Source organism: Pseudomonas sp. 300 (assembly GCF_055803035.1).
On sequence record NZ_JAVLRV010000001.1, the window covers coordinates 484,072 to 532,509 of the forward strand.

The following is a 48,438-nucleotide window of genomic DNA, read 5'->3' on the forward strand; positions in this document are numbered from 1 at the left end:
GAATACGTCGATGATTTGCATGTGGTCGCCCGCCGGATCAATCCCGACGGTTCGCAGCTCAACTATCGCTACGACAACGCGCAGTTGTTGCTCACGGAAATTGAAAACGAATCCGGCGAAAAATATCAGCTGGACTACACGTCCAGCGGACTAATCCGACAGGAAACCGGCTTCGACGGCCAGCGCACGGCGTACGCCTACGACCTCAACGGAAATCTGCTGGAGAAAACCGAATTCGGCGCGGACGGCTCGCAACTCGTCACGCAATACGAGCGCGATACCGCCGGCCGTTTGCTGGTCAAAACCCTGCCCGACGGGATCAAGGTCGAGTACGTCTACGACAGCCTCGGCCGACTGATCAGCGTCGACGATGGCCATGACCACCCACTGGAATTCGAGTACGACCGCCAGGATCGCCTGATCACCGAGCATCAGGGCTGGGGCACCCTGCGTTATGGCTACGACACCTGCGGCCAGCTCAAGCGGATGCGCCTGCCGGACGGCAGTAAACTCGATTATCACCACGCCAAGGGCGGCGCGCTGAGCGCCATCGACCTCAACGGCGCACCGCTCACCACCCACCAATTCACGTTGGGTCGCGAGCAGCAACGCCAGCAAGGCCAGCTCACCAGCCAGTATCACTACGACGACCAAGGCCGGTTGCAAGCCCACGCGATCAACCAGCAAACCCGGCCGTTGTACCTGCGCCACTACACCTACGCGGTCAACGGCAATCTGGCCACTGTCGCCGACAGCCGCCACGGTCAGCGCAGCTATTACTACGACCCGCTCAACCGCCTGACCCGCGTGCGCCACACCCGCAACGACCCGCCGGAAAGCTTCGCCCACGACCCGGCGGGCAACTTGCTGATGCAGGACCGCCCCGGTGTGGCGACCGTAAAAGGTAATCGCCTGCTCATGCAAGGCGACCGGCATTACGACTACGACGCCTTCGGCAACCTCATCCGCGAACGCCGCGGCACCGGGCAAAAACGCGTCACCGAATACCGCTACGACTGCCAGCACCGCTTGGTCGGCGTCACCACCCCGGACGGCCGCCGCACGAGCTATCGCTACGACGCCTTCGGCCGCCGCATCGCCAAAACCGTCGACGGCCACACCACCGAATTCTTCTGGCAGGGCGACAACCTCGTCGCCGAAAGCAGCCGCGAGCATTACCGCAGCTACGTCTACGAACCCGGCACCTTCCGCCCTCTCGCCATGCTCGACGGCAAAGGCCCACGCAAGGCCTGCCCGTTCTACTACCAACTCGACCACCTCGGCACGCCGCAGGAACTGACGGATTACGGCGGCGAGATCGTCTGGTCGGCGAAGTACAACGCCTACGGTAAAGTTACGCATCTGGCGTTTGGCGGGGGGGAGCAACTCGACCAACCGCTTCGATTCCAAGGCCAATACTTCGACAACGAGAGCGGCCTGCATTACAACCGGCATCGGTACTATGATCCGGAGGTAGGACGGTACCTGACGCCGGATCCGGTGAAGCTGGCGGGTGGGCTGAATCAGTATCGATACGCGCTGAACCCGACGGGGTGGGTTGATCCGTTGGGGTTGAGCGGGAATTGCCCGCAGTCGGATAAGCCTGGGTGTAAGGCGCCGGATGATACGACTGGCGCTAGGGTGGATGACGGGGAGCCGGCGCTGCCGAAGCCCAAGCTAAGTGCTGCGGAGCTTGCCGAGAAAGAAGTTAAAAGATTAAACGACAGTCAAGGCATGCATATGGTTGGAAAACATAGTCCAGCGGTACCAGATGCTAAGTGGAAGCAGCGTGCTATTGATGGTACGGATCCGATAACTGGTAGAAGACCTCGGCACCAACGTGGGGTTCCGAGCTCCCGATTTAACAACTGGGAGTTGATGCTTGAAGCTTACACTCTTGCTACAACCAGAACGGAACGCGGGTTGACTCGATTTACCGGAAAAGACGGTAATCAAAAGGATATAGTCAGGATGAGACTTCCGGGCGCGGGGGAAGGCTACGTACCAAATGCTAGATCCAAGGACAATCCGAGGCGTATTGAATTAGATGGCTTTGAGATGAAATTTGACGGTTCCGGAGTTCCGTTTACTTTATATCCGATTAAGTGAGAAGAATTATGTTTATTGATACAGGTACAGGGCAGCCATACATTCCGACTCCTTCATATTTTTTAGGTTTTTTCGATATTTATGACCAAGAAGAAACGCTTGGAGAGGAGTTAGAGCGTTTTAATCCGAATGATGCTGCGGACAGGGAAGAGTTAATTCTCAAGTATTGCCTGGTCGGGAATTGTACATATCGACAACGTTTTTTACTTTATAAGTGCTTGGAGAAAGCCCTTCAGGACGAACGCTACGATTTCAAATCACTGCTGAGATATGACCCAGAGGCTTATTCCTCGTTTCCCTGTGGGTGGGATGAGATGGAAAATACCAGGATATTTTTTGAAGATATTCTTCGGTTAGCAGCCGTCGAGTGGAAAGACGACCTTCATAAAGCCAGTGTTGAAGACCAGGCTACTTGGATAACCGTTAACTAACTGTCGTTGGCTGTAACAAAGGGGGTAGTAACAAACGGTCGGATGTATTCTTGTCCATCTTTTTATGGTTTGTCACTGTTTGCAGGAATTCTTGAGTGATAAATAAATTCGTCCTCTTTATGAATCAAATAAGTAAATCCACCCCATTTTATGAGTGATATTTAACGGACTGCTACTTTGAAGATAGTGAAATCTACTCGCTTTGATGGTGTCGACCACGATGTTGGATATGAGTACCGTGGTTATAACTACGGCATACAGAACGAAGAGGATGTGTTTCTGGTCAGAATTTACGATGATGAACCCGGACAGGCAACGGTAGTACATCCGACTATGATGTCTAAAAACGGTAACCTAAGAAAGCTTGTTGAGTTCTTACAATCCGAGCTAGGAGTGTCCAAGATCTGTCTCTACAAGGGCGATTTGGGGAGCTACGCCGAGATCGATCTTGATAGCTTGGTATTTTGTTCCGTCTGAGTTGGCGGTATGAGAGTGGGAGGCGTTTTTACACGCTCTGGGCCGAATTCTGTCGTTGCTGAGCGGCAGCTATAGGTGGTGGATTCAACAGGCGGAGAAATCAAGCCAAGCTTCAGTGAAGCCTTTCGCCACGTTTGCTTTTTTTGAGCGAAATTTCTGGGCAAGCTCTTCGGATGTTTCCTTCAACTCGTATCGGTTTCCATGAACTGGTTTGAAATGCGCTCCATCGATAGTCTCTGGTGGTCACTGAAAATTCAGTGGCAGGGTGTAGGAACCCTTCAAGACTAGAGAGGACGCTTTGGCGTCGACACCTGTATTTGCGGCCGGCAACGAGCGTCCGTAAGATCAGTTGCGGCGGCTGTGCGCGGGCATGCTTCGGCGTGGTCGAGTTCTCTGGTCTCGATATTCCTACCCCGCGTATAGCTGCCACCCAAGCCTGTAGGAAGGCCGATGGTAGCTTCCCTTCTTACCAGAGGTTTAAAAATGACAAATCTTCACCCCGACCCACCCTACGAAAAACCAACCCCACCCCCCGAAAACCGCTTCATGGCGCTAACCAGCAACTGCGACGACATGCCCACCTTGTTCGTCGATACCCTCGCACCACTTGACGTTTTATACGACGCGGCCAGCTATCGAATCCGCGCCGTCACCCAAGTCATGGAAAACCTGTCGATGCGCGGCTCGATCGAATGTCAGTCGTTCATCCTCAGTGATTTTGCCTTGCTCTGCGCCATTCCGTTGCGGGACGGGTGTGATGTGCTGGATGTGTTGGGGCGGCGGTTGAAGGCTCGGCCTTCGGCGTAGCGCCGCTGAATGGTCGTTTCCATGCGCCGCGTGGGAACGATCACTGCCCGCTCGGCCGCGAAGCCCTGACGTTCGCCTCGGTACAAGGTAAACTTCCCGGCCTTCGCAGGAGCAATCATGAATTATCGTCACGCCTTCCATGCCGGCAATCACGCCGATGTGTTCAAACACCTGACCTTGACCCGCCTCATCGCCCTGATGTCGCGCAAGGAGCAGCCGTTTGCCTATCTCGACACTCACGCCGGCATTGGTCTGTATGACCTGCAGGGTGATCAGGCGAGCCGTACCGGTGAGTACCTGGAAGGCATTGCGCGGTTGTGGGATCAGCCGGACCTGCCGGCGTTGACCGCCGATTACATGAAGGTGCTGCACGACATGAACCCGGATGGCCAGTTGCGCTACTACCCGGGTTCGCCGGAGCTGGCGCGGCGGCTGACGCGGCCGCAGGATCGGCTGATGCTCAACGAGAAGCACCCCGAAGACGGCGTGTTGCTCAAGGACAACATGGCCGGCGACCGTCGGGTGAAGGTTCACCTGGGCGAAGGCTGGCATGTGCCGCGTGCGATGTTGCCGGTGCAGGAGAAGCGCGCGGTGATGTTGATCGACCCGCCGTTTGAGCAGCTCGATGAGATGCAGCGTTGTGCGGCGTCGCTGAAAGAGGCGATTGGCCGGATGCGCCAAACCGTGGCGGCGATCTGGTACCCGGTGAAGGACCAGCGCATGTTGCGGCGTTTTTATCAGGACCTGGCCGGCACGGGCGCGCCGAAGTTGTTGCGGGTGGAGTTGCTGGTGCATCCGCTGGATACGCCGAATAGCCTGAACGGTTCCGGGTTGGCGATTGCCAATCCGCCGTGGGGGCTGGAAGAGGAATTGCGTGAGTTGCTGCCGTGGTTGTCCAAGAAGCTTGGCCAGACCCAGGGCGGGTGGCAGATGGATTGGTTGATCGCCGAGAGTTGATGGCTGATCAGATGTTTTGATGGCGTCTGATCGGGCGCCTTCGCGGACAAGCCCGCTCCCACAGGTTTTGTGTTTGACCACAATTTTGTGATCGACATAGATCCTGTGGGAGCGGGCTTGCCCGCGATGCTTTCAGGGCCTGAATCAGATCGGGCAGGTCACGCCTGTGCCGCCAATCCCGCAATACCCTTCAGGGTTTTTCGCGAGGTACTGCTGGTGATACGCCTCGGCGAAGTAGACCGTCGGCGCTTCTTCGATTTCGGTGGTGATGGTGCCTTTGCCGGCCTTGGTCAGCTCAGCCTGGAACACTTTCTTGCTGGCTTGGGCCGCGTCCAGTTGGGTCGGGTTGGTGGCGTAGATCACTGAACGATACTGCGTGCCGATGTCATTGCCCTGACGCATGCCCTGAGTCGGGTTGTGCAATTCCCAGAACATCTTCAGCAGCGCTTCGTAGCTGACTTTTGCCGGCTCGTAGACCACGAGCACGACTTCGCTGTGGCCGGTCAGGCCCGAGCAGACTTCTTCATACGTCGGGTTTGGCGTGAAGCCGCCGGCGTAACCCACCACCGTGCTGACCACACCTTCGCGCTGCCAGAACTTGCGTTCCGCGCCCCAGAAGCAGCCCAGGCCGAAGATCGCGAAATCCACGTCCATGGCGAAGGGGCCCAGCAACGGGGCGTCGTGGACGAAGTGTTTTTCCGGCAGGTTCATAGGCGTTTCACGGCCAGGCAGAGCTTGTTCTTTAGTCGGGAGCACGTTTTTGTTCACCAGGATTTCCGAGCGCAGAACCATAATCAGTCCTCTCAGTCAGGTTGAATTGTCAGACACGCAGTTTGCCCGAGTGCAGCCTCGCTGTCAGGCGATTGGGCCACGCGGGTAGCGCTTGAGCTTTTCGATCAGCTCGGTGCCCGGGATCGGTCGGTCGAACAGGTAACCCTGGCCGACGTCGCAGCGGTGGCGGCGCAGGAAAGCCAACTGCTCGGCCGTCTCGATGCCTTCAGCCACGACCTTGAGTTTCAGGTTGTGGGCCATGGCGATCACCGCAGAGGTGATTTCCATGTCGTCCTGGTTGTCCGGGATTTCGTGAATGAAGCTTCGATCGATCTTAATGATGTCGATGGGGAATTTTTTCAAGTAACTGAGCGACGAGTAACCGGTGCCGAAGTCGTCCATGGCCAGGGTCAGGCCCAAGCGCTTGAGCTGGTCGAGCTGCAAGTGGGTGTCTTCGGTGGCTTCCAGCAGCAGGCCTTCGGTCAGTTCCAGCTCCAGCAGGCTCGGCGGCAGCGCTTCTTCCTTGAGGATATTGGCGATCGACGACACCAGGTCCGGGTCGGAGAACTGCTTGGGTGACAGGTTGATCGCCACTTGCAGATTACCCAGGCCAGCGGCGGTCAGGTCTTTGCTCATGCGACAGGCCTGGCGGGCGATCCATTTGCCGATTGGAATGATCAACCCGGTTTCTTCGGCGACGCTGATGAACTGGTCCGGGCGGATCATGCCTTTTTCCGGATGGTTCCAGCGCAGCAGCGCTTCCATGCCCAGCAAGCGGCCGCTGCGCAGGCAGAGCTTGGGCTGGTAGAACACGTCCAGTTCGTTTTGCGTCAGGGCGCGGCGCAGGTTGTTCTCGACGAACAGTTTGTAACTGGCCTCGGCGTTCAGCGCTTCGGTGAACACCTGGACCTGATGCTTGCCGTTGGCCTTGGCCTTGTGCAGCGCGAGGCCGGCGTTACGCATCAGGGTTTGTGGATCGCGCCCGTGCAGCGGCGCGCAAGCCAGGCCCACGGAGCCGGTGACGCTGATCAACTGGTTATCGACGAACATCGGTTTGTCGAGGGTCGCCAGTAGTTGATTGGCGACTTGCTGGCCCATCGCGAGGTCGGTGTTGTCCAGCAGTACGGCAAATTCGTTACTGGCGAAACGCGCCAGGCTGCCGCTCGGGATCAGGCTGTTGCGCAGGCGTCGGGCCAGGCTGATCAGCAGTTTGTCGCCGGTCTGGTGGCCGAGGCTGTCGTTGATCCGCTTGAAGTTGTCGATGTCCACCAGCAGCAGGCTGATGGGGGTATCGCTGTCTCGGGCGAAGCGTTCATCGAGGTTGCGGATAAACGCCGGTCGGTTGCCGAGGTTGGTCAGGTTGTCGGTATAGGCCAGGCGCTCGATGCGTTGCTGGGCGAGCTTGGTCTGGGTGATGTCTTCGTAGATGCCGATGTAATGCGTCAGCTCGCGGTTGTCGCCATATACCTTGGAAATCGACAACTGGCCCCAGTAGGGTTCGAGGTTTTTGCGCCGGCTCTTGAATTCGCCCTGCCAACTGTTGCTCTTGACCAGCGCCGAGGGCGCGTCGAACAGCAGTTCGCTGAGGTTTTCCAGGGCCGGCAGTTCCGACAGTCGCTGGCCGTGGACTTCTTCAGTGGTGTACTGGGTGATCGCGGTGAAGCTCGGGTTGACGTATTCCACCACGCCGTCGCAATTGACCAGCAAAAAGGCGTTGGCGCTTTGCTCGACCGCACGCTGAAACAGGTGCAGGGCGCTGGTGGCGGTGCGGCGATTGTGGTTGTTGATGACCTGGGCGAATTGGTCGGCCAACTCGCCGGCGAAGGCGATTTCGTCGGACTGCCAGGCGCGGGTTGCCCCGATCTGTTCGAGGCAGAGCACGCCGACCACCTGGCCATCGACGCGAATGCTGGCATCGAGCATCGCGTTCACATCGCGAGCGCGCAGGCTTTCGGCCATTTCCCGGGTGCGTGGATCACGAATCGCATTGTGGGCATCGATTGCCCGGCTGCCATGCAGTGCGTCCATGTAATCGGGGAAGCCGCTGACGTCGATCGGCTCCGGGATTACGTATTCCTGAGGGGCGCGGTGATAGGCCGAGATCGGCACCAGCATCGAGCCGTTGAGGTTCCACAGGCTGGCGCAGTCGATTTGGTAGATGTCACAGGCGCTGCGGGTGATCAGTTCGGCGGCTTCTTGCAGGGAATTGCCGGAGCTGTAGCGCTGACGGGTCAGCAGCAGGATCAGGTCTTGCTGGGCGCGCACACGGTCCAGGTGCAACAGCTGTTCCTGTTGGGCTCGCTGATTGAGTTCCAGGGCGATCTGCAGGCGCGAGTTCTGGGTTTCGAGGTCCAGTGCCGGAAGCAGCGGCTCGCCGTCGAACATGCCATCGACGACCAGCAGGTAGCCGCGCAGCAAGTGTCGATTATGTTGTTTGTAGGCTTCGCCCAGTTCCAGCAGGCTCAAGGTGCCTGCGGCTGTGTGCAAGGTGTAGCGGATCAGGTAATGCGGGCTTTCGGTGAGCTGTTGCTGGATCGCGTCATGCAGCTGATAGCGCGCTTCGGGCTCCATCAGGCTGGCGTAGGGCGAACCGACCAGCGCACAGAGCTCCACCGCCGGCAGGCCGAACTGTCGCTCGCAATTGGGATCGAGAAACAGCAGTGCCCAGCTGGGTTCATTCAGCCGTTCGAAACGCAGCATGCCGAGCCGCGAGGGCACGGGCAACTGCGTCACTACCTCGGCCACCATACGGCTGGCGGCATCGGGTTGGCTTTTCATGGAGGGAAACTCGCTTCGAATGTTCTGATCGCGCCGGGCTCTCGCCCTCTTTACTGTTGCCTGCGGCAAGGTTGCATCATTGCGACACCGACTGACAAGAGACATGAAGGCCAAGTGCTATAAGAATATGTCGGCCGACGTGAACATTTCTTCAGTAATGGCTGAAAACTAACGTATTTGGCTGGAAAAAGCGTTGCTGATCGCCAGCAAGCTGGCTCCTGCAGAGGATCGCGTCAATCCTGCAGGAGCCGGCTTGCTGGCGATGTTTTCGGCATCACCGCAACGTAATGCTCGTCAACTGCAAAAATTTGCCATCCCGGTCGTGATAACGGACGCGGATCTGTTCTGTTTCCACAATCAGATGCGCGAAATTGTCCTGGCTGATGACCTGGCTGGTCAGCTCATGCCGAAAATCTCCGGCGACAGTCCGCACCAAAGGCTGATCGAGGATGAAGGTGGAGGCCTTGGCGTAGGGCAGCAGTTTGCTGTTGCACAGCGGCGAGGAGACGATGGTGTGTACCTCGAAGTCCGGGTCTTCGCTGTGGGTCAATCGACTGGTCAGGGAGCCGTGTACATCCCCGGACACGAAGAAGACGTTTTTGATGCGACGTGTACGAATAGTCTCCAGCAACCGCAGGCGTTGTTCCGGAAAGGCTTGCCAGGCGTCATCGCCCAGGCGTTTGCGATCGGGGTAGAACATCACGCTGGTGACCACGAATTTGATCCGGGCCGGGCTGTGGATCAGCCAGTTGCACAGGGCCTGTTCCTGTTCTTCGTCGAGAATGCGCCGGTCGCTGGCCGACAGATTGCGCCGGGTTCGGCTGTCGGTGACAAACCATTCGATATCACCGTGGGTGAATTGATACCAGTAGCGCTCCAGGGGGCGATGGATGTTTCCATCTTCAAGCAACTTATGGGCCGGGCTGTGGCTGGCTTGATATAACTCATAGGCGGCAATGGCATTGTTATAGAGATGGTCGTCGTTTTTGTTTTTATTGGCGGGCCAGTTGTCTTCGATTTCATGGTCGTCGAGGATCATGTAAGTCGGCGTGCCGGACATCAACTTTGCAATGTGCGGCTGGGAGAACGCCATGCGGTACTTGTTAAGTATTTCCTTGTACTCCCGATCAGGGGCGATGATGTTCAAATCATCGATATAAACCTGGTCGCCGGTCATCAACAGGGCGCTGATGGGCGTTTCGGCACGCTGCGCCAGGTTCGTGATGGAGGCAAAGATCCGGTCGCCCCGATGCGGGAATGAAGGCGCACCGACCGTCATCCGCAGGTAACGGCACGAGCCGACGATGTACGCCCGTGGCGCAACGGGATTGTTGGACTGGGTGCTGAAACGGTAGACATCCCGGGGCCATTGCAGCGGCAGTTCCTGAATTGTCTCCACGGTGTGCACCGGGCTCATGGGGCTGAACCAGCCTGCCTGGTATTCGTACTCGGTATCGGCGGTGAGGTCGTTGAGGGCAAAGACGTCGCACATGTCGCGCGCGTTTGTCAGTTGAATGAAAATTCCTTTGGACCAAGGGGTGTCGCCATGGCGTCGATATCGAATTCCACCAAATACCAAAGCATCTTTCTGTAATTCGCCACGTAAAAAGATACGTGCGTGATGAGCTGTAGTGTGGCCAATAATCGGGCCGACTGTAGGTTTAAACATATTCGAATCCATTCGAAGGGGTACTCACTAATGAAGTAAGTTTTCCTAACTTTGCGTCAGTTGTTTGTGTAACTAAGCCTAGTGGCTGAGCGGAAAAAAATATCGTGCTGAAGTGGATTCGAGTTGTGGGTGAACTCAGCCACGGACGTAGGAAAGAGACTTTCTTCCAGGCAAAAAAAGCCCCGCCAAATTGGCGGGGTTGAGGTACGAGCGTGGCGCTCGGAAAACGTGAAACGCGAACGGCCCTCCGGTGAAGGAGGGCCGGCCGGTGTTACAGCAAGATGGTGCGGATGTCCGCCAGCAGGCTGCTCAGACGCTGGGTGAAGCGTGCAGCAGCGGCGCCGTTGATCACTCGGTGATCGTAGGACAGCGACAGTGGCAGCATCAGTTTCGGCTGGAAGGCTTTGCCGTCCCAGACTGGCTGGATGGTTGCCTTGGATACACCGAGGATCGCCACTTCCGGCGCGTTGACGATCGGCGTGAAGCCGGTGCCGCCAATGTGGCCGAGGCTGGAAATGGTGAAGCAGGCGCCTTGCATGTCGTCAGCGGTGAGCTTCTTGTCGCGGGCTTTGGCGGCCAGCGCAGCGGCTTCGGCTGCCAGTTGCAGCAGGCTCTTCTGGTCGACGTTCTTGATGACCGGTACCAGCAGGCCTTCAGGGGTGTCGACGGCGAAGCCGATGTTCACGTACTTCTTGCGGATGATCGCCTTGCCGCTTGGTGCCAGCGAACTGTTGAAGTCCGGCAGTTCCTTGAGCAGGTGCGCGCAGGATTTGAGCAGCAGCGGCAGGATGGTCAGCTTGACGCCGGCCTTCTCTGCAACGGCTTTCTGAGCGATACGGAACGCTTCCAGCTCGGTGATATCAGCCGAGTCGAACTGAGTCACGTGTGGAATGTTCAGCCAGCTGCGGTGCAGGCTCGACGCGCCGATCTGCATCAGGCGAGTCATCGGCACTTCTTCGGTTTCACCGAAGCGACTGAAGTCCACGACCGGAATCGGCGGGATGCCCGCGCCACCGGTTGCGCCTGCAGCAGCGGCCGGTGCTTCCTTGGCCTTCTGCATCATGGCTTTGACGTAAACCTGCACGTCTTCTTTCAGCACGCGACCGTGCGGGCCGCTTGGGCTGACCGCGCTCAGCTCGACGCCGAATTCGCGTGCCAGTTGGCGTACCGCAGGACCTGCGTGCACCTTGGCGCCCGGTTTGGCCGGAGCCGCCGCAGGTGCTGGAGCAGCAGGAGCAGCGGCGGCTGGCGCAGGCGCGCTCGGTGCGGCAGCGGCTGCGGCTGGAGCCGATGCTGGAGCCGGGGCAGCAGCAGGCGCAGCGCCTTTGACTTTCAGCTTCAGGATCAGGTCGCCAGTACCGACTTCGTCATCCAGCTTGATGGAAACGCTTTCCACCACGCCAGCGGCAGGCGATGGAATTTCCATGCTGGCCTTGTCGGATTCCAGGGTGATCAGCGACTGGTCGGCGGTGACGGTATCGCCTGCCTTGACCAGCACTTCGATGATCTTGGCCTTGCCCGACGAACCGATGTCAGGGACGTGAATGTCCTGAACACTGTCGGCAACCGGTGCAGCCGGGGCGGCAGCGGCAGGCGCCGGAGCAGCGGCCGCAGGAGCAGCAGCCTGTGCTGGCGCGGCAGCGGCAGGGGCCGCAGCACCCGCCACTTCCAGTTCCAGTTCCAGGATCAGGTCGCCGGTGCCGACTTCGTCGTTGAGCTTGACGCTGATGCTCTTGACTACGCCAGCGGCAGGCGATGGGATTTCCATGCTGGCCTTGTCGGATTCCAGGGTGATCAGCGACTGATCAGCCTCGACGGTGTCGCCGACCTTGACCTGGATCTCGATGATCTGGGCCTTGCCCGCCGAACCGATGTCCGGCACGTGCACTTGCTGAGCCGAAGCGGTAGCAGGCGCGGCTGCTGGCGCTGGAGCAGCGGCAGGAGCAGCGGCCGGTTTCTCTTCAGCTTTTGCAGCTGGCGCAGCGGCAGCCGCAGGGGCCGCCGTAGCGGCACCTTCGACTTCCAGCTCCAGCAATTCGTCGCCTTCTTTCAGACGATCGCCCAGCTTCACTTTCAGGCTCTTGATGATACCGGCCTTCGGCGCAGGCACTTCCATGCTCGCCTTGTCCGATTCCAGCGTCAGGATGCTCTGGTCGGCTTCGATACGGTCGCCGACCTTTACAAACAGTTCAATTACTTCACCTTCACCGCTGCCGATGTCAGGTACGCGAATGAGTTCGCTCACAGAATCTCTCCTCAGCAGTCCAGTGGGTTGCGTTTTTCCGGGTTGATACCGAACTTGGCGATGGCTTCAGCCACCACTTTAGGTTCGATGTCGCCACGGTCAGCCAATGCTTCCAGGGCTGCCAACACCACGAAATGACGATCGACTTCGAAGAAGTGACGCAGCTTCTTGCGGCTGTCACTGCGGCCGAAACCGTCGGTGCCCAGGACTTTGAATTCCTTGGACGGGACCCACTGACGAATTTGCTCAGCGAACAGCTTCATGTAGTCGGTAGACGCGATGACCGGACCTTTACGGCCGTTCAGGCACTCTTCGACGTAGCTCAGTTTAGGCTTCTGGCCAGGGTGCAGACGGTTGGTGCGCTCGACGGCCAGGCCATCGCGACGCAGTTCGTTGAAGCTGGTAACGCTCCAGACGTCAGCGCCCACGTTGAACTGCTCACGCAGGATCTTCGCCGCTTCACGTACTTCACGCAGGATGGTGCCGGAGCCCATCAGCTGAACGTGGTGCGCCGCTTCGCGGGTGTCTTCTTCGAGCAGGTACATGCCCTTGATGATGCCTTCTTCCACACCGGCCGGCATGGCTGGCTGCTGGTAGGACTCGTTCATCACGGTGATGTAGTAGAAAACGTCCTGCTGCTCTTCGGTCATCTTCTTCATGCCGTCCTGAATGATCACCGCCAGCTCGTAGCCGTAGGTTGGATCAAAGGTGCGGCAGTTCGGGATGGTGGCAGCCAGGATGTGGCTGTGACCGTCTTCGTGTTGCAGGCCTTCGCCGTTCAGCGTGGTCCGGCCGGCGGTGCCGCCGATCAGGAAGCCACGAGTACGGCTGTCGCCGGCAGCCCAGGCCAGGTCGCCGATACGCTGGAAGCCGAACATCGAGTAGAAGATGTAGAACGGCAGCATCGGCTGGTTGTGGCTGGAGTACGAAGTACCGGCAGCGATGAAGGAGCTCATGGCGCCCGCTTCGTTGATGCCTTCTTCGAGGATCTGGCCCTTCTTGTCTTCCTTGTAGAACATCACCTGGTCTTTATCGACTGGCTCGTAGAGCTGGCCGACGGAGGAGTAGATGCCCAACTGACGGAACATGCCTTCCATACCGAAGGTACGGGCTTCGTCCGGGATGATCGGAACGATGCGCGGGCCGATTTCCTTGTCCTTGACCAGCTGCGCGAGGATCCGCACGAAGGCCATGGTGGTGGAGATTTCACGGTCGCCCGAACCGTCAAGGATGGCCTTGAGGGTGTCCAGCGACGGAGTCGGTACGCTGAAGCTCTGCGCGCGGCGCTGTGGCACGAAACCGCCCAGTGCAGTGCGACGCTCGCTCAGGTAGCGGGCTTCGGCGCTGTTCGGTTCCGGTTTGAAGAACGGCAGGTTTTCCAGCTCTTCGTCTTTGACCGGGATGTCGAAGCGGTCGCGGAACAACTTCAGGCTGTCGACATCGACTTTCTTGGTGTTGTGCGCGGTGTTTTTCGCTTCGCCGGCACCGGTGCCATAACCCTTGATGGTCTTGGCCAGGATGACGGTCGGTTGTTCTTTGTGGTTGACCGCTTCGTGGTACGCCGCGTAGACCTTGTACGGGTCGTGGCCGCCACGGTTGAGTTTCCAGATCTCGTCGTCGGACAGATCAGCAACCATCGCCTTGAGTTCTGGCGAGTTGAAGAAGTGTTCACGCACGAACGCGCCGTCTTTGGCTTTGTAGTTCTGGTACTCGCCGTCGATGACTTCGTCCATGCGACGTTGCAGGATACCGTCGACGTCTTTGGCCAGCAGTGGGTCCCAGAAACGGCCCCAGATGACTTTGGTCACGTTCCACTGAGCGCCACGGAACACGCCTTCGAGTTCCTGGATGATCTTGCCGTTGCCGCGAACCGGGCCGTCGAGGCGCTGCAGGTTGCAGTTGATGACGAAGATCAGGTTGTCGAGCTTCTCGCGGCCAGCCAGCGAGATCGCGCCCAGGGATTCCGGCTCGTCGCACTCGCCGTCGCCCAGGAAGCACCAGACTTTCTGCTTGCCTTCCGGGATGAAACCACGGGCTTCCAGGTACTTCATGAAGCGAGCCTGGTAGATCGCCTGGATCGGGCCCAGACCCATGGATACGGTCGGGAACTGCCAGAAATCAGGCATCAGCCAAGGGTGCGGATAGGACGAGAGGCCCTGGCCGTCCACTTCCTGGCGGAAGTTGTTCATCTGGTCTTCGGTGATGCGGCCTTCCATGAACGCGCGGGCATAAACGCCTGGCGAGGTGTGGCCCTGGAAGTAGATCAGGTCGCCGCCGTGTTCGTCGGTCGGGGCCTGGAAGAAATAGTTGAAGCCGATGTCGTACAGGGTGGCGCTGGAGGCGAAGCTGGAGATGTGACCGCCCAGGTCAGAATCTTTCAGGTTCGTACGCATCACCATGGCCATCGCGTTCCAGCGTACCAACGAGCGAATGCGGCGTTCCATGAACAGGTCGCCAGGCATGCGTGCTTCGTGGGTAACGGGAATGGTGTTGCGGTATGGCGTGGTGATGGCGTAAGGCAATTGCGAACCGCTGCGGGTTGCGAGTTCGCCCATACGGGTCATCAGATAATGAGCACGGTCTTCGCCTTCTTTGTCGAGAACCGATTCCAGGGCGTCCAGCCATTCCTGGGTTTCGACGGGATCGAGGTCTTGCATGGCTTGCTCCAGGGCGGAAAGGCTTCCAGAATCGGTTGCCTGAGTTTGCGACTGGCCTTGTGGGCAGACGATATAAATTCTTGGATTGCCGAGAGGTAGGTTCCGGCGGCGTGTAGTTTTACTACAAATCATCGGGCATTTCAGCCTTTCGAATGTATATACGAGTAGTAAAACTACAGATGAGCGGCTTGTGGCCTCCAGCTGCGTTGTGAGAATAATCGTTAAGGTTGGTCTTTTGCCAACCAAAAAAGGTGAAAGCTTGATGCTGTCTACCAAAAATGAAGAAATTTCAGCTATTTCTAACCTTTGTTCGACAGTCGATCACGTAGTGCAATTTGAAAATTCACTACATGCAGCCCTCTACACGCCGATCAAGGATAGACCATGAGCCTCCCTTCGCTTGCCGAACTGCCTGGCATTCTCCTGCCGTTTGTCATCCGTGCCGAGCAGTCGTTCCGTGTAGCGGTCGAGGCGCTCGATGATGATCATGGCCTGTCTTCGTGGACGCCTGAACGCTGGTCGCAGTTCGCCCGCGTCACTGCCGCCAGCGACTTCGTGATTGAACAGAGCGTACGTGACCCTTTGATGTTGCTGGCACTGGTGCAGTCCGGCGAACTGGATCGCGGCTTTGCCCCCGGCGAGTTGTGCGCGCAGATTGCGGCGGCGGTGAATGCCGCGCAGACCGAAGACGAACTCGGCCGCGTCCTGCGTCGCCAGCGCACCCGTCATCAAGTGCGAATCATCTGGCGTGACCTGACCCGTCAGGCCGACCTCATCCAGACCTGCCGCGACCTCTCGGACATGGCCGACGCCAGCATCGATCAGGCTTATCAATGGTTGTACTCGCGCCATTGCCAGCAGTTCGGCGTGCCGACCGGTCGACGCAGCGGCGAGCCGCAGCAGATGGTCATCCTCGGCATGGGCAAGCTCGGCGCGGTCGAGCTCAACCTGTCGTCGGACATCGACCTGATCTTCGCCTACCCCGAGGGTGGCGAAACTGTCGGCGTGAAACGCTCGCTGGATAATCAGGAATTCTTCATCCGCCTCGGTCAGCGCCTGATCAAGGCACTGGACCCGATGACCGTCGACGGTTTTGTGTTCCGCGTGGACATGCGCCTGCGACCTTACGGTTCGGCCGGTGCGTTGGTGCTGAGCTTCAACGCGCTGGAGCAGTATTACCAGGATCAGGGGCGCGACTGGGAGCGCTACGCGATGATCAAGTCGCGGGTGGTGGCCGGCGATCAAGTGGCGGGCGCGCAGCTGCAAGAGATGCTGCGGCCGTTCGTTTACCGGCGTTACCTGGACTTCTCCGCCATCGAAGCGCTGCGCACGATGAAGCAGTTGATCCAGCAGGAAGTCCGGCGCAAGGGCATGGCCGACAACATCAAGCTCGGCTCCGGCGGCATCCGCGAAGTCGAGTTTATCGCCCAGGCATTTCAGCTGATCCACGGCGGCCGCGACCTGAGCCTGCAACAACGTCCTCTATTAAAAGTATTGAGCACCCTGGAAGGTCAGGGTTACTTGCCGCCGGCGGTGGTCAGCGAACTGCGCGAAGGCTACGAATTCCTGCGTTACACCGAGCACGCCATTCAGGCGATTGCAGACCGCCAGACCCAGATGTTGCCGGACGGTGCGCAGGATCAGGCGCGTATTGCCTTTATGTTGGGCTTTGCCGATTGGGACGCCTTTCATGAGCAACTGATGTATTGGCGCGGTCGTGTTGCGTGGCACTTCGGCCAGGTGATCGCCGATCCCGACGAAGAGGAAGGGGCTGAAAGCGAAGTGGTGGTCGGCGGTGAATGGCTGCCACTGTGGGAAGAGGCGCAGGACGAAGAGGCCGCTTGCCGCCAGTTGGAGGAGGGCGGTTTCGTCGATGCCACCAAAGCCCTGAAAGCCCTGGCCAGCCTGCGCAGCAGCCCGCAATTGCGCGCGATGCAGCGTTTGGGGCGCGAACGCCTTGATGCCTTTATTCCACGGTTGCTGGCGCAGGCGGTCGAACACGCCAATCCGGATCTGGTGCTGGAGCGCGTGCTGCCGCTGGTTGAGGCGGTGGCCCGGCGTTCCGCGTATCTGGTGCTGCTGACCGAAAACCCGGGCGCGCTGCGACGCTTGCTGACCTTGTGCGCTGCGAGCCCGTGGATTGCCGAACAGATCACCCGCTTCCCGCTGCTGCTCGACGAATTGCTCAACGAAGGCCGGTTGTTCAAGCCACCCCTGGCGCCGGAACTGGCCGCCGAGTTGCGCGAGCGTCTGACGCGGATTCCCGAGGACGACCTCGAACAGCAAATGGAAGCCCTGCGCCATTTCAAACTGGCGCACCGCTTGCGCGTCGCCGCGTCGGAAATCGCCGGCAGCCTGCCGTTGATGAAAGTCAGCGATTACCTGACCTGGCTCGCCGAAGCGATCCTCGAACAGGTGCTGGCCCTGGCCTGGCGCCAGACTGTGGCCAAATACGGCACGCCGCTGCGCAGTGACGGTACGCTGTGCGATCCGGGCTTTATCATTGTCGGTTACGGGAAAGTCGGCGGGCTGGAATTGGGGCATGGTTCGGACCTGGACCTGGTGTTCATTCACGACGGCGACCCGCAGGCGGAAACCGACGGCCCGAAACCGATTGATGGCGCGCAATTCTTCACCCGGCTCGGGCAGCGGATCATTCACTTGCTCACGGCCCAGACCAACTCCGGTCAGCTGTATGAAGTGGACATGCGCTTGCGACCGTCCGGTGCTTCCGGTCTGTTGGTGAGCTCGCTCGGCGCGTTTGCGCGTTATCAGGAAAACGAAGCCTGGACCTGGGAGCATCAGGCGTTGGTACGGGCGCGGGTACTGGTGGGCAGTCAGGACGTCGGCCACGCGTTCGAGAAGGTTCGCGCGGCGATTTTGGGCAAAGTCCGGGATTTACCGACCTTGCGCCAGGAGGTCAGCGAGATGCGCGCGAAAATGCGCGATAACCTTGGCAGCAAGAGCACCGCAGCGGGCACCGGGGCGAATGCCTTCGAGGCCACGGCGCCGTTCGATCTCAAGCAGGACGCCGGAGGTATCGTCGATATTGAATTTATGGTGCAATACGCGGCCTTGGCGTGGTCCGAAACACACCCGCCATTGCTGCGTTGGACCGACAATATCCGCATTCTGGAAGAGCTGGAACACGAAGGGCTGATGCCCGCCGAAGACGCCAGCCTGTTGCGCGAGGCCTATAAAGCCTACCGCTCCGCCGCGCACCGGCAGGCCTTGCAGAAGGACGCCGGGGTGATACCGGGCGACCAGTTCGTGGACGAACGACGGCAGGTATTGCGGATCTGGCGTGAGTTGGGACTAAGCTGAAACGGATAGTTTGAACAATAGATAACCCACAGTAGATCTGCGTTGTTTTGTAGGTTGAGGCAGCTAAGCTGCACCGCACTGGATGTGCACCAATACCCATGTGGGAGCGGGCTTGCCCGCGATAGCGGAGTGACAGTCGACAGTCATGTTGGATGTGATGATCCCATCGCGAGCAAACAGGCTCCCACAGTGATTATCGAGGCGGGGAGGCGTATGCCTCCCCGGTTCGTTTTTGGAAACCACATGAAAATTCTGATCGTTGGGCCCAGTTGGGTCGGTGACATGGTGATGGCGCAGACACTGTTTCAGTGTCTCAAGCAGCGCCACCCGCAATGCGAAATCGACGTGCTGGCCCCCGAGTGGAGCCGGCCGATTCTTGAGCGCATGCCCGAAGTTCGTCAGGCCTTGAGCTTTCCGCTCGGTCACGGTGCTTTGGAGCTGGCGACGCGTCGGCGTATCGGCAAATCCCTGGTCGGCCAGTACGATCAGGCGATCCTGCTGCCCAATTCCCTGAAGTCGGCGCTGGTGCCATTCTTCGCCGGTATCCCGAAACGCACCGGCTGGCGTGGCGAATTCCGCTACGGTCTGCTCAATGACGTGCGCACGCTGGACAAAGAACGTTATCCGCTGATGATCGAGCGCTTCATGGCGCTGGCGTACGAGCCCGGCCTTGAACTGCCGAAACCCTATCCGCGCCCGACCTTGCAGATCGATCCGGTTACCCGCGAAGCGGCGCTGGCCAAATTCGGCCTGAGCCTCGATCGTCCGGTGTTGGCGCTGTGCCCTGGTGCCGAGTTTGGCGAGTCCAAGCGCTGGCCGTCCGAGCATTACGCCAAGGTCGCCGAAGCGAAGATTCGCGAAGGCTGGCAAGTCTGGTTGTTCGGTTCGAAAAACGATCACGCGGTCGGCGAAGACATTCGTGCGCGGCTGATTCCCGGCCTGCGTGAAGAATCGGTGAACCTCAGCGGCGGCACATCCCTGGCCGAGGCCATCGATCTGCTGTCCTGTGCAGACTCGGTGGTGTCCAACGACTCCGGCCTGATGCACGTCGCCGCGGCGCTGAATCGCCCGTTGGTGGCGGTGTACGGCTCGACGTCGCCGGGCTTCACGCCACCGCTGGCCGAGCACGTCGAGATCGTGCGCCTGGGCATCGAATGCAGCCCGTGCTTCGATCGCACGTGCCGTTTCGGTCATTACAACTGCCTGCGCCAGCTCATGCCGCAAGCGGTGAACGAAGCCTTGCAGCGGTTGCAGGGCACTGTGGTCGAGGTCAAATAGTTTGCGGGTTCTGCTGATCAAGACTTCTTCGCTGGGTGACGTGATTCATGCGTTGCCGGCGCTGACCGACGCGTCCCGGGCAATTCCCGGTATAACGTTCGACTGGGTGGTGGAAGAAGGTTTCGCCGAGATCCCGACGTGGCACCCGGCCGTGGGCAAAGTGATTCCGGTGGCGATCCGCCGCTGGCGCAAGAACATCTGGCAAACCATCAAGAGTGGCGAGTGGAAGCGCTTCAAGCAAAGCGTTCGCGCCACGAAATATGATCTGGTGATTGACGCACAGGGCCTGTTGAAAAGCGCCTTGCTCACACGCTATGTCAAGGCGCCGGTGGCGGGCCTCGATAAAGGTTCGGCACGGGAACCGATCGCTGCGCGTTTCTATGATCGCAAACTGGCGGTTGCCCGTGGCCAGCACGCGGTTGAGCGAGTGCGTCAGTTGTTCGCCATCGCCCTGGGCTACGACCTGCCCAAAGGGTTGGGCGACTACGGCCTGAACGTCGAGCGCCTGGTGGAATTGCCGCGCAAGAACCCTTACGTGCTGTTCCTGCACGGCACCACCTGGGACACCAAGCACTGGCCTGAAGCCTACTGGCGCGAGCTGGCCGAGCGCGTCGGCTACCTGGGCGTCGGCGTGAAGCTGGCGTGGGGCAATCCGGCGGAAAAAGCCCGGGCCGAGCGCATCGCCAAGGACATGCGGCACGTCGAAGTGCTGCCCAAACTGAATCTGGCGGGCATCGGCAAAGTGCTGGCCGGCGCGCAGGCGTGCGTGGCGGTGGACACCGGTCTCGGTCACCTGGCCGCTGCACTGGACGTGCCGACGCTGTCGCTGTTCGGCCCGACCAACCCGGGCCTGACCGGTGCGTACGGCAAGGCGCAGATTCACATCGCCAGCGATTTCCCCTGCGCCCCGTGCCTGCAAAAGAAATGCACCTATCAACCGACGGCCGAAGATGCCCGCCGGTTTGACCTGAAGCGCGAGTGGCCGTTGTGCTTCACGCGTCTGAATCCCGAGCGTGTCGCGACCCGACTGAGCACGTTGTTACTGGCTGAGGAGCTGCGCTGATGCAATTGGCATTCGTCTTGTACAAGTACTTTCCGTTCGGGGGCTTGCAGCGCGACTTCATGCGCATTGCCCTGGAATGTCAGCAGCGCGGTCATCAGATTCGTGTCTACACGCTGATCTGGGAAGGTGAGATCCCACCCGGTTTCGAAGTGCTGGTGGCGCCGGTCAAAGCGTTCTTCAATCATCGACGCAACGAGAAACTCAGCGAGTGGATGGAGGCCGATCTGGCCAAGCGTCCGGTGGACCGTCTGATCGGTTTCAACAAGATGCCGGGCCTGGACGTTTACTACGCCGCCGACGGCTGTTTCGAAGACAAGGCGCAGAATCTGCGCAACTCGCTGTACCGTCGCTGGGGCCGCTACCGGCACTTCGCCGAGTACGAGCGCGCGGTGTTCGCCAGGGACGCCAAGACTGAAGTGTTGATGATCTCCGAAGTCCAGCAGCCGCTGTTCATCAAGCATTACGACACCCCGCTGGAACGTTTCCATTTGCTGCCGCCGGGCATTTCTCAGGATCGCCGCGCGCCACCAAATGCGGCTGAGATTCGTGCCGGGTTCCGTCGTGAATTCAACCTGAAGGACGACGAGTTGCTGCTGGTGCAGATCGGCTCCGGGTTCAAGACCAAAGGCGTGGATCGCAGCCTCAAGGCGCTGGCCGCGTTGCCCGCTGATCTGAAGAAGCGCACCCGGCTGTTTGTAATTGGCCAGGACGACCCCAAGTTATTCCAGGTGCAGAGCGCCGCTTTGGGGCTTGGCGACAATGTGACGTTCCTCAAGGGCCGCAGTGATATCCCGCGTTTTCTGCTCGGCGCCGACCTGTTGATCCACCCGGCGTACAACGAAAACACCGGGACGGTGTTGCTCGAAGCCTTGGTGGCCGGGTTGCCGGTGCTGGTCAGCGCGGTGTGCGGTTACGCCCATTACATCGCCGAGGCGGACGCCGGTCTGGTGCTGGACGAACCCTTCGATCAGGGGCAACTGACGCAATACCTGACCGGTATGTTGAACGACGCTCAAGCACGAGCGGCCTGGAGCCGCAACGGTCTGGCTTTCGCCGAGACGGCCGACCTCTACAGCATGCCGCAACACGCGGCCGATGTGATTCTGGCGGAGCACGCTTAATGAAGTTGATGCTGGCTGAACCGTTCAAGAGCCTTTGGGCCGGACGCGACCCGTTCGCCGAAGTCGAAGGCCTGCAGGGCGAGGTCTACCGTGAGCTGGAAGCGCGCCGGACCTTGCGCACTGAAGTGAACGGCAACGGTTTTTTCGTGAAGATCCACCGTGGCATTGGCTGGGGCGAAATCTTCAAAAACCTGCTGACCGCCAAACTGCCGGTGCTGGGTGCGGGCCAGGAGTGGAAAGCCATTCAGCGCCTGCAGGAAGTCGGTGTGCCGACCATGACCGCCGTCGCGTACGGTGAAAAGGGCAGCAACCCGGCGGATCAGCATTCGTTCATCGTCACCGAAGAACTGGCGCCGACCATCAGCCTCGAAGACTTCAGCATCGACTGGGTCAAGAACCCGCCCGAGCCAAAGCTCAAGCGTGCGCTGATCGCCGAAGTGGCGCGCATGACCGGCATGATGCACCGCGCCGGGGTCAATCACCGCGACTGCTACATCTGCCACTTCCTGCTGCACACCGACAAACCGGTGACCGCCGACGACTTCAAACTCTCGGTGATCGACCTGCACCGCGCTCAGACCCGCCCGGCAATCACCCAGCGCTGGCGCAACAAGGATCTGGCGGCGCTGTACTTCTCGGCCCTGGACATCGGCTTGACCCGGCGCGACAAATTGCGTTTCCTCAAAGGCTACTTCCAGCAACCGCTGCGCCAGATTCTGTCGGAAGAAGCGGGGCTGCTCGCCTGGCTGGAAGGCAAGGCCAACAAACTCTACGACCGTAAACAGCGATACGGGGATGCGCTCTGATGTCGGGTTGGAACCTGGAACCTGCCTACAGCGATCTGGCCGAAGATTTCGGCAGTCTCGAGGCGGTGTTTGCCTTGCAGGGTGAGCGATTGACTCGCGACCCGCTGTCCGAAGTCATCCGCGTCAATCGCAACGGCGTCAACTATTACGTCAAGCGCTACACCGGCGCGGGCAAGGGCTTGCGCCGCTACCTCGGCAAGCCTCGGGTGAAAATGGAATGGCAGAACCTCAAACGCTTCGCCAAATGGGGCATTCCCACCGCTGAAGTGGTGGCCTGGGGGCTGGAGCGACGCGGTGCCGCCTACGATCGCGGGGCGATGATTACCCGTGAACTGCCGCATACCGAAGACCTGTCTGTCCTGGCGGAGCGGCATGACCCGAAACTGGCGGACCGTGCCTGGGTCGATCATGTCAGTCGGCAATTGGCCGATTACACCCGGACCATGCACGACCACCGCTTCACCCATAACGATCTGAAGTGGCGCAACCTGTTGATCGACGATCAGGCACGTCTGTTCCTGATCGATTGCCCCAACGGCGATTTCTGGCGTGGTTTCTGGCTCAAATACCGTATTACCAAGGATCTGGCGTGCCTGGACAAGGTCGCCAAGTATCAGCTGTCGGCCACTCAGCGCCTGCGCTTTTACCTGCAATACCGCCAGCGGACACGACTCAATGCCGCCGACAAGAAACGGATCCGGCACGTGGTTAGATTTTTTGAGGGGCGCGAATGACTGATTTTCTGGCCGCTGAAGACCGTGCGCTACTGGAGCGCCACGGCCTCGGTACCTTCGATGCACTTTGGGCCAGGCAACTCGATGCCGTGGATGAGCCCAACACCGTGCGCGGTGGCTGGAGCAGTGTGTTTCGACTGGACCTTGAAGGTCACGGCTTCTATCTCAAGCGTCAAAGCAACTACCTGATGCGCACGTTGCATGCGCCGTTTGGCGAGCCCAGTTTTGCCCGGGAATTTCGCAATATCAGTCGTTATGAAAAGCTCGGCATTCCGGCCCTGAAAGCGGCGTTCTTCGGTGAGCGCAAAGTCGAGGGCGAAGTCCGGGCGATTCTGCTGACCCGTGCGCTTGACGGTTGGGATGACCTGGACTCGCTGTTGCGGCGCTGGTCGGAGTTAAGTGGCGCGCAGCATTCGGCGATTTTGCAGGCGTGTGGCGAGCTGGCTCGACGCCTGCACGCAGCGCGTCAGGTTCATGGCTGCTTCTACCCGAAACACATTTTTCTCAAGGCCACCGGCGACGGTTACCAGGCCCAACTGATCGACCTGGAAAAGACCCGGCCGTTGCTGTTGGGGCAGCGTGACCGGGTCAAGGATCTGGAGCCGTTGACGCGGCGGGCGCCCGAGTGGAGCGATGCGCAGCTGCGTGAGTTGCTGGCCGCCTACCTGGGTCAATCGCAGGACAGTTCGCTGATCGATGGCTGGCTGACGCGACTGACCGCGCGGCGCAGCCATAAGGAGGCACACTGATGCGTTTGTCCGAACTGAAAAACGCCGGCCGTAATCCGGCTCTGCCGCTGAGTGTTTCACTGGCCGATGCCGCTGGGCCCGCCGAGTTGCAGTTGCTGAGCCTGCTGCGGGTGTTGCCGGGCCAGCGCTATGTCGGCGCCGGTGTCTGGCGCGGCCGTCCGGTGCTGGCCAAGTTGTTGGTCGGCAGCAAGGCTGCCCGGCATTTCCAGCGTGAACTGGACGGTGTGCGCTTGCTCGCCGCTCAAGGTCTGACCACGCCGCAGCTGCTGGCCGACGGCTTGAAGGATGGCGAGGGTGGCTGGCTGCTGTTCGATTTCCTTGAAGGTGCCGAGAGCCTGGGGGATACCTGGAAACAGGTCGAGCACTTGCCGATGCTGGCGGATGAGCAATCGGCGGTATTGGCCGATGCGCTGGGCGCGATAGGTCAAATGCACCGCAAAGGCCTGTGGCAGGAAGACCTGCACCTGGACAACCTGCTGCGTCAGGGCGGTCGACTGTATTTGATCGATGGCGCCGGGATCTGCAGCGAAACCCCCGGCCAGCCACTGTCTCGGCAGAAAGTCCTGGAAAACCTCGGGGTGTTTTTTGCTCAATTGCCCAAGTCGCTGGAGCCGTTCACCGAAGAATTGCTGGTGTATTACCTGCTGAGCAATGGCGAGCATGCCTTGCCCATGGAGGCGTTGCAGAAGCAGATCGACAAAGTCCGCAGCTGGCGCCTCAAGGACTTTCTGATCAAGGTTGGTCGCGAATGCACGCTGTTCAGCGTGCAGCGCGGGGCCTTCGGGCTGCGGGCGATTCGCCGCGAGGAAGAAGCGGCGATGCTGCCGGTGCTGGAGCAGGCCGATGCGTTGCTCGATCAGGGCCATCTGTACAAGACCGGCGGCGCGGCGAGTGTCGGAAAAGTCGCGGTGGACGGTCGGACTCTGGTGATCAAGCGCTACAACATCAAAGGCTTTGCCCACTGGCTCAAACGCTTCTGGCGCCCAAGCCGTGCCTGGCACTCATGGCGCGAAGGCAATCGGCTGGCGTTCCTCGGTATTGCCACGCCGAAACCGCTGGCCTTGCTGGAAAAACGTTTTCTCTGGTTGCGCAGCCGGGCGTATCTGGTGACCGAGCATTTGCCGGGGCCGGACATTATCGAGCGGTTTGCGCCGTACGTTGAAAGCGGTGAAGCGCCCGAGGCAGAGCTGGCGGCACTGGATCAGTTGTTTGCAGAGCTGATTCGCGAGCGGATCAGTCATGGCGACTTCAAGGGGCACAACCTGTTCTGGCACCACGATCGCTGGGCGCTGATCGACCTCGATTCGATGTGCCAGCATGGCTCGGCCAGCAGCTTTGCCCCAGCGTATGCGCGGGATCGGGCGCGGTTCATGCGCAACTGGCCCGAGAGCAGCGCGCTGTATAAGGTCATTGACCAGCGGCTTCCCAAAGACATCTCCAGCGCTGCCTGAGTCGAACCTTCGGTCCTTTCGCGAGCAGCCAACGAAGATAAGGGACAAGTTCTTGTGAACGGTCCTACACAAACTTGAGAAGCCATGAACTGTGGCCTGACTGACCGCAATGCTAGTTTGCCTGACGTTCATGGAGGGCAAATTTTGACGATTAAAGCGGCTGTTCTGTTCGGCACACTCTCACTGGCGCTATCTGGCTGCGGCACCGCTGTCACGGTCCTGCAAAATGACGAAGATGCGGCGCGTGACCTGCGCAAACAAAAAACCTACTGCCAATCCATCCCGCGTATCTACAGCGGCCTGGCTTACGATTTCTGTGTGTTGAATGCGCCGCCGGATCCCACGGGTTTTCTTGTGCCGCTGGTCTTGCTGGACCTGGCGTTGTCCGGTGCGCTGGACACCGTCGCCTTGCCGTACACGATTTACCGACAGGGGGTCGATGGCAACCTCAGGATTTACTGGCGGCCAGGTCGCGGATGACCCTGGCCGTGCGTCCTGGTCCTGAGCCATGTTTACGCCGCTGATAACCGTAGGGTCATTCCCGGCATGTTTAAGCTATAATCTCGCCCTTTAGCTGTCTCTCGCCCCTTGCGAGGGCACATTAATTTTTGAGGCGCGTTGCGCCTGCATGCAGACTAAAGAGGCTAGACCCCTGTGGCATTGACGATTCTTGGCCTGTCCGGCGCCCTTAGCCATGATCCTTCCGCAGCCTTGTACATCGACGGCAAGCTGGTCGCGGCGGCTGAAGAAGAGCGCTTTGTGCGCGATAAACATGCAAAGAACCGCATGCCTTACGAATCGGCGAAGTTCTGCCTCGAGCAGGCGGGCATCAAACCGTCCGACGTTGACGTGGTTGCGATTCCGTTCGCGCCGATCAGCCTGTTCGGCAAGGCACGCTGGCACTACGCCAAGCGTTACTGGTACGCCCCGGACCGCGTGCTCGATGCGATCCTGATGGGCAACCGTCGCTACAAGCGCTATCGCAACAAGATCGTCTGGTGCCTCGAGCAATTGGGTTTCGATCCGAAGAAAATCAAGATCGAACCCGTCGAGCATCACCTGGCCCACGCCTCCAGCGCTTACCACTGCTCCGGTTTCAAAGAGAAAACCGCGATCCTCGGCATCGACGGCAAGGGTGAGTACGCCACGACCTTCTTCGGTTACGGCGAAAACGGCAAGATCCACAAGATCAAGGAATTCTTCGATCCCGACTCCCTCGGCGGCCTGTACGGTGCGATCACCGAGTTCCTCGGTTTCGAGATGCTCGACGGCGAGTTCAAGGTCATGGGCATGGCGCCGTACGGCGACGCCAGCAAGTACGACTTCTCGCGTCTGGCCTCGTTCGAGAACGGCGAGCTGGTGATCAATACCGACTACGCCAACGTCATCGGCCTGCGTCGCTACAAAGAGAAGGGCAAGGGTTTCTACTTCTCGCCGAAGCTGATCGAGTGGCTGGGGCCGAAGCGCGAAGGCGACATCGCCGACGAGCCCTACATCCACTACGCCGCGAGCATGCAAGCGCTGTTCGAGAAACTGGCGTTGCAGATGATCGACCATTACCTGGGCGACGTGCTCAAGGAAACCGGCAAGCTGGCCTTCGCTGGCGGCTGTGCGTTGAACGTCAAGCTCAACCAGAAAATCATCGCCCGTGATGACGTCAAGGAACTGTTCGTCCAGCCTGCGTCCGGCGATGCCGGCACCGCGGTCGGCGCGGCGGCTTATGTGTCTCACGCTCGTGGCGTGCCGGTCGAGAAGATGGAACACGTCTACCTCGGCCCGTCGTACAGCAACGAAGACGTGCTCGCCGCATGCGCCCGTCACCCGAGCAAGCCGGTATGGCGCAAGCTCGAGAACATGCCGGAAAACATCGCCAAAATCATGGTCGATGGCAACCCGGTCGCCTGGTTCCAGGGGCGTATGGAGTTTGGTCCGCGTGCCTTGGGCGGTCGTTCGATCATCGGTTGCCCGAGCGCGACCGGCGTGGCTGACCGCATCAACCACCAGATCAAGTTCCGCGAGCGCTGGAGGCCTTTCTGCCCGTCGATGCTCGACACCGTCGCACCGCAGATGATCAAGATCGATCACCCCGCGCCATTCATGACCTTCACCTTCGAAGTGGCTGAAGAGTGGAAAACCCGCGTGCCGGAAGTCGTCCATGAAGACGGCACCTCTCGTGCTCAGGTGCTCAAGCGCGAATACAACCCGCGCTACTACGACATGATGAAGGCGCTGGAAGTGCTGACCGGTAACGGCGTATCGCTGAACACCTCGCTCAACCGCCGTGGCGAACCGATGATCTGCTCGCCTACGGATGCCCTGAACATGTTCTTCGGCTCCGACCTGCAGTATCTGATCATGGAAGACATCCTGGTGGTCAAAGAGGGCGCGGACGCATATGACACGCTCGGCTGAACGCCATGTGCTGCAGTTCTGTCACGGCTATGACGGGCCGTTTCTGGACTGCGCCCGGCAGTACGCCAGCCTGTTCGCGGGGACCGGTTATCGAGTGACCACGGTGTTTCTGACCGGGGTTGCAGACAGCGAGGTTGCCGCGGGCTGTGCTTCCGATGAAGTGTTGTTCATGGAATACAGCTCCAAGGCCATTCGTGGCCTGAAGCTGGGTGCCATCCGCGATCTGCGCAAGATCGCCGCTTCGCGCAATTTCAGTTTCTGCATTGCTCATCGTTTCAAGCCGATCTACATCGCCTTGTTGGGCACTTCGTTGCCGGTGATCGGCGTGCATCACGCGTTTGACGACTACAAGCGCGGCACTCGCAAATTCTTTGTGAATTTTTTCCGCAAGCGTTTGAGTCTGCTCGGTGTTTCCGATGCCGTGCGCGACGACATTCGCAGTTGCCTGCCGAATTGGCCGGCCGCACGGATTCAGACACTCTACAACCGGATCAATGTGCAAGCCTTGCAGGACAGTCACGTATCGATTCGCGAAGCCCGGGAAACCCTGGGCTTGTCCATGGATGCATGGATTATCGGCAACGTCGGCAGACTGCATCCGGACAAGGATCAGACCACGTTGCTGCACGGTTTTGCCGCGGCGTTACCGGGCTTGCCAGCTAACAGCCAGTTGGTGATTCTCGGTATCGGTCGGCTGGAGCAGGATCTCAAGGCAACGGCTCGCGAACTGGGGATCGGCGACCGTGTGCTGTTTCTCGGTCAGGTGCCCGAAGCCCGTCGTTACTTCCGAGCCTTCGATGTGTTTGCCTTGAGCTCCGATCACGAGCCGTTCGGCATGGTGCTGCTGGAGGCCATGGCTGCCGGCGTACCGTTGCTCGCGACGGCATGCGGCGGTGCGAAGGAAGTGGTCGAGGGCGTCGGTATTCTCTTTCCGCTGGGCGACGCCGAGCACCTGGCTCAAGGGTTGCAACATCTGGCCGCGATGGATGATCAGCAGCGCCGCCAATGTGCCGAGTTGATGCTAGACCGTTTACGCGAGCGCTTCTCCGACCGCGCGGTACGCGATGCTTTCTGGCATTTACCCGCCGTCACCGAACTGGCGGCGAGGGGTTGATGCTCAACCGATTTCAAGGATGGCGCGAGCGTGGCTGGGCGGTGGTCGATGCCTCGACATACGCCGAGGCCTGGCACCGTTATGGCGGCAGCGTCGCCACTCATCCGATGGTGGTCGAGCGCCTGGCGCAGTTGGCCGATATTCCGGTGCGTTACCTGGCCTGGGCGCCAAAGGGTGAAGTCCAGGCGGCGATTCCAACCTGGGGTCGTGACCTTGCCTTGTCCAAGGACGTGCTCAAGCGCAACGGTAAGAAAGGCCTGTTCGACCTCGGCAATGCGGAGCTCATCCTGCCGGCCGCTGCTGATACGCAAGCGCCCCTGCGCCATCGCGCTCGTTATCTGTCCGCGCTGAATGAAGGCCGCTTCAGCGGTATCAGGCTGCAGGCAGAACAACTGGCCATGGCCCGCACTCCTGAAGAGCTGTCGAAAAAATTTCGCTATAACCAGCGTCGCGAATTGCGTTTGCTGGAAGAGGCGGGCGGCGTGGTGCGGCCGGTCAGCGAGTTTTCCAGCGCCGAACTGGCGGCGATTTACTGCGACTTGTTCCAGCGTCGCTGGGGCTTTCCCGCGACCGGTGCCGAGCGTATGGCCGAGGTGATCGGGTTGTTGCGTGACTTGCTGATCGGCTCGGTGATTTTCCTCAACGATGCGCCGATCGCGATTCAACTGGTCTACCGCGTCGAAGCGCCGCAATGGATCAGTGTCGAATACATTAATGGTGGCGTCGATCCCGAAACCCGTGAATTCAGCCCCGGTAGCGTCTTGAGTTTTCTCAATACCCAAAGTGCCTGGGAGCATGCACGAGTGCTGGACAAGCCCCTGCGCTTCTCCTTCGGTCGCGCCGATCGTGAATACAAGGATCGCTGGTGCAATCCTGTGCCAGTCTTCACCGTATGAGCGAACCTATGAGTCGAAAACAGCAATTGCTCAAGCGCCACCGGCGCAACAAACGTATCGGCCTGCTGATCGCCTTGGTGCTGTTGGTCGTCATCGGCGTGCTGGTGGCCTGGTGGCTACCGCTGGTGCTGGCGGTGCTGGGCTGGATCGCTCACGAAGCCTGGTTCGCCGATCATTTGTTCTATTCGCCCAAGGACGATTACGCTTACAACTTCCCGCCTTACACCCCGCAACCCAAGATTCACCTGGACGGCGAGCGTTTGCGCCTGGATGACGGCGTCATGCTGGTGGACGACGCTACGCTGGTATTGGCCCTTCGGATCAAGAGCACCTGGCTGGGGCGCTTTCTCGACCCGGCTGTCGAATTGTCAGGGGGCGATAATCCCGATAGGCAAACCTTCGAGCGTGGGGCCAACGGGCTGCGTTACCTCAATCTCAGTGGTCAGGCGCAAGTGCTGTCGCGAGGCGAGTTGCGTCTGCGAGGACGTTTTTGCCGAGTGCTGGGCGAACCCGTGCTCTGGGCATTCGAACAGCCGGATTACCGCCGTCAGCGGGTGATGGTCATCGCGCCACACGCCGACGACGCCGAGCTGGCGGCTTATGGTTTGTACAGTCAGGCCGACGAAGCCTGGATAGTCACCCTCACCGCCGGCGAAATCGAAGCGGAACATTATCAGCAGATCGGCCTGAACAAGGTCGAAGCAGCTCGCCTCAAGGGGCGGCTGCGGGCGTGGGACAGCATCGCCGTGCCACGCTGGGCCGGGGTGCCCGAAGCCCATTGCGTGCAGTTGGGCTATTTCTGCCTGCAACTGGCAGCGATGCAGGCAGCACCGTCCCGGCCGGTGGGTTCACGGGAAGCGGAGATGGACGACACCCGCTTGTTCCGCCAGTTGAATCCCTTTGCACTACCGGGCGACGCCGATGGTGCACCGACCTGGAACAACCTGTTGGCCGACCTGCGCGAACTGCTGCTGCGGGCCCGCCCTGAAGTGATCGTGTTGCCGCACCCGACGCTCGATCCGCACCCGGATCACATCTGCGCCCAACAAGCGATCCTTGAAGCACTGCGAGGCCTGGCGTGGCAGCCGACCACGTTGCTCGGTTATGCCAACCATTTGCATGACAACGATCGCTGGCCCATGGGAGATGCCGGCCATGGTATCGCGCTGCCGCCAGCCTTCGATTCGTCGGTGCCGATGCAGCCTTACTGCCTTCCGGTTCCCCCGGCACTTCAGCGTGATAAAGCCATGGCGCTGGGTATGATGCACGACCTGCAGCCGCGCATGCCATTGAAGCGGCGCCTGCGTCGGTTGATACAGTGGCTCCTGGCCAGTAGAGTGCCGCCTCTCTATGGCGAGAATGAATTCTTTCGCAAGGCGGTCAGACGCCAGGAACTGTTCTGGCTTCTGAAGCATGGCGAAACCCCTGTGAAGCAGAATTGAAGTACAACTCTGCCTAGCATGGCAGCGCCTCCCAGCATTGACAGCGAGTTATCCGTGATTAATCCATGCCCGCGTATTTTGTTTCTGATGCCTTATTTCGGCAGCTGGCCCTTCTGGATGCCGTTTTTTCTGGAGAGCTGCCGTCGCAATCCCGACATCGACTGGTTGTTCTTCACAGACTGCGGCGTTCCCGAGAATCTACCGCCCAACGTGACCGTCGAATGCATGATGTTCAGCGATTACTGTGGGTTGGTGTCCCAGCGGCTGGGTATCGACTTTGCGCCGACTCAGGCTTACAAGTTGTGCGACATCAGGCCCGCGTTCGGTCTGATCCATGCAGACCGCCTGGAGGGCTATGATTTCTGGGCGTTCGGCGATATCGACCTGGTGTACGGCGACCTGCGCAGCTACTTCACTGCCGATCGGCTTGCTTCCTACGACCTGTACTCCACCCACGAACGGCGAGTGGCCGGGCATCTTTGCCTGATCAGAAACACCGCCCGCAAGCGTGAGTTGTTCAGGCAGATCAAGGATTGGGAAGCGCGGTTCACGGACCAGAAGCATCACGCGCTGGACGAGGGCGCATTCAGTCGAATCTTTCTCTGGCGCAAGAATTTTCCCGAGCCCTTGTTCAAACTGGTGGGCAAGTTCAACCCGTGGCGTCGACGTAGCGAATTCACCGAGGCGTACAGTACGCCGGGTGGTTGCATCAAGTGGCATGACGGGACCGAGAATTTCCCGCACCAATGGCATTGGCGCGACGGCCATTTGACCAATGATCGCGATGGCGATCGCCGGTTTCCGTATTTCCATTTCGTTTGCTGGAAGCGCAACGAGTGGCCACGGTTGCCTCAACCCGATCCGGTGGAGATCAAGCGCCTCGCCGCTGAACCCGCCTGGGTCATCGACGCGACTGGTTTTCACCGGGGAGAGTTATGAGTCAACGGTCAAAGGTTCTGCAGTTGCAGCCTGACTACAATGTCAAAGCCCATGACTTTGCCGACCTGGCGGAGCAGATCGTCAAGGCTTTGCCGGATGATCGCTATGAGGTGACCGCCGCGTTTTTGCGGGGCAAGCCAGGGCCGGGCGAGGCGGTGAGCCGTGCCGGGCGTTCCGTTTATTTCGAGTTTTCCGACAAATCGCTCAAGGGCATGCGCCTGCGCGCCATGTGGCGGCTGTATCAGTTTTGCCGCAAAGAAAAATTCGATGTAGTGATTTGCAACCGCTTCAAGCCGGTCAACATGATGCTGACGCTCAACCGCTGGTTGAAAGTGCCGTTGTGCATCGGCATCTCCCACGGCTTTGGCGAGTACGACCGATTGTACCGACGTCGCCAGACCCAGCGCCTGATCGATAGTCACTGGCGTTTTGTCGGGGTATCGCCGGCGGTCAAGCAGTATTTGCTGGACTGCGACTGCGGGTTCACCGATCAAAACACTTACGCCATTACCAATGCGATCGACATCGAACAGGCCGAAGGTTTGCAACACAGTCGCGAACGGGCCCGTGAACTGCTCGGTATTGATCCGTCGGTGCGACTGATCGGTGCATTGGGCCGTTTGGTGCCGGTCAAGGGGCACACTTACCTGTTGCAGGCGTTTGCGGCCCTCAAGGACAAGTACCCGAATACCCATTTGGCGATCATCGGTGCGGGCCGCGAAGAGTCGCGCCTGACCGCCGAGATAGAGCGTCTGGGCCTGAGCGGGCGTGCGCATCTGCTGGGCTTCAAGGAAAACGCCTTGCAGTACGTTCGCGCCTTTGACATCTGGACCATGCCATCGCTGGCCGAAGGTCTCGGGCTGGCATTGCTCGAGGGCATGAGCGGTCATCTTCCGGTCATCGCTTCCAACGTGCCGGCGATGCTGCCGTTGATTCAGGGCGCGGGCGGTCTGGCGATTACGCCGAAGGATGTGCCGAGCCTGGTTGCGGCACTGGATACTTACCTCGAGCTACCGGATGACGCGCTCAAGGCCAAGGGCGAACAAGCCTACCGGTATCTCCAGGAACAACACGATATCGAGGTGTTCCGCCAGGAATACCTGAACCTGATCGACTCCGGCTTGAGCAAGGCCCGCAAGGAAGAATCATGAGCGACGCACAACCCATCGTCACGGTCATCATCGCGTCGTATAACCACGGTCGTTACATTGAGGAGAGCATTCTCAGCGTCCTCAACCAGACCTATTCGAACATCGAGTTACTGGTGGTCGATGATGGTTCCAGCGATGACAGTGTCGAGCGGATCAACGTCTTGCAGGCGCAACACGGCTTTGATTTCCGTGTTCAGCAGAATCAGGGGCTGACCAATACTCTCAACGGTGCCATAGCGCGCGCAAAGGGCAGCCTGATAGTGCCTTTCGGTTCCGATGACATCATGCTGCCCGAGCGCATCGCCACGCAGGTCGCGCACATGGATGGCAAGCCCGAGGTCGGCATCTGCGCCGGCAATATCGAGCTGATGGACGCTGACGGCATTGCGTACCCGGAGTCGCGCCAGCGCCGGGACGTACCGTTCCGCCGTCTGGACTTCGATGACATGTTCCTCGAGCGCAAGCCCTATCCGCCGGCACCGACCCTGATGATCCGTCGCGAGGCGCTGGACAAGGTCGGCGGGTTCGATCCGACTATTCGCCTGGAAGATTTGCTGATCGAGCTGAAAGTGACCCATGCCGGCTACTTCATTGATGGCTTGAACGTGCTGATGGCGCGCTATCGCAAACACGCCACCAACTCCTACAAGAACCACCGCTTCATGATCGACAACATCCTGCGTACCTATGCGCTGTTCAGTGATCACCCGCTGTACGAGCATGTGCGCTACAAGTTTCTCAGTTCGATGTTCCTGAAGACCGCCAATCGAGACCGCAAGCTGGCGCGGGAGCTTCTGGCGCAGATTCCGTTTCGGGCGTGGAACAAGAAGACCTGGCGTGGTCTGGGGCGCTTGTATTTCTCGCCTCTGGAAAAGGATTGAGCCATCGGCTCAATCCGGGCCTCGGTCCGCTGTGCCAGGACGGGCCAAACTAAAAGAGCAGCCGAGGCTGCTCTTTTACGTTGCGCTTCGCTAATCAATGAACCTGTGCAGTTGAGCTCGCAGCCAGCACTTGCTTGTGCAGGGTATCCACCGCAGATTTCGATGCTGTGACGGCATACCCTTGCAGCAATGCCTGGAAATGATCCTCGAACAACCAGCGTCGATCAACGGTGTATCGCTGCATATGGCGCAGGTTGCGCTGACGCAGGGACAGGCTCAGCGACGACGGGTAGATGCGCATGTCCGCCACGTCGATCAGGCCAAATTCGCCATCCTCCAGCACCAGCACATTGCCCAGATGCAGGGAGCGGAAATACACCCCTTGCTCGTGCAGTTGCGCCATGAATTTACCGAAGCGTTCCACCAGTGCCTCACGCACGTCCGGCGCCGTGATCGCTTGCAGGACCTGACGCAGCGTGTTGCCGGGCAGAGGCGTGTAGTGCACGGCGGAGCTGCCGTCCCTGAGGCGGTACAGATTCAGAATCGGCGGCGTCGGGATGCCCATGCGGCGCAGTCGCTCGCTGTTGATGGCAAAGCGTTCTGAATACGGATCGAAGCTGCCCGAGGTGTACCAACGACGACGGCGGAACAGCTTGAGGAAGCTGCCATCGAGCAGGCGCAGAACTTTGGGGCCCAAACCATCTTCCTCGATCACCTGGGCGTTGGCCGTCAGTTTTTCCAGGGCTGCCTGCGACAGTTGCTTGATCGGCATGGCCAGCAGGCGACTAGCGCGTTGGTTGATACTCAGTGCAGCGATCAGTGCCAAGGGAATCCACAGCAGGAACCAGTGCTCCTTGGGGCGCGAAATGATCCCGCCGCCTTCGGTCAGTCCCGCTCCGATACCGAACACCAGCCAGGTCGAGGCGATGATGAACAGCGGTTGCACGCGATGGCGCCAGCTGCTCAGCAGGCCCCAGGCCTGGAAGAACAGCCACGGGATAAAACCGAAGATACCGACATAGTAGAGAACGCCTAACGCGAAACTGTGGGGCTCTGCTAGCGTGTAGCCCAAGCCCACATCAATGTCCATGCTGGCGTCGTAGCCATGGCCGATCCAGGGGTGTTCAGCTATTTTTTGCAGGACCATCTGCCAGATTTCAAAACGATAGGAATCACCTCGTTCGAAAATCATGTGCGAGAAAAGCGCAATCACTGACGCTCCGCCGACGAGTATGATGCCCAGCAATACGATGGACCGGCGATTCCAGCAGATGAAGCCCAGCCACAGCACGGCCAGTGTCAGAGCCACCAGCGGAGTCCGGGACCCGGTAGCGATTACCGCGATGAACATGATCACCATTGCCGGGATGCTTAACCAGAGTATCTGCGGGCGCTTGCAGGTCATGCTCAGGCTCAGCCAATAGGCGCAGAAGAAGCCGAACAAGTGCGAGCTCAACAACGGATTGTCGAACGCGCCGCCACCAATCAGGCGCTGGCCCGGCTCATAGATGTGGGCAAACACGTACAGGTTGTAGACCGACGCAATCAGCCCGACCATAGCGGCGCTGAACAGCAGTGGCTGGACAATCTCGCTGCGGTAGCGCACCAGCAGATAGCACCCGACGAACAGCATCAGCGTGTGGAGCGGGGGCTTGAACTTGCCGGAAAACCCGTCATCGCCCGGGCTCCAGCACAAACTCAACAGCGCCCACCCGGCGAATAGCAGCATCGCAATGAAGATCGGCTCGCGCAGCAACTCTTTGAGCTCACGCGGTCGCAGGCAAAGCGCAATCAGCGCTGGAATGCTGAACAAACCGTAGTAGAGCTTATGAAACGGACTGCGGTCCGGCAGGAAGAACAGCGAGCACAGAAGCAAAAAATAGCCGAGTGGAAGCATCCACAGGCAAATGAAATCGAAGACTCGATTGGACGTACTGTTGAAACCACTGACTTGCATGCTGAAAAATTCAATCCTGAAGTTGATCGGCCATTCCGGTGATGGCTATATGATACCGTTGGCGCCGTCTAACAATAACAGCCTTTATGCGATTGCCAGAACCCAGAGGAAGCTGTGCTAAAGTCAGCGTCCTTTTTATCGACATTCGCGTGATATGACCGACTCCAGTCTCTCCGCAAGCCCCTCGAGCTTGAAAATCTACTTCCGTCTGCTCGGTTATGTCCGGCCGTACATCAGCCTGTTCCTGATCAGCATCGTCGGTTTTCTGATTTTCGCTTCGACGCAGCCAATGCTCGGCTACATCCTCAAGTACTTCGTCGACGGCCTCTCGAATCCTGAAGCGGTACTGTTTCCCAGCGTGCCTTACCTGCGCGACTTGCAACTGCTGCAAGCGGTCCCGTTACTGATCATCCTGATCGCTGCCTGGCAGGGGTTGGGATCTTATCTGGGTAACTACTTTCTGGCCAAGGTTTCCCTCGGGCTGGTTCATGACCTGCGAGTACAGCTGTTCAACAACCTGCTGGTTTTGCCCAATCGGTATTTCGACAAGCATAACTCGGGGCATTTGATTTCGCGTATCACCTTCAACGTCACCATGGTCACCGGGGCGGCCACAGATGCGATCAAGGTCGTAATCCGTGAAGGCATGACGGTGATCTTCCTGTTCGCCTCGCTACTGTTCATGAATTGGAAACTGACGCTGGTCATGGTGGCGATCCTGCCGTTGATCGCCGTGATGGTCCGTACCGCGAGCAAGAAATTCCGCAAACAGAGCAAGAAAATCCAGGCGGCCATGGGTGACGTGACACATGTGGCGTCGGAAACCATCCAGGGTTATCGCGTGGTGCGCAGTTTCGGCGGCGAAGTCTACGAAGAAAAACGCTTCTTCAATGCCAGCCAGGGCAACACCGACAAACAATTGCGCATGACCCGTACCGGCGCTATCTATACGCCGCTGCTTCAGTTGGTGATCTACAGCGCCATGGCCGTGCTGATGTTCCTGGTTCTTTTCCTGCGTGGCGATGCGTCCGCCGGTGACATGGTGGCCTACATCACCCTGGCAGGCCTGCTGCCCAAGCCGATCCGTCAATTGTCCGAAGTCAGCTCGACCATTCAAAAAGGCGTGGCCGGTGCCGAAAGTATTTTCGAGCAACTGGACGTTGAGCCGGAAGTCGATAGCGGCACCGTCGAACGCGATGCCGTGACCGGGCGCCTGGAGGTGCGGCATTTGAGCTTCACCTATCCTGGCACCGAACGTCAGGTACTAGACGACATCAGTTTCTCGGTCGAACCTGGGCAAATGGTGGCGCTGGTCGGGCGTTCGGGCAGTGGCAAGTCGACCCTGGCCAACCTGATTCCGCGTTTCTATCACCATGACAAGGGCGAGATCCTGATCGATGGCGTCGAAGTGGAACAGTACAAGCTGCTGAACCTGCGCAAGCACATCGCCCAGGTCACCCAGCATGTGACGTTGTTCAGCGATACCGTGGCCAACAACATCGCGTACGGCGATCTGGCCGGTGCGCCCCGTGAAGACATCGAAAAAGCGGCGAAAGACGCTTATGCGATGGATTTCATCGCACAGCTGCCCGAAGGCCTGGACACTCAGGTCGGCGAAAACGGCGTATTGCTTTCTGGTGGCCAGCGCCAGCGTCTGGCGATTGCCCGGGCCCTGTTGAAGAACGCACCTTTGCTGATTCTCGACGAAGCCACTTCGGCACTGGACACCGAATCGGAGCGGCATATCCAGGCGGCCCTGGATCAAGTGATGAAAGGGCGGACGACCCTGGTGATTGCTCACCGTCTGTCGACCATAGAAAAGGCCGATTTGATCCTGGTCATGGATCAGGGTCGGATCGTCGAGCGCGGCACGCATGCCGAACTGTTGGCGCAAAACGGCTATTACGCCCGCCTGAACGCCATGGGCCTCGATGCCCCGGCTGGAGACATCGCCTGATTCCTGTCGGCGTTCATTTGTCATGAACGATTAAAAAAATCGCAGTCTGTCGTTTTAGAACGTGTACAGGCTGCGATTTTTTTTGCTTTTGGCACCCTCGTTCATGCCATGCGCAAGCCCTGCGCCAACCCTGTGCTAATATCCCGCCCTTGTTCATTTTGTATGTGGGTTGCTCCATGAAGTTGTCCATGCCGCGATTCGATCAAGCCCCTGTATTGGTGGTCGGCGATGTCATGCTCGACCGCTACTGGCATGGTGGTACCTCACGGATTTCCCCTGAGGCGCCGGTACCGGTGGTCAAGGTCGAGCAAATCGAGGACCGCCCGGGCGGTGCCGCTAACGTTGCCCTGAACATTGCCGCGCTCGGCGCACCGGCCTCGCTGGTCGGCGTGACCGGCGACGACGAAGCTGCCGACAGCCTGGCCAACAGCCTCAAGGGTGCTGGTGTGCGCGCATTGTTCCAGCGTATTGCGCACCAGCCGACCATCGTCAAGTTGCGGGTCATGAGCCGGCACCAGCAGTTGCTGCGTATCGACTTCGAAGAACCCTTTGCCACCGACGCCTTGGCGCTGGGCGAGCAAGTTGACGAGTTGCTTGAAGGCATCAAGGTGCTGGTGCTGTCCGACTACGGCAAAGGCGCGCTGAAAAATCATCAGGTGCTGATCCAGGCTGCCCGTGCCCGTGGTATTCCGGTGCTGGCCGATCCCAAGGGCAAGGATTTCTCGATCTACCGGGGCGCGAGCCTGATAACCCCGAACCTCAGTGAATTCGAAACGATCGTTGGCGGTTGCGTCGATGAGCACGAACTGGTGAGCAAGGGCGCGAAACTGATGCACGACCTGGACCTCGGGGCCTTGCTGGTGACCCGTGGCGAGCATGGCATGACCTTGTTGCGCCCGGATCATCCGGCCTTGCACCTGCCGGCTCGGGCCCGTGAAGTGTTCGACGTGACCGGTGCTGGCGACACGGTGATTTCCACTCTGGCAGCCGCGATCGCTGCTGGCGAAGAGTTGCCCCACGCGGTGGCGTTGGCCAACCTGGCGGCTGGCATCGTAGTCGGCAAGCTCGGTACGGCGGCCATCAGCGCTCCGGAGCTGCGTCGTGCCATTCAGCGTGAGGAAGGTTCCGAACGTGGTGTATTGGGCCTGGAGCAACTGCTGCTGGCAGTTGACGATGCACGTGCGCACAAAGAGAAGATCGTTTTCACTAACGGTTGTTTCGACATTTTGCATGCCGGTCATGTGACCTACCTCGAGCAGGCGCGGGCCCAAGGGGATCGCTTGATCGTCGCGGTCAACGACGATGCATCGGTAAGTCGTCTGAAAGGGCCGGGACGTCCGATCAACAGCGTCGATCGTCGCATGGCTGTGCTGGCAGGGCTGGGTGCGGTGGATTGGGTGATCAGTTTCCCTGAAGGCACTCCTGAAAACCTGCTGCGCGAGGTCAAGCCGGACGTGCTGGTCAAGGGGGGTGATTACGGGATCGATCAAGTGGTGGGTGCCGACATCGTGACGACTTACGGCGGTACCGTGAAGGTGCTGGGATTGGTGGAAAACAGCTCGACGACAGCGATTGTCGAGAAGATTCGCAACCGTTGATGAGTCTAGTGACTCCCGTGTCATACGGCGTATGAACGGGTTTTTATTGTGAGGATATTACCTTCCCTGAGGATTTTGGTGGGTATGACCCGATGCGCTTGCCTGCTTTGTCTCGTGGTAAATGATTTATGAAAGTCATGCTCCTGGTGATGGACGAGCAACGTGTGATTCTGGATCGACTGTATGAAATCGTGCAGCAGAACTGCGACGAGTGTGTTGTTTATCGCCTGAGCAAAAAGCAGCAAATGAAGCTGGGGCCGTTTCTCGCCTCCGTCAATTACCAGAACTTTCACCGGGTTGTGATCTTCTCCAGGGTAAAGCGCCTCGTCCCTCAACTTAGGGTCCTGAAATGTATTCCGGGCCTGGTGTTTCTCGAGCATGACGCTTATCAGAACTACATGCCCGAGAGTAAATACCTGCGGGTTTACTCGCGTCTATACAGTCGTCTGCCAAGCTCTCGTGCGCTGGTTTCCGGGGCTGTCGTTGCACGTCGGCTGCAAGCAGAGAACATTGATGCAGTGTTCGTTTCGAAGGGATATGACGAACAAATGCTGCAAAACACCAACAGCGTTCGGGACATCCCGGTGGCTTTTCTGGGCAGTTTGAAAAGTACTGAATACGCGCAACGCAGGGCACTTCTGGAGTCCCTTTCCCGGCGGACCGGCATGTTGGTGGGTCGCACTAATTCGGGTGCCGAATATCTGGAAATGCTCAATCGCGTCAAGATTTTTGTGAGCGCCGATATCGGCATGAATGAATTCATGATCAAAAACTTCGAAGCGATGGCGTGTGGCTGCGTATTGCTGGCCTGGAGCCAGGGTGAAGAAGACCAATTGCTGGGCTTCCGGGATATGCACAATACGGTTTTCTATCGCTCCGAAGATGAGGCCGTGGAAAAACTCCAGCTGTTGCAGAGTGACCCGTTGCTGACCGCTCGCATTGCCAGTAACGGCCAGGCGTTCGCCGAGAGCCAGTATTCCTTTGCTCGTGTGGGGCGCACGCTCGCTGCCGAGATTCAGCGTGAAATGCGTCCCTGGCGGCCGCCATCAATGTTCACTCGCCTGTGGGTAAAGTTGCGTTACGGTATGCAGGTTCCAGAGTAGCCATGGAAAGTCAACCGCCTCAAACCGATCAACCAATGGCGCTGGATGCACTGCCTGGTGGTCATCAATCTGTTTCGGGCGGGCTGCCACAGGAACTGAAGGAGTGCCTGCGCAGGGCCCCCCGGGTTCTGCTGGTTGCCAACAATCCGGCCATTACACGGGACGATTTCCAGGCGCTGAACATCGGCGCCGATGATGTCGTCGTCAGCTTCAACAACTGTGTCCTGGCGCCGCTGCTTTCCCCGCAAAGCGTCAATCTCTTCGTGCATGGTTTCAATGCGCCGGACGCTTACTTTTTTGGCCTTCCCTACGGTCCGGAAGTGCAGGGGCTGTTCAGTCAGACTGACACGCGGTGTTTCACGATGTTGGTGGGATGCACTGGGGCCATGTGCCCCTTGCCAGAGGTGGCGCTTTATTGGGAGCGTATTCCGTTACCGGCATTGTGGAACTATCCGGTCGATCGCCCGGGCGGCAAACGCTATGTCGGCCCCTCCACCGGTTTCAATGCGCTGGTGTTGTTCGACTGGCTGCGCGGACAGGCAGGATATGACTATCAGCTCATGACCCTGGGTTTTTCCAACGAAGCGGGGAAACGCTGGAGCGGGCATGCCTGGGATTATGAACGGGACTGGCTGCAAAAATCAGACGTCATCGTGATACCTCTGCGGCGTCGCCATTGGTGGCAGAAATTGTTTCGTCGTGGCTGACTTGTCGCCGGGTGCCCGCGGGCGCCGCAAGATAAGCCCGATTATTTTTCGAGGGGGGCTGTAGTGTTGAATATTGCGGTGGCTTTTTTTGGTATCCCGAGAAACTCGCAGATCTGTTTTCCTTCCATTCAAGCAAACGTCTTGGCGCTGCTTCCTTCCGACAGCAACGTAAAATGCTTTCACCACCTGTATAAAATCGACGAAGTGCAGAACTCGCGCTCGGGTGAGCAAGGTGAGCTGAAGGCTGACAACTACGAGCCCTTCGAAACCATGACCGGGCAACTGACCTCGACCGAGGGGGTGTTGGAGCGCTGGAACTTTGAACAAGTGAAAGCGCTGGGCGACACCTGGGCTGATGATTACGCCTCACTCAGAAACCTGATCTATCAACTCAATTCGCTGCACATCGTCACGACCATGATGGAATCTTTCAATCCCGATTTCGTCGTCTTTGTGCGGCCGGACAATTTCTTTCACTCACCGCTTCCCGCTTATGTGTTCAAGCATGCCGAAGCCCGGCGGCTCAATACTTATATTCCCGACTGGCAGTGGTGGGGCGGGTTGAATGATCGTTTCGCCATTTGTGGTCGCGACACCTACGTCGCGTACGGCAAAAGGATCGAGCGCATTTTTGATTTCAGTGAAGTGACGGGAAGGAAGTTGCATTCCGAGCGGCTGCTCAAATTTGCATTGCAACAGGCAGGGGTGAAGATCTGCACCCTGGAGACCAAGGCTTCGCGTGTTCGTATCAACGGAGCCTTTGCCGAAGAGTCGTTTTCACCCAAGCGCGGCATGGGCAAGCGCGAGAATCGCTATTTCCATTTTTTTGCGCAGTTGCGCACCTTCATGGACAAGCAACGAGCGGGTTAGATCGAACCTGATTTATTTGCGCAAACTTCCACTGACCAGTCGAACCAGTCGCAGGGCCTTTACGCTCAGTTTCTTCAGCCCCCGTCGCGGGGCTTTTGGTGCTTCCAGCCCTTGTTGTGCAACCCAGTCCTTCCAGCGAATACGCTCCTCGCGGACAGTCCAGCCTTCCTGGATAGCAAAGCTCTCAGCCAGGTACAGTCCACGGGTACTGGCGGGTAAAAGTTTGTCACGCTTGAGCGTGTACAACTCGGGCCGCGGGACGCCATCTTCCAGAGGCATCAAGTACAGATCCGGACGCTTGCGGTCGAGCCGGGCCACCAGTTGATCGCCTTCCAGCCGCTCGTCGACATGAAACAGGCTCAGGGATTTGGCTTCCTTGGGTACGTCCAGGCGCAAGTCATAGATCAGTTGCAACGACGCTGTCGGCAGATGCACGTAGGCCCGTGGGCGTTCGATCAGTTGCATGTTGGCGCAGCGCACCGGCCGCGCCGAGCCGGATAGCGGCGTCAGCCGAAACGGCAACGCTTCGCGATAATGCAGTGCGGACGAGTAGGGCGCAGGCAGCCAAGTGTCGTTGAAACGCCCGCCTAGCCAGCCTTCCGGCGTCTCTAGCAGGCATTCTTCGGCAATCTCCTGAATCGCCGTGTGCAGCGGCAGGTTCAGTTCGTGGGCCGGCACGTAACCGGAGATCAGCTTGAGCACCACATCGCCACGGTCTTGCCGACGCTGGCGTACCAACACCCAATAATCGCGATTCTGCCAATGCAGGGTCAGACGCACCGAAACCCCGAGATTGGCCAGCTCCACGGCGAACCGTTCGCTGTCAGCCACCGCCACCGGGCGACGACGTTGCAAGGTCTGGGAAAAATTCAGCGGCATCCCGACGCTCTGATAACTCAAGCCTTCGGGAGTCGCTTCGACGAATAACGGCAGGGTCTTGAAGTTGCTCGGATTCTTTCTAATGAGCGTACGCGGCATGTCGGCTCCTGCTTAAGGCCGCATGGGCGGCATCAGTTTCTACGTAGGACCTGGGCAACGGTCGCGACGTTGTGGGCGAGGTGCAGCGGATTGATGGTCCCGACAATAGCACTGGCCACACCCGGATGTTCAAACAACAGCTCGAAACTGGCGCGCACCGGATCCACGCCTGGACTCAGGCAGACATGACCGCTGGCGAGAGCTTTTTTGACCAGGATGGCTTTGCCGTGTGCAGCAGCATAGTCAATGACCGGCTTCTCGTTCTGTTCGTTCAGATTGTAGGTGACCATCGCGCAATCACCTTGCTCCAGAGCCTTCAAACCGCCTTCGACGGTTTTACCGGAGAAACCATAGCCGCGAATCTTGCCTTCTGCCTTGAGCGCGGCGAGGGTAGCGTAGACCTCGGTGTCGTCGAGGATCGCCAGGTCGTTGCCGTCGGAGTGCACCAGCACCAGATCGATGAAATCCGTCTCCAGACGTTGCAGGCTGCGTTCCACCGACAGGCGAGTATGCGCGGCACTGAAATCATGGCGAGACTGGCCGTCGGCAAACTCTTCGCCGACCTTGCTGACGATCACCCAATCCTGGCGCTGACCCCGCAGCAACGGGCCGAGGCGTTCTTCGCTGCGGCCATAGGCCGGCGCAGTGTCGATCAGGTTGATGCCCAAGTCGCGCGCCAGCTTGAGCAGCATGCGCGCTTCATTATCGTCGGGAATCTGGAAGCCATTGGGGTACTTCACACCCTGGTCGCGACCGAGTTTGACCGTGCCCAATCCCAGAGGCGAAACCATCAGGCCGGTGCTGCCCAGCGGGCGATGCAAGTCGTGCAGGGTCGGTAGGCTCATGGCAGCAGTTGCTCCCAGGCCGGGATACCCATCGGCGGTTTCGGCAACTCGGGCAGTGGCGCCGGATGGCTTGGCTGGATGCCGTCACGTTGCAATGAGCTGATGACGCGGTCGGCGAAGTCCGGCGCGAGCGCCAGTTTGGTCGGCCAGCCGACCAGCAAGCGGCCTTCTTCGGCAAGAAATGCGTTGTCCGGCCGCGTCAGGCCCGATTGCAGCGGCTCGGCGCGGTCCACGCGCAAGGTCGCCCATTGCGCGGTGCTCAGGTCGATCCATGGCAGCAACTGGCCGAGTTCTTTCTGCGCGGTGGCGATCTGCTCGGCCGGTTCGCGGGCAACCCCTTCGGCTTCGGCAATGTCGCCGCCCAGGTACCAGACCCATTGGCCATCGGCGGCCGGGTGAGTGGTCACGGTGAGGCGCGGTTTGGTGCCGCCACCCAGGCAGTGGGCGTACAGCGGTTTGAGGCTCGGGCCTTTGGCAATGATCATGTGCAACGGTCGGCGTTGCATGGCAGGCTGGCTCAGGCCCAGCGCTTCAAGCAGTGCCGCCGTGCCGGCACCGGCGCTCAAGACGATGCGCTGGGCGCGGATCTCGCGCCCGTCGACCTTCAGGCCCACCAGATCGCCACCGTCCAGCAACGGTTCGATGTTCTGACCGGCGAGCAAGCCATCACCCGCCAGATCGGCGAGGCGCTGGACCAGGCTCGGCACGTCGATCACCAGTTCTGCCAGGCGATAGACCTTGCCCTTGAAACGCTTGTCTTGCAGGGCTGGCGGCAGTTGCTCGCCCTTGACCTGATCGACGCGGCCGCGCACGGCTTTGCTGGCGAAGAAGCTGGTGAGGTTGCCGGCGAGGGTGCCGGGGGACCATAGATAGTGGGCTTCGGACAGCAGGCGCACGCCGGACAAATCCAGTTCGCCGTCACCGGCCAGCGCTTCACGCCAGCGGCGCGGCATGTCGGCGATGGCTTCCGAAGCACCGGTCAGCGCGCCATGCAGCGCGTACTTGGCGCCGCCGTGGATGATGCCCTGGGACTTCACGCTCTGCCCGCCACCGAGGGTGGCGCTTTCCACCAGCACGGTCGAAAAACCCTGGCGACGCAGGCGCGCATTCAACCAGAGGCCGGCGACACCAGCGCCGACAATCAGAACGTCGGTGGAAATAACGGATGGCATGCAGCGACCTCAGAGTTCAAGACGAGGGCGCAGTATACAGACTCGAAGAAGTGGGGGATTTGTTGGTGATCAACTGGGCGCATGCAAAACCTGTGGGAGCGAGCTTGCTCGCGATAGCGACGAATCAGTCAACAGTGATGCTGAATACAATAGGGCCATCGCGAGCAAGCTTGCTCCTACATGGATTGTGTTCCAGGTCTTAGTGCCCGGCGGTTTTGGAGAAGAGCTGGATGACCACGACACCGAGCACAATGAGCGCCATCCCCAGCATCGCCGGCACATCGAGTTTCTGCCCGTAGATAAACAGCGCCGCGACGCTGACCATCACGATCCCCATGCCGGCCCACACCGCGTACGCCACACCCACCGGCACACTGCGCACCACCAGCGTCAGCATCCAGAAGGCAATGCCGTAACCGACGATCACCAGGATCAGCGGCAGCGGTGTGCTGAAGCCTTTGACCGCTTTCATCGAAACAGTGGCGATCACTTCGGCGCAGATGGCAATGGCCAGGTAGTAGTAAGCGGTCATGGGTGCATCCTCATGTGAAGTGTTGCTTTATGAGGTCGGCATTTTAGAGCTTACACAGATGGGGTAAAGTCATTACCTATCTGTTTGGGCGATGGGTTGGTCATGAACATTCAATGGAATCTGGAGCAGTTGCGGTTGTTCGTCAGCGTAGCCGAGCAGCGATCGTTTTCCGCCGTGGCGCGGGACCAGCGCAAGGCGCAGTCGGCGGTCAGCAGTTCGATAGCGCTGCTGGAAGACGATCTGGGTGTGAGCCTGTTCGACCGCAGTAGTGGCCGGCAGCCGAAACTCACCGAGGCCGGCAATGCGTTGCTGGATGAGGCGCGGGAAGTGCTGCGTCAGTGCGAGCGTCTCAATGGTCGGGCGCTGGCAATGATGCGCGGGCAGGAGGCTCGCCTGCGCGTGGCTCAGGATGAGGCGATGCCGTATCAGCCCATCATTGAAAGCTTCGAAGCACTGGCAGAAAAATTTCCCAGTCTTGAAGTGCAATTGACCAGCGCTGCCCAGGGCGATGTGGCGCGCAAATTGGTGGAGCGGCGGGCCGATCTCGGTTTGCTGTTTTATCACGATCAGATTCCCGAGGCGCTCGAACGGCGCGTGCTGGGCAGCGTGGAAATGGTCACGGTGTGCGGCGTCGGGCATCCATTGGCGACGCAGGCTCTAGTCGATTGCCAGCAACTGGCGCAGCATCGGCAGTTGCTGATGTCGACCCAGTCCAGTGTGTATCCCGGCAGTGAGCCGGCCAGCCCGCAGGTCTGGCGGGCCGACAGTTTCTATGTGATGGCCGAATGGCTGGTGCGCGGGCTCGGTTGGGCCTGGCTGCCACGGCACGTGGTGCAGTATCCGGCGTATCAGGGGCAGATGGTCGAACTGGTCAGCGAATGGACGCCGCCGGCGCTGGTGGTGGAGCTGGTCTGGCGCCGCGATGAGCCGCTCGGCCCGGCGGCCCGTTGGCTGGCGGAACGTTTTGCCGTGCACTTGCAGGCGATCGGCGAAAAAACCGATAAACTCCGCCGCCATGAATAGAACTCTCTACACCGCGCTGTTTTACCTGGGGCTGCCACTGGTAGCGATTCGGCTGTGGCTGCGCTCGCGCAAGGCACCGGCGTATGCCAAACGCATCGGCGAGCGGTTCTCGCTCGGGCTGCCGGCGATGAAGCCGGGGGGTATCTGGGTGCACGCGGTGTCTGTCGGCGAGAGCATTGCGGCGGCGCCGATGATTCGCGCGTTGCTGCAACGTTATCCAGCGTTGCCGATCACCGTGACCTGCATGACGCCGACCGGCTCCGAACGCATCCACGCTTTGTTCGCCAACGAGCCGCGCATCCAGCACTGCTATTTGCCCTACGACTTGCCATGCGCGGCGGCGCGGTTCCTTGACCGGGTGCGGCCAACGCTGGCGGTGATCATGGAAACCGAACTCTGGCCCAACCACATTCACCAATGCGCCAAGCGCGGGATTCCTGTGGCTTTGGCTAATGCGCGACTGTCCGAGCGTTCCGCCAAAGGCTATGGCCGCTTCGGTAAATTGACTCAGCCGATGCTCGCCGAGATGAGCTTGTTCGCCGTGCAGACCGAAGCCGAGGCCCAACGCTTCCGCGATTTGGGCGCACGGGCAGAAACGGTCGAAGTGACCGGTTCAATCAAATTCGACCTGACCATCGACCCGCAATTGCTCCAGCGTGCCGCCGAGTTACGCAGGCAATGGCAGGCTCAGGAGCGTCCGGTGTGGATCGCCGCCAGTACTCACGACGGTGAAGATGAAGTGGTGCTGGCGGCGCATCGTCAGTTGCTAGCCGGTCATCCCGATGCGTTGCTGATTCTGGTGCCGCGTCATCCGGAGCGTTTCAATTCGGTGTTCGAACTGTGCAGGCAGCAGGGCTTCGCCACGGTGCGTCGTTCGACCGGCGAGCCGGTGACCACAGGGACTTCGGTGTTGCTCGGCGACACCATGGGCGAGTTGCTGTTTTTGTACGCGTTGGCCGATAGCGCCTTTGTCGGCGGCAGTCTGGTGCCGAACGGTGGCCATAACCTGCTGGAGCCCGCCGCCCTGGCGAAACCGGTGCTCAGTGGGCCGCACCTGTTCAACTTCCTCGAAATCGCCGCGCAGTTGCGCAGCGCCGGAGCGTTGCAGGAAGTGGAAGATGCCGAGGGGCTGGCGCTGGCGGTGCAGCGGCTGTTCGAATTGCCGCGTGATGCGAAGCGAATGGCAGACGCGGGGCTGAACGTGATGCGCACCAATCAGGGCGCGTTGCAGCGATTGCTGGACGGGTTGGATCGATTGATCAACCACCGCTAACTTGTAGGCGCCCGGCTTGCCGGGGATGGCGTCTTCGAAATCGCCATCGCCGGCAAGCCGGGCGCCTACAGGATTTGCGTCAAGGCCGGGCTTTGAGTTGTTCGGCAGCAGCCTTGGCCAGATCCGGTGGCAGGAAGTCCTTGTCCGGGTTGTAGTCAGCC

At 59.4% G+C, this 48,438-nt stretch carries 38 protein-coding genes; 27 read left to right on the forward strand and 11 right to left on the reverse strand.

The features are described 5' to 3' along the window. From Q7W83_RS02250 to Q7W83_RS02265, 4 genes are all read left to right on the forward strand, one after another. Positions 1 to 2,109: RHS repeat-associated core domain-containing protein (locus Q7W83_RS02250; RefSeq protein ID WP_473655621.1), on the forward strand; the 2,109-nt coding region annotated here is incomplete at its 5' end. 8 nt (positions 2,110 to 2,117) lie between these two features. Beyond that, the gene (locus tag Q7W83_RS02255; protein WP_150634750.1) at positions 2,118 to 2,540 is read left to right on the forward strand and encodes a hypothetical protein; all 423 of its coding nucleotides are present in this window, start codon (positions 2,118 to 2,120) and stop codon (positions 2,538 to 2,540) included. A 960-nt stretch (positions 2,541 to 3,500) separates the two neighbouring features. Continuing rightward, complete coding sequence (locus Q7W83_RS02260; RefSeq protein WP_473655622.1) at positions 3,501 to 3,824, forward strand: hypothetical protein; 324 nt, start codon at positions 3,501 to 3,503, stop codon at positions 3,822 to 3,824. A gap of 117 nt (positions 3,825 to 3,941) precedes the next feature. Then, complete coding sequence (locus tag Q7W83_RS02265) at positions 3,942 to 4,781, forward strand: 23S rRNA (adenine(2030)-N(6))-methyltransferase RlmJ (protein WP_150634746.1); 840 nt, start codon at positions 3,942 to 3,944, stop codon at positions 4,779 to 4,781. A 144-nt stretch (positions 4,782 to 4,925) separates the two neighbouring features. Here Q7W83_RS02265 and msrA read toward each other — a convergent pair whose 3' ends face one another. The 5 genes from msrA to aceE all read right to left on the reverse strand — a co-directional run bounded on the left by msrA (position 4,926) and on the right by aceE (position 14,901). Next, complete coding sequence (msrA, locus tag Q7W83_RS02270; protein ID WP_150635982.1) at positions 4,926 to 5,573, reverse strand: peptide-methionine (S)-S-oxide reductase MsrA; 648 nt, start codon at positions 5,571 to 5,573, stop codon at positions 4,926 to 4,928. 63 nt (positions 5,574 to 5,636) lie between these two features. After that, positions 5,637 to 8,330: a putative bifunctional diguanylate cyclase/phosphodiesterase gene (locus Q7W83_RS02275; protein WP_150634744.1), complete on the reverse strand. Its 2,694-nt coding sequence runs from the start codon at positions 8,328 to 8,330 to the stop codon at positions 5,637 to 5,639. Positions 8,331 to 8,604: 274 nt separating this feature from the next. Further along, positions 8,605 to 9,999 carry an alkaline phosphatase D family protein gene (locus tag Q7W83_RS02280; RefSeq protein ID WP_473655623.1) on the reverse strand — a complete coding sequence of 465 codons (1,395 nt, stop codon included), beginning with the start codon at positions 9,997 to 9,999 and terminating at the stop codon, positions 8,605 to 8,607. A gap of 271 nt (positions 10,000 to 10,270) precedes the next feature. Continuing rightward, positions 10,271 to 12,244 carry a dihydrolipoyllysine-residue acetyltransferase gene (gene aceF, locus Q7W83_RS02285; protein WP_473655624.1) on the reverse strand — a complete coding sequence of 658 codons (1,974 nt, stop codon included), beginning with the start codon at positions 12,242 to 12,244 and terminating at the stop codon, positions 10,271 to 10,273. A gap of 11 nt (positions 12,245 to 12,255) precedes the next feature. Then, positions 12,256 to 14,901 carry a pyruvate dehydrogenase (acetyl-transferring), homodimeric type gene (aceE, locus tag Q7W83_RS02290; protein ID WP_150632354.1) on the reverse strand — a complete coding sequence of 882 codons (2,646 nt, stop codon included), beginning with the start codon at positions 14,899 to 14,901 and terminating at the stop codon, positions 12,256 to 12,258. 384 nt (positions 14,902 to 15,285) lie between these two features. Between aceE and glnE the strand changes: the two genes are divergently transcribed. The 16 genes from glnE (at position 15,286) to Q7W83_RS02370 (ending at position 34,262) form a co-directional block, all read left to right on the forward strand. Further along, the gene (gene glnE / locus Q7W83_RS02295; RefSeq protein WP_473655625.1) at positions 15,286 to 18,225 is read left to right on the forward strand and encodes a bifunctional [glutamate--ammonia ligase]-adenylyl-L-tyrosine phosphorylase/[glutamate--ammonia-ligase] adenylyltransferase; all 2,940 of its coding nucleotides are present in this window, start codon (positions 15,286 to 15,288) and stop codon (positions 18,223 to 18,225) included. A gap of 243 nt (positions 18,226 to 18,468) precedes the next feature. After that, positions 18,469 to 19,503 carry a lipopolysaccharide heptosyltransferase II gene (gene waaF / locus Q7W83_RS02300; RefSeq protein ID WP_150632357.1) on the forward strand — a complete coding sequence of 345 codons (1,035 nt, stop codon included), beginning with the start codon at positions 18,469 to 18,471 and terminating at the stop codon, positions 19,501 to 19,503. Position 19,504: 1 nt separating this feature from the next. Continuing rightward, a complete protein-coding gene (waaC, locus tag Q7W83_RS02305) occupies positions 19,505 to 20,566 on the forward strand; it encodes a lipopolysaccharide heptosyltransferase I (protein WP_150632358.1) in 1,062 nt (353 codons plus the stop codon). Then, complete coding sequence (locus Q7W83_RS02310) at positions 20,566 to 21,687, forward strand: glycosyltransferase family 4 protein (RefSeq protein WP_150632359.1); 1,122 nt, start codon at positions 20,566 to 20,568, stop codon at positions 21,685 to 21,687. The genes waaC and Q7W83_RS02310 overlap by 1 nt, the downstream gene beginning before the upstream one ends. Further along, positions 21,687 to 22,493 (forward strand): lipopolysaccharide core heptose(I) kinase RfaP, encoded by an 807-nt coding sequence (rfaP, locus tag Q7W83_RS02315; RefSeq protein WP_150654518.1) that lies wholly within the window; start codon positions 21,687 to 21,689, stop codon positions 22,491 to 22,493. The genes Q7W83_RS02310 and rfaP overlap by 1 nt, the downstream gene beginning before the upstream one ends. Further along, positions 22,493 to 23,227, forward strand: a complete 735-nt coding sequence (locus tag Q7W83_RS02320) for a lipopolysaccharide kinase InaA family protein (RefSeq protein WP_150632361.1) — start codon at positions 22,493 to 22,495, stop codon at positions 23,225 to 23,227. Before rfaP ends, Q7W83_RS02320 begins: the two co-directional genes overlap by 1 nt. Continuing rightward, positions 23,224 to 23,976 carry a lipopolysaccharide kinase InaA family protein gene (locus tag Q7W83_RS02325; protein WP_150632362.1) on the forward strand — a complete coding sequence of 251 codons (753 nt, stop codon included), beginning with the start codon at positions 23,224 to 23,226 and terminating at the stop codon, positions 23,974 to 23,976. Before Q7W83_RS02320 ends, Q7W83_RS02325 begins: the two co-directional genes overlap by 4 nt. Next, entirely contained in the window at positions 23,976 to 25,427 is a 1,452-nt protein-coding gene (locus Q7W83_RS02330; protein ID WP_150632363.1) for a lipopolysaccharide kinase InaA family protein, read from the forward strand. The genes Q7W83_RS02325 and Q7W83_RS02330 overlap by 1 nt, the downstream gene beginning before the upstream one ends. Before the next feature lie 144 nt (positions 25,428 to 25,571). Further along, on the forward strand, positions 25,572 to 25,907 hold the full coding sequence (locus Q7W83_RS02335; protein ID WP_150632364.1) for a YceK/YidQ family lipoprotein: 336 nt from the start codon (positions 25,572 to 25,574) through the stop codon (positions 25,905 to 25,907). Positions 25,908 to 26,081: 174 nt separating this feature from the next. Next, on the forward strand, positions 26,082 to 27,839 hold the full coding sequence (locus Q7W83_RS02340) for a carbamoyltransferase family protein (protein WP_150632365.1): 1,758 nt from the start codon (positions 26,082 to 26,084) through the stop codon (positions 27,837 to 27,839). After that, the gene (locus Q7W83_RS02345; protein WP_150632366.1) at positions 27,823 to 28,953 is read left to right on the forward strand and encodes a glycosyltransferase; all 1,131 of its coding nucleotides are present in this window, start codon (positions 27,823 to 27,825) and stop codon (positions 28,951 to 28,953) included. The genes Q7W83_RS02340 and Q7W83_RS02345 overlap by 17 nt, the downstream gene beginning before the upstream one ends. Then, on the forward strand, positions 28,953 to 29,849 hold the full coding sequence (locus Q7W83_RS02350) for an antimicrobial resistance protein Mig-14 (protein ID WP_150632367.1): 897 nt from the start codon (positions 28,953 to 28,955) through the stop codon (positions 29,847 to 29,849). The genes Q7W83_RS02345 and Q7W83_RS02350 overlap by 1 nt, the downstream gene beginning before the upstream one ends. An 8-nt stretch (positions 29,850 to 29,857) precedes the next feature. Beyond that, the gene (locus tag Q7W83_RS02355) at positions 29,858 to 31,291 is read left to right on the forward strand and encodes a PIG-L deacetylase family protein (RefSeq protein ID WP_150639546.1); all 1,434 of its coding nucleotides are present in this window, start codon (positions 29,858 to 29,860) and stop codon (positions 31,289 to 31,291) included. Positions 31,292 to 31,345: 54 nt separating this feature from the next. Next, positions 31,346 to 32,230 carry a DUF6625 family protein gene (locus tag Q7W83_RS02360; protein WP_150639547.1) on the forward strand — a complete coding sequence of 295 codons (885 nt, stop codon included), beginning with the start codon at positions 31,346 to 31,348 and terminating at the stop codon, positions 32,228 to 32,230. Next, positions 32,227 to 33,381, forward strand: coding sequence for a glycosyltransferase (locus Q7W83_RS02365; protein WP_473655626.1), 1,155 nt, complete (start codon positions 32,227 to 32,229; stop codon positions 33,379 to 33,381). Before Q7W83_RS02360 ends, Q7W83_RS02365 begins: the two co-directional genes overlap by 4 nt. Then, a complete protein-coding gene (locus tag Q7W83_RS02370) occupies positions 33,378 to 34,262 on the forward strand; it encodes a glycosyltransferase (protein ID WP_150654522.1) in 885 nt (294 codons plus the stop codon). The genes Q7W83_RS02365 and Q7W83_RS02370 overlap by 4 nt, the downstream gene beginning before the upstream one ends. A 94-nt stretch (positions 34,263 to 34,356) precedes the next feature. Here Q7W83_RS02370 and Q7W83_RS02375 read toward each other — a convergent pair whose 3' ends face one another. Beyond that, positions 34,357 to 36,219 carry a bifunctional O-antigen ligase/aminoglycoside phosphotransferase family protein gene (locus Q7W83_RS02375; protein WP_150654523.1) on the reverse strand — a complete coding sequence of 621 codons (1,863 nt, stop codon included), beginning with the start codon at positions 36,217 to 36,219 and terminating at the stop codon, positions 34,357 to 34,359. A 154-nt stretch (positions 36,220 to 36,373) separates the two neighbouring features. On the opposite strand from Q7W83_RS02375, the gene msbA reads away from it, so the two are divergent. From msbA to Q7W83_RS02400, 5 genes are all read left to right on the forward strand, one after another. Then, positions 36,374 to 38,176, forward strand: coding sequence for a lipid A export permease/ATP-binding protein MsbA (gene msbA / locus Q7W83_RS02380; protein WP_150639552.1), 1,803 nt, complete (start codon positions 36,374 to 36,376; stop codon positions 38,174 to 38,176). A gap of 176 nt (positions 38,177 to 38,352) precedes the next feature. After that, positions 38,353 to 39,774 (forward strand): bifunctional D-glycero-beta-D-manno-heptose-7-phosphate kinase/D-glycero-beta-D-manno-heptose 1-phosphate adenylyltransferase HldE, encoded by a 1,422-nt coding sequence (hldE, locus tag Q7W83_RS02385; protein ID WP_150654524.1) that lies wholly within the window; start codon positions 38,353 to 38,355, stop codon positions 39,772 to 39,774. Positions 39,775 to 39,902: 128 nt separating this feature from the next. Beyond that, positions 39,903 to 40,877: a glycosyltransferase family protein gene (locus Q7W83_RS02390; protein ID WP_150654525.1), complete on the forward strand. Its 975-nt coding sequence runs from the start codon at positions 39,903 to 39,905 to the stop codon at positions 40,875 to 40,877. Between the two features lie 2 nt (positions 40,878 to 40,879). Beyond that, entirely contained in the window at positions 40,880 to 41,584 is a 705-nt protein-coding gene (locus tag Q7W83_RS02395) for a hypothetical protein (RefSeq protein WP_150639555.1), read from the forward strand. A 63-nt stretch (positions 41,585 to 41,647) separates the two neighbouring features. Beyond that, positions 41,648 to 42,454 (forward strand): hypothetical protein, encoded by an 807-nt coding sequence (locus Q7W83_RS02400; RefSeq protein ID WP_150654526.1) that lies wholly within the window; start codon positions 41,648 to 41,650, stop codon positions 42,452 to 42,454. A 12-nt stretch (positions 42,455 to 42,466) separates the two neighbouring features. Here Q7W83_RS02400 and Q7W83_RS02405 read toward each other — a convergent pair whose 3' ends face one another. The 4 genes from Q7W83_RS02405 to Q7W83_RS02420 form a co-directional block, all read right to left on the reverse strand. Next, complete coding sequence (locus Q7W83_RS02405) at positions 42,467 to 43,432, reverse strand: metal ABC transporter ATPase (RefSeq protein WP_150654527.1); 966 nt, start codon at positions 43,430 to 43,432, stop codon at positions 42,467 to 42,469. 32 nt (positions 43,433 to 43,464) lie between these two features. Beyond that, positions 43,465 to 44,277: an aldo/keto reductase gene (locus Q7W83_RS02410; RefSeq protein ID WP_473655627.1), complete on the reverse strand. Its 813-nt coding sequence runs from the start codon at positions 44,275 to 44,277 to the stop codon at positions 43,465 to 43,467. Further along, positions 44,274 to 45,449 (reverse strand): NAD(P)/FAD-dependent oxidoreductase, encoded by a 1,176-nt coding sequence (locus Q7W83_RS02415; protein ID WP_150632380.1) that lies wholly within the window; start codon positions 45,447 to 45,449, stop codon positions 44,274 to 44,276. The genes Q7W83_RS02410 and Q7W83_RS02415 overlap by 4 nt, the downstream gene beginning before the upstream one ends. A gap of 199 nt (positions 45,450 to 45,648) precedes the next feature. Next, a complete protein-coding gene (locus Q7W83_RS02420; RefSeq protein ID WP_008027887.1) occupies positions 45,649 to 45,981 on the reverse strand; it encodes a DMT family transporter in 333 nt (110 codons plus the stop codon). A gap of 102 nt (positions 45,982 to 46,083) precedes the next feature. Here Q7W83_RS02420 and Q7W83_RS02425 point away from each other — a divergent pair, with 102 nt between their 5' ends. Beyond that, positions 46,084 to 47,004, forward strand: coding sequence for a LysR family transcriptional regulator (locus Q7W83_RS02425; RefSeq protein WP_150632381.1), 921 nt, complete (start codon positions 46,084 to 46,086; stop codon positions 47,002 to 47,004). After that, entirely contained in the window at positions 46,997 to 48,277 is a 1,281-nt protein-coding gene (gene waaA / locus Q7W83_RS02430) for a lipid IV(A) 3-deoxy-D-manno-octulosonic acid transferase (protein WP_473655628.1), read from the forward strand. The genes Q7W83_RS02425 and waaA overlap by 8 nt, the downstream gene beginning before the upstream one ends. Before the next feature lie 79 nt (positions 48,278 to 48,356). On the opposite strand, the gene Q7W83_RS02435 is transcribed toward waaA, so the two are convergent. Beyond that, positions 48,357 to 48,438: hypothetical protein (locus Q7W83_RS02435; RefSeq protein ID WP_473655792.1), on the reverse strand; the 82-nt coding region annotated here is incomplete at its 5' end.

What these genes read in the sequence shown, in the direction of transcription:
- Q7W83_RS02390 (WP_150654525.1), top strand. Translation starts at nt 39,903, where the DNA reads ATGAAAGTCATGCTCCTGGTGATGGACGAGCAACGTGTGATTCTGGAT.
- Q7W83_RS02345 (WP_150632366.1), top strand. Translation starts at nt 27,823, where the DNA reads ATGACACGCTCGGCTGAACGCCATGTGCTGCAGTTCTGTCACGGCTAT.
- glnE (WP_473655625.1), top strand. Translation starts at nt 15,286, where the DNA reads ATGAGCCTCCCTTCGCTTGCCGAACTGCCTGGCATTCTCCTGCCGTTT.
- aceE (WP_150632354.1), bottom strand. Translation starts at nt 14,901, where the DNA reads ATGCAAGACCTCGATCCCGTCGAAACCCAGGAATGGCTGGACGCCCTG.
- Q7W83_RS02355 (WP_150639546.1), top strand. Translation starts at nt 29,858, where the DNA reads ATGAGTCGAAAACAGCAATTGCTCAAGCGCCACCGGCGCAACAAACGT.
- msbA (WP_150639552.1), top strand. Translation starts at nt 36,374, where the DNA reads ATGACCGACTCCAGTCTCTCCGCAAGCCCCTCGAGCTTGAAAATCTAC.
- msrA (WP_150635982.1), bottom strand. Translation starts at nt 5,573, where the DNA reads ATGGTTCTGCGCTCGGAAATCCTGGTGAACAAAAACGTGCTCCCGACT.
- Q7W83_RS02320 (WP_150632361.1), top strand. Translation starts at nt 22,493, where the DNA reads ATGTCGGGTTGGAACCTGGAACCTGCCTACAGCGATCTGGCCGAAGAT.
- Q7W83_RS02330 (WP_150632363.1), top strand. Translation starts at nt 23,976, where the DNA reads ATGCGTTTGTCCGAACTGAAAAACGCCGGCCGTAATCCGGCTCTGCCG.
- waaA (WP_473655628.1), top strand. Translation starts at nt 46,997, where the DNA reads ATGAATAGAACTCTCTACACCGCGCTGTTTTACCTGGGGCTGCCACTG.
- Q7W83_RS02350 (WP_150632367.1), top strand. Translation starts at nt 28,953, where the DNA reads ATGCTCAACCGATTTCAAGGATGGCGCGAGCGTGGCTGGGCGGTGGTC.
- Q7W83_RS02395 (WP_150639555.1), top strand. Translation starts at nt 40,880, where the DNA reads ATGGAAAGTCAACCGCCTCAAACCGATCAACCAATGGCGCTGGATGCA.
- Q7W83_RS02260 (WP_473655622.1), top strand. Translation starts at nt 3,501, where the DNA reads ATGACAAATCTTCACCCCGACCCACCCTACGAAAAACCAACCCCACCC.
- Q7W83_RS02370 (WP_150654522.1), top strand. Translation starts at nt 33,378, where the DNA reads ATGAGCGACGCACAACCCATCGTCACGGTCATCATCGCGTCGTATAAC.
- Q7W83_RS02425 (WP_150632381.1), top strand. Translation starts at nt 46,084, where the DNA reads ATGAACATTCAATGGAATCTGGAGCAGTTGCGGTTGTTCGTCAGCGTA.
- Q7W83_RS02415 (WP_150632380.1), bottom strand. Translation starts at nt 45,449, where the DNA reads ATGCCATCCGTTATTTCCACCGACGTTCTGATTGTCGGCGCTGGTGTC.
- Q7W83_RS02275 (WP_150634744.1), bottom strand. Translation starts at nt 8,330, where the DNA reads ATGAAAAGCCAACCCGATGCCGCCAGCCGTATGGTGGCCGAGGTAGTG.
- Q7W83_RS02325 (WP_150632362.1), top strand. Translation starts at nt 23,224, where the DNA reads ATGACTGATTTTCTGGCCGCTGAAGACCGTGCGCTACTGGAGCGCCAC.
- Q7W83_RS02255 (WP_150634750.1), top strand. Translation starts at nt 2,118, where the DNA reads ATGTTTATTGATACAGGTACAGGGCAGCCATACATTCCGACTCCTTCA.
- hldE (WP_150654524.1), top strand. Translation starts at nt 38,353, where the DNA reads ATGAAGTTGTCCATGCCGCGATTCGATCAAGCCCCTGTATTGGTGGTC.
- Q7W83_RS02280 (WP_473655623.1), bottom strand. Translation starts at nt 9,999, where the DNA reads ATGTTTAAACCTACAGTCGGCCCGATTATTGGCCACACTACAGCTCAT.
- Q7W83_RS02405 (WP_150654527.1), bottom strand. Translation starts at nt 43,432, where the DNA reads ATGCCGCGTACGCTCATTAGAAAGAATCCGAGCAACTTCAAGACCCTG.
- Q7W83_RS02365 (WP_473655626.1), top strand. Translation starts at nt 32,227, where the DNA reads ATGAGTCAACGGTCAAAGGTTCTGCAGTTGCAGCCTGACTACAATGTC.
- Q7W83_RS02420 (WP_008027887.1), bottom strand. Translation starts at nt 45,981, where the DNA reads ATGACCGCTTACTACTACCTGGCCATTGCCATCTGCGCCGAAGTGATC.
- waaF (WP_150632357.1), top strand. Translation starts at nt 18,469, where the DNA reads ATGAAAATTCTGATCGTTGGGCCCAGTTGGGTCGGTGACATGGTGATG.
- Q7W83_RS02410 (WP_473655627.1), bottom strand. Translation starts at nt 44,277, where the DNA reads ATGAGCCTACCGACCCTGCACGACTTGCATCGCCCGCTGGGCAGCACC.
- Q7W83_RS02265 (WP_150634746.1), top strand. Translation starts at nt 3,942, where the DNA reads ATGAATTATCGTCACGCCTTCCATGCCGGCAATCACGCCGATGTGTTC.
- Q7W83_RS02310 (WP_150632359.1), top strand. Translation starts at nt 20,566, where the DNA reads ATGCAATTGGCATTCGTCTTGTACAAGTACTTTCCGTTCGGGGGCTTG.
- Q7W83_RS02375 (WP_150654523.1), bottom strand. Translation starts at nt 36,219, where the DNA reads ATGCAAGTCAGTGGTTTCAACAGTACGTCCAATCGAGTCTTCGATTTC.
- rfaP (WP_150654518.1), top strand. Translation starts at nt 21,687, where the DNA reads ATGAAGTTGATGCTGGCTGAACCGTTCAAGAGCCTTTGGGCCGGACGC.